The sequence below is a fragment of the Nocardia aegles genome (genome assembly GCF_052545135.1).
Genome location: NZ_JBQWRI010000010.1, coordinates 114,466 through 170,197, shown reverse-complemented (window position 1 = coordinate 170,197; position 55,732 = coordinate 114,466). Strand labels below are relative to the sequence as shown.

The following is a 55,732-nucleotide window of genomic DNA, read 5'->3' as shown; positions in this document are numbered from 1 at the left end:
ACCTGGTCGCACAAGCAGACGCCGCGCCCACGCCCCGGCTGGACTGGGCGCCGTGCGCCGAGCCGGAGCTGAGCCGATTGCAATGCGCGACCGCACAGGTGCCGGTGGACTACGCGCACCCCGACGGCCCGACCCTCGGTCTGGCGGTGGTTCGTCAGCAGGCCACCGACCCGCAGCGGCGGATCGGCACGCTGTTCTCCGCGGTCGGCGGGCCAGGCGGGTCGGGACTGCGCTGGGCCGCGCGAGGGGAGATGGTCGGCGGCGAGCTCGCCCGCCGCTTCGACGTGATCACCTTCGACCAGCGTGGCGTCGGCCGCAGCGGGCAGGTGCGGTGTTTCGCCGACACCGAGCAGCAGCGGCGGTTCTGGTCCAGCGTGTTGCTGCCGCCCGTCGACCCGGAGCAGGAGCGCATGGCCGACGCGGCGAGCCGCGCGCTGGCCGCCGGTTGCGCGGCGCACGGCGGCGCGTTGCTCGGGCACCTGACCACCGTCGACGCGGCGCGCGACCTGGACCTGCTGCGCCGGGCCGTCGGCGACCACGAGTTGACCTACGAGGGCGGGTCCTATGCGAGCTATCTGGGTCAGGTGTACGGCGCGCTGTTCGGCGACCGGGTGCGTGCGCTGTACCTGACGTCGATGATCGACCCGGACGCGTATACCAACGACACCCGAAGCGCCATCGAGACCACCGCCGCCGGGACCGAGGAGGTGCTCGGCGAATTCCTGCGGCTGTGCGCGGAGGCGGGCCGGGAGCGCTGCGCCTTCGCGGCGGGTGCCGGCCAGGGCGATTCCGTCGTGCGCGGAGGCGCCGGCGATCCCGGTGGCGCTGCCGATCTGCGCGCTCGCAATAATGCTGTGCTGCAACGTCTTCGCCAGGCACCGCTGGTGGTGGGGACGGGGGAGCGGACGCGGACGGTCACCTATGCCGAAGTGCTGTCATCGCACGCACTGCTGCTGTACGACCCGAACGAGGGCTGGGCCGCCCTGGCCGAGCTGCTCGCCGAACTGGAACGCGGCCCGGCGGGCAATCCCGATGCGGTGCACAAGATCCTGTCGGCCACCGCGCAGCAGGCGGACTTCCTCGACTCGTACACCGCTATTTCCTGTGCCGACAACACATTTACGCGCGACCCCGGCCAATGGCCCACGCTGGCAGCGGATGTGGCGCGGGTCGGTCCCACGTACGGCGCGTTCTGGCTGTGGCTGCACCAGGCGTGCGCCTCCTGGCCGGCTCCGCCCGAGGGATACGCGCAGCGGTACGCCGGGCCGTGGATCCTGCGGTCGGACACCCCGGCTCTGTTGGCCAACAACCGATTCGACCCGGTCACCCCGCTCGGCGCGGCGCGGCGCGCGCAGCAGGAACTGGTGAACGCTCGATTGGTCGTCGTCGAGGGCGGATACGGGCACAGTCTGCTCAGCGAATGCACCCGGAAACTGAGCGAGCGCTATCTGATCGACTTGCAGCTACCGGCCCCCGGGGCGACCTGCCGTGCGGACGAGCTGCCGTTCGAGCGATAGCGAAAACGGATATCTGTTCACAAATCGGGAATACCGGTAATCTGCGCACGCTAAGCCTGATGATGGAAGGTGACCGGTGCGTAGACGTGCCTTGTTCAAGGCGGCTGGCACGGCCGCCCTGCTCGGTGCTGTGGGAACGATGAGGGGGACGGGCGCGGCGTCCGCCGATCCGCTGTGGGAGGGCCTCTTCCGGGCTTGGGTGCCGGAGATCTTCGCCCCGATTCCCGATCCGCCGGAACACTCGCCCGCGATCGTCATCGGTTCGGGCTTCGGCGCCGCGGTGGCCGCGTTGCGTCTGGCCGAGTCCGGGATCGTCACCACTGTGCTGGAACGCGGATCGCGCTGGCCGAACGACCCGTGGCGGGAAATCTTCACCGGCGACGACCTCCCCGACGGCCGTGGCTTCTGGCACCGCACCGACTTCACCGGCGTCACCAAGGTGCCGATGCGTTTCACCAAGTTCGGCGGCGTGCTGGATTGCACCGAATATCCGGGCATCGACGTGTGGCGCGCGGCCGTTGTCGGCGGCGGGTCGGTGATCTTCAGCGGCGCCATGATCGCCCCGCAGCGGCGCTTCTTCGACCACATCTTCGGCGGCACCGTCGACTACGGCGAGATGGAGCGGGTCTACTACCCACGCGTGCGGGAGATGCTGCGGCTGAGCCCGATGCCTGCGGACATCTACAACTCCGCGCCGTTCGCGCACTCCCGCGCCTGGGACGACCAGGTACGCAAGGCCGGCTATCAGCCCCAGCCGAACGACTCGATCTTCAACTGGGACATCCTGCGCGCCGAATTGGCCGGAGCCTCGAGGGCTTCCGCGACGGCGGCCAGGAGCAATCTCGGCAACTCCAACGGCGCCAAGTTCGACCTGAATCAGAACTACCTGGCGTACGCGCAGGGCACCGGCCGGTGCGGAGTCTTCCCCGGTCACCGGGTCGACGCCATAGCGCAGGAATCCGGCGGCCGCTACGCGGTCACGGTCGCGAAGCTGTCGCCGACCGGTGAGGTGTTGTCCACCCGCACGCTCACCTGTGATCGCCTCTTCCTCGGCGCAGGATCGATCGGTACCTCCGAACTGCTGGTCCGCGCGCAGGCCACCGGCGCGCTGCCGAACCTGAACGAGCACGTCGGCGACGGCTGGGGCACCAACGGTGATGTGGTGCTGGCCCGCGGCGCCAGCGCGCTCGCCGGTCACGGCCAAGGCGTGCCGAGCGCGAGCCGGATCTTCGACGAGTCCGCTGTGCCGCTGACCTTGGAGAGCTGGTACATCCCCGGTATTCCGTTCGAGACCGGTGCGCTCGCCTCGCTCGGCATGGTGCTCGACCCCACCCGCACCCGGTTCGGCTACGACCGGGCCACGGACCGGGTCGGGCTGAGCTGGTCGGTCAAGAACCGGGACGACACGGTCGCGCTGGCCCGTGCGGTCGACCACCGGATCGCCGAACGAGCGGACGCCCTCGTCGAGTACGGCGCCCTCGGCTACGACGCGAACGCGGTGTTCACCGCGCACCCACTCGGCGGTGCGGTGCTGGGGCGCGCCACCGACGGCTACGGCCGGGTGCACGGTCACCCCGGTCTCTACGTGATGGACGGCGCCGCGGTACCCGGCAGCACCGGAACGGTCAACCCGTCGCTGACCATCGCCGCACTGGCCGAACGCAATATCGAGGCGATCGTTCGCGCCGGTCGTTGATCGCGCGGTCGCCGGGCGCGTCCGGTGCCGTGCGCGCGGGCATCGCCAACCGTGCCGAGGGGGCTTTCCGCGTACTAATGTCGGCGGCACCGTTCGGCGTGGAAGGGATCCGCAGTGTCCGCTCTTACCCCCAGCTCGGGCATCGAGAGCTCGTCTGTCGAGAGATACGGCCTGGGGGATTCGTCGCACCCGCGGGACTATCCGCGCAAGCCGCCGACGCTGTGGACGGATTTAGTGATGCTGGCGCTGGCCGTCGTGTCGGTAGCGCTGGTCACTTGGATCACGTTCTTTTCGGTCTCCGGGCACACGTACCACACGATCGTGGTGGTCGACTGGTCGGTGTGCGCGGTGTTCGCGCTGGAGTTCCTGTGGCGTTGGCGCCGCGCGGGCTGGTCCTGGACCTTCCCGTTCGTCTATTGGTACGAGATCATCGGCATGATCCCGGTGACCAGCCCGTTCTTCCGCGGCTTCCGGCTGTTGCGCGTCGGGGTGATCCTCGGCAGGCTCGCCCGGGTGGCCGACCGGATGTTCGGCGACCGGGTGACCGCCGCGGTGGTCAACCGCTTCGTGGCGACCATCGTCGACACCATCCGCCGCCCGATGACGATCGCGATGATGGACGAGGTGGCCCAGGTGCTGCGCACCGGCCACTACACCCGCAACATCGCGGCGGCTCTGGAGGAGAACCGCACCGAGCTGGACGAGATGATCCTCGAGTTGATCAAGAAGGATCCGCAGGCGGGCCGGGTGCGTTACCTACCGTTCCACGACGAGATCATCCGGCTGATCGCCGACACGACGTTCCGCATCGTGTTCCAGGTGCTGGAGGATCCGCGCACCGACGAACTCGTCGCGGACATGCTGCGGGAGAACATCGATCAAATTCGCGACGCGGTCCGCGACGGCGTGCGGGTGCCGCCGGCCGCGTCCGGACGCACTGCCGCCGAGGACGGCGTGCGGCATCGCGTCAATCGGGTACCGCGTGCCTGATCGCGTCCCGCGGTTGGGCCAAACGCACGGTCTCCCAAACGATGAGCGCTACCAGGACCGCGCACAGCAGGGCCAGCGCGGCCAGTGCGGGCAGGGCGCAGGCCAACGGGATGAGCGCCGCCAGCACCGCGATCGCGACCACGCGCGGCACCGTGACGGTGCGCGTGGCGTAGTGCTTGAACCCCACCAGCGCGATCAGATACAGCACGACGCCGCCGTAGAGGGCGTAGAGCGGAATCCCGTACAGCGCGTCGGTCAAAGTGTGGTGTGAGGAGTCCCCGACGTAGTAGAGCACCTTCTTCAGACCCAGCGACAGCGCGATGATTCCGACGATCATCGGGAAATGCCAGAAGGTGTAGGAAACCTGCGCGATCTTGATCTGCCGTCGGCCCTCGGCGTGGACGAGTTCGTGCTCCACCGCCAGGGCGGCGACATCGAAATACGCCCACCACAGCAGCCCCGAAATGGCGAGGCCGAGCATCGAGCCGAGCGCGATCGGCCAGGAGATCGGCAGGCCGGCCACGCCGATGCCGATGGAGACGATCGATTCCCCGAGCGCGACGATGATGATCAGTCCGTATCGCTCGACGAAATGGTTGGCCGAATTCAACCGCCAATCGGTGCCCGCGAACAGCGTCCAGAGGTAGTCGCCCGCGATCGCGGCGATCCACAGCGCGATCTGCACGCGACCGGTCGTCAGCGCGGCGACCACGAGCAGCGTGGTGCCGAGGGTGATCGAACCGAGCGCCCAGCGCAGCAACTGGCCGCGCAATTGCGGGTCCTCGGAACTGGCCAGCCAGAACATCCCGAGATGCACCAACCGCACGATCAGATAGGCGACGGCGAAGACCAGCGGGCCGAACCATCCGCCCGCCGCGTCCGCGAACGCTTCGGGGATGGTGAGCGCGGCGAGGAAGGCGCCGCCCATGGCGGCGAACATTCCGACCCGTGCGATGCCCTCGTCGGCGCGGACCACGTTGCCGAGCCAGGAGTAGGCGATCCACAACCACCACATCACCGCGAGGACCAGCAGCGCGCGCACCATGTTCTTCGCGCTGGTTTCCCCGGCGGCCAGGCCGGTGACCATGGTGAACGCGAACACGAGTACCAAGTCGAAGAACAACTCGAGCTGGGTCACCGACGCGCCTTCGGCCGTCGGCTGCAACCGCGCTCGTTTGGGACCGATCATGAGGCTCATCGTCGCACTCCGCTCGATTCCGCCCCGGTTCGCCGCGTCATCCGGAGCGATTTCGCGCAGAGCGTAGCCGTCCGCGCTATACGGGTTGATAGGTCTCCGTTTCGGGGAACCGCCCGGCGAAATCTATGAAGCACTCCACGACCCCCTGGTTGGCCTTGCGGAAACTGCGTTTGAGTAGAAATCCGGGAACCGGGAGGGGCAGATAGAGTTCGACGTGGTACCAGACGTGCGTGCCGTCGACGCTGTCGGACACCTCGAAAAAACCGCCGCCCCGCACGCCCCTGGTGCTGTCGGTGACGATCCAGGAGGACCGGTCGTCGGTCCAATCATATTCCAGCACTTGCAGATCCGAACTGCCGAGTAGCTCCGCCTCGAGGAAGACCCGCCGCGGCCTGCGTCGTGCGTCGCGGGTCGCGACCCGCACGTCGCGGTAGGCGGACGACCATTCCGGAAGCGATTCGACATCCGTCAGGGCGTCCATGACCTGATCGGGATCCGTGTCGATGACGAATCGGATATCCGTCTTGGTGCGCATGGCATACCTCCGACCCCCGGGTGGACAATTCGGGCCGATTGTCTCCGTGATTTGTACGCTGCGTCAACTCGACTGTGCCAGGCCGATTCTCGGCTAACCGGGATAACGTGCCGTTATCTGGTCGAGATCGGCGATCGGCAACCGTGATAGCAACTTCGGTCGGAAGGACCCCGCATGCCGGCGGTCCGCGCGCCTACGATCGGATCCGAATGGGCGCCGATTTCCGGCGCCGTAGGTACGGGCGGGAGGACGTCATGAAATACGCCGAACTGCTTGCACAGGCTCGGGACACGATCACGGTGCGCCGGGTATACGGGGAGCCCTACGAACGCGATGGAGCGATAGTCATCCCCGCCGCCTCGGTCGGGGGCGGCGGTGGCGGCGGCGGTGGCGCCGGGAACAGCGCCGACGGAGACGGGTCCGGGGAAGGCGTGGCGTTCGGCGTGGGCGCGAAGCCCGTCGGCGCCTATGTGCTCCGGGACGGTCGGCTGACCTGGCACCCGGCCGTGGATGTCAACGCGATCATCGCGACGGCGGGCAGGGTGCTGATCGCGGGAATCCTCGCGTTCGCGCTGACCCGCCGCCTGAAGCGACGCGACTGAGCGGCGCGGCGCGAGTACGCCGCCGGCGAGCGCCGGGCCGAGCGGAGGCGAGGTCGTCCAGCGCTCGATCCGGCGCGGCGTTCATTCCGACGTAGCGGGCTCGACGATCGCGTCGGGCCCCGGATACACCAGCGATTCGTGACCGTCGGAGAAACGCACCACGTACGGCGGCGTCCCGTCCGGTCCGCGGACCTCGATGATCTCGGCCAGGTGATCCACTTCGCCCACCACGTGTCCGTGCACGCAGAGTCGATCTCCTACATGTGCGATCATCGCCCCATTATCGACCGCCAGGGCTGCGCGTCACAACCACTCCAGACCACGGCGCGGCTTCGATTCAGTCGGTCGCGCTGCTCACGCGCTCGACCGTGGCTTCGATCAGTGCCCGGCTCCGCTCCTGGTTTCGCGCTCGGCGCCACTCCCGGCCCGCTCAGCTCGCCTCGGTGAGGAACGACAGCCGCACCTGGCGGTCCGGGTTGTCGACATTGAGATCGACCAGCGCGATCGACTGCCAGGTGCCGAGGGCCAGCTTTCCGCCCAGCACCGGGACGGTCGCGTACGGCGGGACGAGGGCGGGCAGCACATGCGAGCGCCCGTGTCCGCGCGAGCCGTGCGCGTGCCGCCACCGGTCGTCGGCGGGCAGCAGATCGCGCAGCGCGGCCAGTAGGTCGTCGTCGCTTCGCGCGCCCAGTTCCATGATCGCGATTCCGGCGGTGGCGTGCGGCACGAAGACGTGCAGCAACCCGTCCCCGCCCACTTCGCGCACGAAGGTCGCGCACTGCGGCGTGATGTCCTGCACCACTTCACTGTGGCCCGTTCGCACCTCGAGCAGCGTGCTCTTCATGCGCCCATCGTCCCCCATCCGCGGCGTGGCGCGTGGGATGATCGGGATCGGATGCGCCTGTGTGCTTTTCCACAAGCCGGGTAGGTAGAAGCAAAACCGCTGGCCTCGGCCGGTACCCTGAATGACTGTTACCAGTTTGTTGTCGATCTTGGAGGACCCTGTCGTGGCTCTCGTGGTTCAGAAGTACGGAGGATCCTCGGTAGCGACCGCCGAGCGGATCCGGCGCGTCGCTGAACGGATCGTGGAGACCAAGAAGCAGGGCCACGACGTGGTGGTCGTCTGCTCCGCCATGGGCGACACCACCGACGAGCTGCTCGATCTGGCCCAGCAGGTGGCGCCGTCGCCGCCGGCCCGTGAGATGGACATGCTTCTCACCTCGGGTGAGCGCATCTCCAACGCGCTGGTCGCCATGGCCATCCACTCGCTCGGCGCGGAGGCCCGCTCGTTCACCGGCTCGCAGGCGGGCGTGATCACCACGGGCGCGCACGGCAACGCGAAGATCATCGACGTGACCCCGGGTCGTGTCCGCGATGCGCTGGACGAGGGGCTCGTCGTGCTGGTCGCGGGCTTCCAGGGCGTGAGCCAGGACAGCAGGGATGTCACCACGCTGGGCCGTGGCGGTTCGGACACCACGGCGGTGGCGCTGGCCGCCGCACTGGGCGCGGACGTCTGCGAGATCTACACCGACGTGGACGGCGTCTTCACCGCCGACCCGCGGATCGTGCCCGACGCGCAGCGGCTCCAGCAGGTCTCCTACGAGGAGATGCTGGAACTGGCGGCCTGCGGCGCCAAGGTGCTGATGCTGCGCTGCGTGGAATACGCCCGCCGCTACAACGTGCCCGTGCATGTGCGCTCGTCCTACACCGACAAGCAGGGCACCTACGTTTACGGATCGATGGAGGACATCCCCTTGGAGCAAGCAATCCTCACCGGCGTCGCGCACGACCGCAGCGAGGCCAAGGTGACCGTGGTCGGGCTGCCGGACGAACCGGGTTATGCCGCCAAGGTATTCCGCGCCGTAGCCGACGCGGAGATCAACATCGACATGGTCCTGCAGAACATCTCGAAGGTCGAGACGGGCAAGACCGACATCACGTTCACGCTGCCCAAGACCGAGGGCGCCCGCGCGGTCGAGATGCTGACCAAGCGCCAGTCCGACATCGGGTTCTCCCAGGTCCTCTACGACGACCACATCGGCAAGGTGTCGCTGGTCGGTGCGGGCATGAAGAGTCACCCCGGCGTCACCGCCACCTTCTGTGAGGCGCTGGCCAAGGCGGGTGTCAACATCGATCTCATCTCCACCTCTGAGATCCGGATCTCCGTGCTGGTCAAGGACACCGAGTTGGACGAGGCGGTCCAGGTGCTGCACAAGGCGTTCGATCTGGGCGGCGACGAGGTCGCGGTGGTCCACGCGGGGACGGGGCGATAAGCATGGGAGTTCGGGTAGGAGTCGTCGGCGCGACCGGGCAGGTCGGCGCCGTGATGCGGAAACTACTGCACGAGCGCAACTTCCCGGCCGACGAGGTCCGGTTCTTCGCCTCGGCTCGTTCGGCGGGCAAGACGCTGCCGTGGCGCGGCCGCGAGATCGTCGTCGAGAACACCGAGACCGCCGATCCGTCCGGCCTGGACATCGCGTTGTTCTCCGCGGGCGCCACCATGTCCCGCGTGCAGGCGCCGCGCTTCGCCGCGGCGGGTGTCGCGGTGATCGACAACTCCTCGGCGTGGCGCAAGGATCCCGAGGTCCCGCTGGTGGTCAGCGAGGTCAACCCGGAGCAGACGCGCAACCTGGTCAAAGGCATCATCGCCAACCCGAACTGCACCACGATGGCGGCCATGCCGGTGCTCAAGCCGCTGCACGACATCGCCGGTCTGCGCCGCTTGATCGTCTCCAGCTACCAGGCGGTTTCCGGCAGCGGCCTGGCCGGTGTCGAAGAGTTGGTGAGCCAGGCTCGCGCGGTGATCGACGAGGCCGAGAAGCTGACCCACGACGGGCGCGCCGTCGACTTCCCCCCGCCGGACAAGTACGTCGCGCCCATCGCGTTCAACGTGCTTCCGCTGGCCGGTTCGCTGGTCGACGACGGCTCGGGCGAGACCGACGAGGATCAGAAGTTGCGCAACGAGAGCCGCAAGATCCTCGGCATCCCGGATCTCGCGGTGAGCGGTACCTGCGTGCGCGTGCCGGTCTTCACCGGCCACTCGCTTTCGGTGAACGCCGAATTCGCCGAGCCGCTCTCGGTCGAGCACGCCAAGGAGATCCTGGCCAAGGCGCCCGGCGTGAAGCTGGTCGACGTGCCGACTCCGCTCGCCGCCGCGGGCGTCGACGATTCGCTCGTCGGCCGCATCCGTCAGGATCCGGGTGTGCCGGACGGTCGCGGGCTCGCGCTGTTCATCTCCGGCGACAACCTGCGAAAAGGCGCGGCGCTCAACACTATCCAGATCGCCGAGGTGCTGCTCAGCGACCGCTGAGACATTCGTCGATCGAACGGGCCGTGGAGTTTTCGCGGCCCGTTCGTCGTTTCCGCGTGCGCGCCCGCGCCCGGCGCGTGGACGATGCTGCCGGTGGAGACGGTCGGCGTCGTATCGCTGATCCCCGCTGCGCTGGTCGCCGAGCAGGGCGGAGGGATCGATCGGCCGCCCACTTCGGGCAGGCGCTTATGGCATGGGTCAGCGGACGCGCAGGCCATCGAAGACGACGGCGAAGGTGCGTTCGCGCTGCGCGGGAGTGGCGGCGGTGCCGTGGGTGGCGAGGAACGCGCCCTTGATGACGCGCATCAGGTCCTCCACCGCGATGTCGGTGCGCACGCCGCCTGCCCGCTGCGCGCGGGTGAGCAGCGTGCCGATGGCCGCGTTGAGTTCGTGCACCGGCCGGAGATATGCCGGGGCGTCCGGGCCGCCGACGGCGTCGACGAGATCGCGCTTGACGCTGCCTTCTGCCACGAGCAGGTCCAGGAAGTCGAAGAACGCGGGCACCGGTTCGGCGGCGTCGGCCGATTCCCTCGCCAGCGCGATGATCCGGTTCACCCGGTCCACGATCGCCGCCTCGAACAGCGCTTCCTTGGTGGGGAAGTGCCGGTAGACGGTGCCCGCGCCGACCCCGGCCCGCCGCGCGATCTCGTCCAGCGGCACCGAGAGCCCTTCCGCCGCGAAGGCTTCCTGCGCGGCTGCCAGGACCCGCTCGCGGTTGCGGCGAGCGTCGGCGCGCAGCGGTCGTCGCTCGGGTTCGGTCACGAGAAGCGAGTCTACTGTTGACAATCGGGGCGCACGTTCCGGATGATAAGCGGGTCTTGCGTTCCGGTTATTTGGAGGTGTGTGATGGCGACCGATCCTTCTGTGCGCAGCCCGCGCGAGCTGGTCGAGCGGTTGTTCGGCGACCTGCGAGCTCGCGATGCGGACGCGTTCGTCGCGCTGCTCGCGCCCGACGCGGTCTTCGAGATCCCGTTCACCATCCCGGGGCTTGCGACCCGATTGGAAGGCCGCGAGGCGATCCGCGCGCATTTGGCGCAGCGGTGGTCGGGGCTTTCCGGAATCGAAGTGCACGCGATTCATCCCCAGGTCTACGAGACCACCGATCCCGAAGTGCTGCTCGTGGAGAACGAGGTCGACATGACCGTCCCCGGTTCCGGTCGCGCCCGGGTGCGCACGTCCGTCAACGTTGTCCGAGTCCGCGACGGCGAAGTAGTGCTGTTCCGCGACTACATGGACACCGCCCGCTTCGCCCGCCTGGCCGCGGGCTGAGTTCCTGCTCGGCGGAACCCCGCTGTCGGCGTGCCTCCGGAACCGATGGCCCTGCTCCAGGCAGTGGTACCATATGTCGTACTGATGGCTGGAGGGATCATGGCTGCTGCGATTACTGCGAGTGAAGCGCGAAAGAACCTGTTCCCCCTGGTCCGGAAGGTCAATGAAGATCACGACACGATCGAGATCGTGTCGAAAGGGGGGAACGCGGTGTTGATGTCCAAAGAGGACTACGACTCACTGATGACGACCGTGGAGCTGTTGAGCGGGCGTGACGGGGCGCGCCTACGCCGATCGATTCAAGAACTCGAAGGTGGCGGCGGCGTCGAACGCGACCTCATCGAATGAAGGTCGTATTCTCCGAATCCGCATGGGAAGAATATTCGGCCTGGCTGCAGCGCGATCGGGTCGTGCTGAAGAAGGTCAACGTGCTGATCAAAGCAATCTTGTGCGATCCGTTCGAAGGTATCGGTAAACCCGAGCCCCTGAAGCACGACTTGTCGGGGTACTGGTCGCGCCGGATCACGCAGGAGCACCGCATCGTCTACCGAGTGGTGGACGATGCGGTCTGGATCGCCAAGGTCGGCAAGCACTACGACTGACCTCGGCGCGGAAAAGGCCTCGCTCCGCGCTGGGCCGGGCTGCTAGCCTGCGCCGATGGCGAATCCTCATCCTCACGTGTATCTCGGCGACCGGATCGTCGCGGCCGAAGCGGCCACGGTGAGCGTCGCATCGTCGGCGGTGTTGTACGGACTCAGTGTCTACACTGTCTTCCCGGTGCACGTGGATGGGGCAGCGCGCACCGCTTTCCGGTTGGACGACCATTTCCGCCGGCTCGAGGAATCCTGCAAGATCATCGGGATCGATGGGTTCGCGGCGGAGTGGGATTACGCGCGGTTCCGTACGGCCGTCGTGGAATTGATCACGGCGAATGCTCCGCGCGAGGACGTTTTCGTGCGGGCGACGGTGCATGTGGTTGAGTCCATTCCGGGCACGCAGGTGCGGGGCTGCGCCATTCGGGTCAGTATGTTCGTCTACGACGCGGTGCCCATCGTCCCGCAGGACGGCATGCGCCTGAAATCCAGTCCGTGGCGGCGCATACCGGACAACGCGATCCCGTCTCGCGCGAAAGTCAATGGCGCCTACGTGAACTCGGTGCTGGCCAAGCAGGACGCGATCGACAGCGGCTACGACGACTGTGTCTTCCTCGACGGTAACGGGCACGTCTGCGAACTCAGCGCGGCGAATATCTTCCTGGTTCGCAACGGCACACTGATCACGCCCGACGTCTCCTGCGACATCCTCGACGGCATCAACCGCAGGACCGTTCTCACCTTGGCGGCCGAAGACGGGATTCCGGTGGTAGAGCGCACCGTCGATCTCACCGAGTTGTACATCGCCGACGAAGTGTTCGTCACCGGCACATCATCCGGTGCCGCGCCGGTGGTCGCGGTGGACGGCCGCCTGGTCGCCGACGGCGTCCCCGGCCCGATCTCCCAGGCACTGCGCAAACGCCACCATGCGGCACTGCGCACCGACGACGTGCACGGCTGGATCGCGGATCTGACCGCGACCCGGTAGCGGGTCGTTCAGCGGATCGCCGGGGTGCGCGGGTCGGGTCCCAGGCAGACCAGGATGGCGCAACCCGGCGGGGTGTCCGCGAACGGCGGATCCAGCGGGTGATTCAGGCAAGCGAACACATTGCAGCCCGGATAGGCGGCGGGACCGAGACCGAACACCGCGATCAGGATGTCCGTGTCGACGAAACGGCGTGGGTCCAGTCGCAGCGGGGGCTCGGCGTACGGGCCCGGGTCGGGTACCGGCCGGTCGTAGAACGCGTCGAATACTTTGCGGAAGAACTCGTAGGGCAATTCCTGGGTGTTCTGCACGACTCCGGACACGCCTTGGCTGCTGACGTTCCCGAAGACGCCGGTCCACACCACCGTGAGGTCGAGACTGGGTATGACGAAGACGTTCTGCATGCCGAGGCCTGCCATCGCGTAGACGTCGCCCGGCAGGAAGTCGGCGATCTCGGCGCAACCGCCCCCGAGCCAGAACAGGTACCCGTAGCACGCGTTCGTCGGTGAGGGCGTGCGCGCCTTGCGCAGGTAGGCACGGGAGACGATCTGCTGTTCGCCCCAGCGCCCGTCGTTGCTCACCAGGAGTCCCAGCTTCGCGAAGTCGTTCGGCGGGATCATCAGGTGTGCGTAGCCGTAGGTATGCCCGGAGCGGTCCTGAGCCCAGTAGTAGTCGCTGCGAGGAATCCCGAGCGGATCGAACAATTCCCGCTGCGCGAACTGTTGCAGAGGTTCGGCGACGGCCAGCTCCAGCACGTAGGACAAGAGGTCGACATTGCGCTGGCTGTAGGTGAAGACGGTGCCCGGCGGGTTGTCCAGCGGCACGCCCAGCGCCTGCACCGCGCTGTCGGGGTCGACCGGGATCACACCGGTGACGCCCTCGGTCAGCACGCCTACCCGCATGCCCGAGGTCTCGGTGAGCAGATTCTCGACGGTGATCGACCGGTGCTGCGCATCACCGAGTCCGGTGGGCAGATAGCGGTCGATGGGCGCGTGGAGATCGAGTTTTCCCTGGTCCCAGGCCATTCCGGCCAGGAGCGAGACGATGCTCTTGGTCGCGCTCCAGATGTTCCACGCCACATTGCCGCTCTGGGCGTTCGTCGGCCCCTCGCCGATGAGGCAGTTGTGCCGGAACACCTGCACGTTGAAACGGTTTCGACCGGCCGCGAAGGTCAGCGCGTCCCGCAGCTTCGCGGAATCCAAGCCGACTTGCTCCGGCGCCGCCCGCTCCAGATCGCGCCCCGAGGTGACCGCGCAGCGCAGCTCGTCGCCGGTCGCGGCGACCGCGCTTCCGGCGAAGACATTGCCCGCCACCAGCGAAACCGCCGCGATTCCCGCCAGGAATCCACCGAAACGCCCCATGCGCAAAAGGCTAGCGTCCTTCGGCCTGTTCACGCGGTTAACAGGCGGGGAACTGGACGTCTGATATTCGCAACGAGACGCTGACCGGACAGGGTCGTTCGCTGGGTGTGTGCGGTAAGGACGGCACAAGCGGTGTCGATGCCGAGTCGGGCGCGCGGAGCTGTTGCGGGTCGGATGATCCGGCCGACTGCGCCGGATCCGGCTCTCGCGCCGTTCGCCATGCTCGGGCGCGGACGGCCCGCCGCGCGACCGTTTCGGCGGTGGCATTTGCCCGATGTCTCCAGCGCGGCCGGTCCAGGAGGCGGCCGACGCCGACTTCTAGCGGTAGCGCTTCCCCAACACATACAGCGCCGCGCCGATGATCAGTGCGCCGAGCCCGGTGAGAACCGAGCCGAGCGGCAACGCGAATCCGACGACGACGCATCCCACCGCACCGACCATGGGAATCCACCGGGGCGGCCGATTCTCCTCGGCGGTCAGTGTGGTGGCGGAGATGTTGGCGATCAAGTAGTAGAAGAGCACCGTGAAGGAGGAGAACCCGATGGCCGCGCGCACATCGAAGAGCGCCGCGACCATGGCGACGAGCGCGCCGACCACCAGTTCGGCGCGGTGCGGCACCCCGAACCGCGGATGCACGGCGGCGAGCGCGCCCGGCAGATAGCGGTCCCGCGCCATGGCCAGCACCGTGCGGGATACGCCGAGGATCAGGGCGAGCAGCGATCCGGCCGCCGCGACCACCGCGCCGATCCGTACCACCGGCGCGGTAGCCGCAACCCCCGCCGCGCCGACCATTCGCGCGAGCGGGTCGGTCGCCTCGGCCAGTCCGGCGGAGCCGAGCACACTCAGCGTCGCCACCGCGACCAGCGTGTAGACCGCGAGCGCGAGTGCGAGCGCGATCATGATGGCGCGGGGGATGGTGCGTCGCGGTTCGCGCACCTCCTCGCCGAGCGTGGCGATGCGCGCGTACCCCGCGAACGCGAAGAACAGCAGTCCCGCCGCGGTGAGCACGTCGCGCGGACCGATCCGGCCGGGTAGGGCGGTTGCCGCCGAATGCGTTCCGAACAGCCCGATCACGATCACCACGGCGAGCACCGTGAGCACCACCGCGACGATCACCCGAGTCGCGAACGCCGACTTCTGCACGCCCGTGTAATTGATCGCGGTGATCGCCACCACCGCGCCCACCGCCACGGCGTGTGCCTGCTCGGGCCAGGCATAACTACCGACCGTCAACGCCATCGCCGCGCAAGAGGCCGTCTTGCCCGCGACGAACCCCCACCCGGCGAGATACCCCCAGAACCGTCCGAGCCGCTCACGCCCGTACACATACGTGCCGCCGGAAACGGGATACCGCGCCGCCAGCCGCGCCGACGACGTCGCATTGCAATACGCCAGTACCGCCGCCACCGCGAGCGCCACCAGCACCCAACTCCCGGCCGCAGCCGCCGCAGGCGCGAGCGCCGCGAATATCCCCGCCCCCACCATCGCCCCCAACCCGATGACCACCGAATCGACCAGCCCGAGCCTTCGACGCAAGGTCCCATCCAGCGAAGCCATAACCGAATCCTCCCGCACCACCCCCACCCCCGCAGCGCGACTCCGCGAGACGCGACAGCGCCGCCAGGTTGCAATGACCTGGCGGCGCCGTGGTGTAGTAGTCGTCGACGTCCCACAAGCGCCTCTCGGCGAGTGGTCGCTCGTAGCGACAAAGGGTGCGGCCCGGGGCTGTCCGGACGTCGACAGGGGGTTCAACCACATAGTGCCGGAACCTATTCCGACCGGAATTTGTGACGCTCGCCACGTCCGGCCTCGGTCGGCCCGGTGCGGCGAGCTGCGAGGGCGATCGAGGCATCGGCTTCTCGCCGGACAAGATGCTGCGCGGCCGGGTATTCGCCTACGCGGACGCGCACCGCTCCCGGATCGGTACGAACTACGCGCAGCTGCCGCCGAACCAGGCCAGGGCGGCGGAAGTGAACTCCTCCTCCAAGGGGTCGCCATGCGGTACCACTACAACGACCCGAATGTGCCGGTGTACGCGCCCAATTCGTTCGGCGGACCGCACGCCGGCCCGGAACAGGCGCCGGACGACGGCATCTGGGACTTCGATCCGACCATCGTGCGGGCCGGCTACATCCAGCACGCCGAGGACGGCGGCTTCACCCAGGCGGACACCACGCGCAGCGGGAACGGTTGGTGGACAACATGGTCGGCCACGTACTCGGCGGCGTCCGAGAGCCCGTGCTGAGCTGGGTATTCCACTTGGAAAAACGTGGACGCCGAACTCGGCAGGTCGAGGGGGCGTGCGCGCCGGGCTCGACAACTCGCGGGCCTGAGTAATCCGCATCGAAGGCAGGTGTGCGCGGCGCCGAGCACCTGCCTTCGGCGTGTCCGGCCGATCAAGTTTGCCCGGTAGGTGCTCGGGTGCCAGAGTGATGGCATGTCTCGGCTGACACGCGATTACCGGGTGGCGCTGGCCGCCGCGTTGGCGCTGCTGGCCGGTTGCGGTGCGGAAACCGGTGCGGCGCAGCCGGAGACGATCACGCCGAGCGGCGAGGCCGGGCCCGCCGCGAACGTGAGAGTGGCCGACCTGGAGGCTCGGTACGGGGCACGGGTCGGGTTGTTCGCGGTGGACACCGGCACCGGTAGAACGGTGACCCATCGCGCCGACGAGCGTTTCCCGTTCCTGTCCACCTTCAAGACGCTCGCGGCTGCCGCGGTGCTGCGTGCACATCCGCTCGACACCGGCTACTTCGATCAGGTGGTCCGCTTCCACGAGGCGGACTTGGTCGACAACTCGCCGGTGACCAGCGCCGAGGTGGCCGGCGGGATGACCCTGGCGCGCGTGGCCGAGGCCGCGATCACCCGCAGCGACAACACGGCGGGCAACCTGCTGCTACGTGATATCGGTGGCCCGGAGGGGCTCACGGCGTTCCTCCGCACGCTCGGTGATCCGACGAGCAGGCTCGACCGCTGGGAAACCGAACTGAACACCGCGATTCCCGGCGACGAACGCGACACCACCACCGCGGCCGCGCTGGCCGCGGACTACCGCGCCTTGGCGCTGGGTGACGCGCTCGGCGCGCGGGAACGCGACCAGCTGGTCGCCTGGCTGAAAGCCAACACGACCGGTGACAAGCGCATCCGCGCGGGATTGCCCGCCGATTGGGTCACCGGCGACAAGACGGGCACCGGCGCCTACGGCTCCGCCAACGACGTCGCGATCGTGTGGCCGGAGGGCGGCCGGGCGCCGATCGTGATCGCGATCCTGAGCCGCAAACCGGACGCGGACGCCGGGGTCGACAACGACCTGCTGGTGGAAGTGGCGAAGGTGGTCGTAGACCGGCTCCGGTGACCTGCCCGGGAGCCGCGTTCCCGCTCGCCTGTCACTTCGACTCGCCGATCGGTCCGGGTGTCACTGGTCGGGCGTCTCCGTCAAGGCGGACTCGGACACCCTGGCGACCTCCATGTCGATCTCCTGGATCTGGAGTGTCACGCCGTCCGGGTCGACGACCCGCAAGCTGCGACCGAAGTCCTCGTCGTGGATCTCGTAGTCGTAGCCATGCTCGCGCAGCCGGCTCGCGACCGCCTCCAACTTCTCGTCGGTCGCGAACCCGAGCTCGACGAATCCGGCCGGGCGTCCTTTCGACACCCTGAAGTCGTGCAGCCCGACCGCGCCCGCGTCGCCCGAAAGCTGCGCCCAGATGTCGAGACTCGCTGTCGGATCGAGCGCCAGCCCGAGACCGGCGTAGAACTTCCGGCACGCTTCCACATCCGCGACGTACCTGATGGGCAGGACAGTAAGCATCATGACTCCTTCTCGGATCGGGTGAACCGAGTATCGAGCGATGCCCGGGGTCGTGGCCTCCCCGGTCGCGGCATACGCCGGAATCCGACACGCGATGCGGTCGACGGTGCGGATTCGGTCACGGCGGTGGGTACGAATGCTTGGCGCCCGCCCACGTGGCGGAGCGGATAACGACGAGTTGTAGTAGACCTGGCCGGATCAGGCGGCCAGGCTCGATCACCTACAGCAGGCCCCACCAGTAGAACAGGCTGGCCAGAATCCAGACCACCACGGTTTCCATCGTCGCTCCCAATCTTCTTGGCGCACTTATGACCATCATCCCGCGATCCGCGGCAGGGCGGTAGGCGCATGCCGGGTCACCGCTTGGTAAACCCGCTCACCCGCGATTGCGATCTTGCAAGGTGTTCTTAAGAGCGCGCCAAGCCCGTGCCTGCATTGTTTTTCTCGCGGGAGGGACATACCCAGCACCGCAGGTGCGAACCGAGCAGCGACCTGTCTCGAGGGGTGACAGGTCGGGGTCTCGGGGATGGTGTCCGCCGGGGCCGGTCTACGAGGGGTGGCCGGCCCCGGCGGACGCGGGACGCGGAGCGGTCGCTCGCGCCGGCTCTTCCTGGAGCTGACCGGCAACGAGACGGTGTTGCGGCTGCCGAAGGTAACCCACGGGTGTGCGGCGCCGGGTCCGATGCGAAGCAGGAGCGGCTGGGCCGGTCGTCGAGGGATCGGCCGGCCGACCTGGAACGTGTTCTATACAATTTGCCGGTTTTGTCGTGCGGTGTTGTCGACCGGAGCCGCGCGGGGCCCCGGTCGAAACGTCGGCCGCCGGCTCAGACGGTCGCCGCCGAGTAGTCGGGCAGATCGTAGGTCTCGGTCTTGCTCAGCATCCGCATCACGAGCGGTCGCATCGCCTTCGACGTCATCAGCTTGCTGATGGCGTGGCCCGCGCGGATGCCGAAGCGGGATTTGGGCGTCATGGCGTTGAGGCCGCCCGGCTGCAACTGCTGGGCCGTCTTCACGAAGGGGCGCAGCACCTCTTCGTAGCGGGCCAAGCCCTGCCCGGGGTCGTCGGCGTGCGCGGCGAGTTCACCGGCGAGCACGTACGCGCCCACCAGGGCCATCGCGGTGCCCTGCCCGGTGAGCGGGGAACCGCAGTACCCGGCGTCGCCGAGCAACACCACCCGGCCCTGTACCCAGCTCGGCATGTCGATGCGGGCCAGCTCGTCGAAATAGAAGTCCGGCGCCTCGGGCATCGCCGCCGAGATGCGAGCCGACTCCCAGCCGCCGCCGGCCAGCCGCTCGCGGATGAACCGCTGCTGGGCCGTGACGTCGCGCCGCAAGGCGGGGTCCGCCGCCGCGCGGAGCACGACAAGTGCTTTGCAGGTGGCCGGGTCGGCGTCGGGGCGGATGCCCAAGCCGGTGCCGCCGATCAGCGAATGCATCGTGAACCAGTGTGGCTCCAGGTCTTCCGGGCGCTGAAGTGTGAAGAACGACATGTATCCACCCAGATAGGTCGCGAACCGCTCCTCGGGACCGAAGACCATCGCGCGGGTGGCGGAGTGCAGCCCGTCCGCGCCGATCACGATATCGAATCGTTCGGCCGCGCCGGAGGCGAAGGTCACCTCGACGCCCGCGTCGTCCTGTCCGATCTCGGTGATCCACTCGCCGTAGCGGTAGTCGACGCCGCCTTCGGCGCCGAGCAGGTCGAGCAGCACCTGGTTGAGATCCCCTCGAGTGATCTCGATTTCGGCGACCGCGCCCTTGCCCTCGAAGAGTTCGGAGGACATGCGGAGAATTTCGCGGCCGGCGTCGTCGACGTACTTCATGCCGCGCTCGTCGAGCTGATACTCGCGGATGCCCGGCATCATGCCCATCCGCTCGGCGACCTCGTGACTGGGTCCGCGCAGGTCGACAGCCTGCCCGCCGGGTCGCGGCGCCGCGGCGCGCTCCACCACGGTGGCCCGGATGCCGGACCGGAGCAGTTGCAGCGCAACGGCATTGCCGGCGATGCCGCCGCCTGCGACGAGCACGCGGAGCTGGCTGCTGATGGACTTGGCGCTCATGACTTTCCTCGACTCCCATCGGTGGGCTTGATCAAACGTCTCAGACATATGTCTAACATGCGGTGGCACGGATGTCTAGCACAAATGTATAAGCGGCTTCGAACGACAAAGGCCCATGGCGGCGAGGAGATCTCGCGGCCATGCGCGGTACCCGGGGTGAAACGCAATCCGCCGCAGGCTCGACAGAGTCATCGGGTCGGTCGTCCATCAGCGAATCATCAAGGAGACGGTATGAAGCGCAGAACGAAGTTCGCCGGAGCACTCGCCGCCGCGGCGGTGGCGACCCTTGTGGCGGCCGGTAACGCCCAGGCCGACCCGGGCACGGTCTACTTCTCGGCGGGCAGCACGAACTGCGCGATCTTCGCAAACGGCTCCGTCGGCTGTGATTTCGGCTATCCCCAGCACCTGAGCTACTACGTCGGCGGCACCTACATCCCGGTGCCGGTGACGGTGAGCGAGATCGTGATCGACCAGGGCTGGCTGCCCGCGCATCCCACCTTCGACCCCGCTACGCCGTACACCCTGCCGGGTGGCAATCCGAGGATCGAGGACGTGAAGACCGGCTCGGGACAATGGGGCCCGATCATCGAATACGCGGGGGCGTCGTGCCAGGTCGGCTTCCACGGCAGCTTCACCTGCCAGGCGCTGGGCCGGGGATTCAGTTCCTACGGCAGCACGGTTACCGCCTGAGCGTCCGACCGGCGCGCTCGCCGAGCGCGGGCGCGCCGGTCCCGGTGCGCGGCTACCGGCCGCCCGCGCCGTCGAGCCGGATGATCTGGGCGTTCACCGTGCTCGCCGCCGCACCGGCCAGATAGGCGACCACCGCGCTCGGCTCGGTCGGGCCCATCGCGGCGATGGCGGTCTCGAGTTCCGCGTTGCCGGTTGTGCCGACGCCGTAGCTGACCGTGTTGACGGTGATCCGCCGGGGCGCGAAGTCGGGTGCCACGGCCTGGCCGAGCTGCTCGACCGCGCCGCGCGTCGCGTCGTGCACCGCGCCGCCCGGGTTCGCCGGATCACAAACGGTGATGACCCGGCCTTCGTCGGCCAGGTGCTGCAAGGCCAGCTGCAGGCCGTGGAAGACGCCCTTCACCGTCGCGGCGAAACCGCTGTCGAACGCCTCCGAACTGAGCTTCGGGAACGGCTCGGACTCCGGCACCGCCGCGGTGCTGACCAATACGTGCCACCCTCCGCAATCCTGGAGCAGCGCCTGCACCAGCTCCTCGTATTCGTCCCGATCGGCGACATCCGCCGCGAGTGCCAGCGCGGCGCCGCCCGCCTCGGTGATCTCCTTGACCACGTCCGCGGCGGGCTCCGGGAAATGTGGATGGTGCACCACGACCTGAGCGCCTTGCGCGGCAAGCGTTTTCGCGATCGACCTGCCTAATCCGGTGTAGGCCGCCGTGACCAGCGCGGTCTTCCCGGACAGTGGTCTGTCCGCGGGCGCGCCGTCGACGGGCTTGCTCATCTGCTGACCTTTCGTCGATTGCGGGAATTCGGTTTCAGCGATGATATTCCCGCATGCGGTCGGACCAACCTACGAAGGTCCGTCGGCCGCCATCGTGTCCGGTTCGCCGGCAACGGCGAGTGGCCGCGACGGCCGCGGGCCGGGGTAGCGCGGAATGAATGCCGAAGTCTGGTCGCGCGCAGGCATAGAAGCGGTTCCGTGCGTCCGGATGCACTGTAGCGGGCAAGCATGTGCCGAGGCTACGCATCCGGGTCGGCATTGCTCGCGAAACTGCGCTGGCGCAGCGATGAATTCGATATCGGCAGACGCGGGCGACGACTTGCCCGCCCGCGGGTTCGGACGCACAGCCGAGGCGATCCGCCTCGAGTACCGGGACGAAGGGCTGAGACGCCGATCGGCATCCGCACTGCTCCGGTCGTTCCCGGCAACGGAGAAGGCCCCCGACCAATGCTGGTCAGGGGCCTTCCCGTCGTCTCAACCACGAGTCGGGGTGACAGGATTTGAACCTGCGACCTCTTCGTCCCGAACGAAGCGCGCTACCAAGCTGCGCCACACCCCGTGAAGCGGACCTGGAGTAGCTTACAACAGGGCTGCCCGAGACGTTAAACCGGCAGGTCAGTCACCCTGCGAGGGGGCGAATGCTGGTGAAGATGCGCTTGGCGGTATCGGCGTCGAGCGCGTGCGGGACGCCCGTGTCGGCGGCGATCACCATGACGAAGTTGCCCTGGTCGTTGGGGAACGCGGCGGTGTAGACGGAGTACGCCTTCGCGCAGCCGGGCTTGGCGTCGGCGACGGTGCCCTTGGTCTCCACGAACATGCCGTGCTGCGACCCGTCCAGCGACGCCAGCGGCATGGGCAGACCGGGTGTGCCGCCGGGCGTCGCCTTGTAGGCGAGCGTGGCGGTTCTCGTGCCGAGTTCGGTGGCCGCTTTCCCCGGGTCGGAGGTGCTGGAGCCGGTGAGGAAGGCTACGGTCCGAGTCGAGCCGGGGCAGTAGCCTTTGCCCTCACTGGCCAAGCCTTTGCCCGCGACGGCGTTCGGTGGCTCGCCGAAACCTCCGATGGTGCCCTGCGGCGCGACCGTCCAGTCGGCGGGCACATCGTAGGCGGCGCCGCTGTCGGGTGCTCGGACGACCTGATAGCCGGGCACAACCGGAGTTGTGTCGCCGGAACCCCGCGCGGTCGTCGTCGGAGCGGATCTGGTCGTAGTCCGGGCGGCGCCCGCGGTGGGGCTGGTGGCGGTAGTGCGCGCGTCCACCAGCGACGGCTCGGCGCCCTGGGCGGATTGGTCGGTCCTCATCCTCGTCAGGGCCACCGCCCCGGCCACGAGACCGGTCACCAACAGCGCCGCCAGGCCGGCCAGGAGGACGTTTTTCCCGCCCTTGCTTGCGCCCGGAGGGTTCGGCGGCGGTCCACCGAATCCGCCCTGCGGAGGGTAGCCAGGTTGAAATCCGCCTTGCGGCGCCGTGCCGTGCTGCCCGGGGCCGCCGCCGGGTTGCCACGGCAAGGTCTGCGCCGGTTGGCCGAACCCGTTCGGGCTCGGATAGCCGAGCAGGGTGGGCGCCGAATCGCCGGATTCCGGCGGGGAACTCGGCCCGCGGTGACCCAGGGCGGCAGTTTGGTCGAGCGCACCGAGCGGCTGCCCGAACATGGTCGGATCGGTACGCCCACGTGCGCCGGGATCCGGCTCGGCGCGCGGCGGCCACTGCCCGGAGGGCGTCTGCCGGAGAGACCGGGCCGGCCTGGTCTGATCGTCGCGGCCGGTCGGTCCGGGCTGATCAGATCCCGACCGCGTACCGCCCGGCGGGGCGAACAAGGTGGGGTCGTCCGGCGCGGACCGGCTCGCCGCCGAACCGCCGTCGGGCGCCCACGAGAGAGCGGAATCGCTCTGCCAGCCCGGTTGCCACTGGAGCGTCGGTGCGGGCTGCTGGTACGGCTGCCACTGGATGGCCGGGTCTGATTGCCACGGGAACGGGTTCGAGTCGTGCCACTGCCCCGGAGTCTCCGCGGAGGACTGATCTCGAGCCGCGCGCTGCCAAGGCGTGCCTGCTGGGCGTCCCGGTTCGGCGTGCCCGCCCGGCTGCGATTGCGTGGGCTGCTGTTGCGCTCCGCTGTGCGGCGGACGAGCGCTGTTGTCGTCGTCCGGCGGTGGGAGGACCGAACGCAAGGGAGGAAAAGCCTGGTGCTGAGGAGTCGGCGGCCCGGCGGGCCGTCCCGGAGTAGTCGGGCCGCGCCGGTCGTCGAATCCACTCACAGTTGTCCCCTACCTGCCACACGTCTCGGCAGGGGACATTAGCGGGCGACGGCCTCCGATGCCGACACTCCCTGGCCCGTGTCGGCTCCCGGTCGCTTCGGCGGCGCGGCCACCAGCGTCAACAGGGTCGCCTCCGGGCGGCAGCAGAATCGGTACGGTGCCCACGGCGAGGTGCCGACACCAGCGGAGACGTGCAACTGGGTGTGCTCGCCCCACTTCGACGGGCCCTTCACCCGGGACCGGTCGATCCCGCAGTTGGTAACCAGGGCGCCGTAGCCGGGCAGGCACAGCTGGCCGCCATGGGTGTGCCCGGCGAGCACCAGATCGTACCCGTCTTCGGCGAAACGGTCCAGCACCCGGGGCTCGGGCGAGTGGGTGAGGCCGAGTCGCAGGTCGGCCAGCGGATTCGGGGCGCCCGCGACAGTGTCGTACCGGTCGCGCTGCAAGTGCGGATCGTCGACACCGGCGGTGGCGATGCGGATGCCCGCCACTTCGAGGTCGCGGCGCACGTGCGTCAGATCGAGCCAGCCGCGCTCGGTGAAAGCCGCGCGCAAGTCTTTCCACGGCAGCGGAGCGCCGTAGGTGCGGCGATGGTCCTTCTTGAAGTACTTCAGCGGATTCTTCGCCACCGGCGCGAAGTAGTCGTTGCTGCCGAAAACGAAAAGGCCCGGGCGGGACAGCAATCCGCCGAGGGCCTGGACCACCGCGGGTACCGACTTCTGGTGCGAGAGGTTGTCGCCGGTGTTGATCACCAGGTCGGGCTCCAGTCGATCCAGTTCCCGTAGCCACTGCTGCTTGAGCTTCTGGCCCGGCGTCATGTGCAGGTCACTGAGGTGGAGCACCCGCAGCGACGACGACCCCGGTGCCAGCAGCGGCATGGTCGCCTCCCGGAGGACGAAGGCGTTGCGTTCGACCAGCGAGGCGTAGCCGATTCCGGCCACCGCGGCTCCGGCGGCTCCCAGCGCGGTCGTGCGGACAGCAGAGGTCGAGATCACGGGCATTTGGCCAGCATAGGTGACCTCGCGCAGGAGCGCCGAGTGTGTTTCCGCACAGGCGCCCGTTTTTCCGGCCGGAAATCGGGCCGCGCGGCAAATGTAGTGGGACCGCCGCGCCCCAGCGGCTACCGTGAGCGGCATGTCGGAACTCAAATCGCAGCTGCGAGCGGATCTCACCGCCGCGATGAAAGCCAAGGACACGTTGCGCCTTTCCACATTGCGGATGCTGCTGTCGGCGATTCAGAACGCCGAGGTCGCCGGCGCACAGGCCCGTGAACTCACCGACGCCGAGGTCGTCTCCGTGTTGCAGAGGGAAGCGAAGAAGCGCAACGAATCCGCCGAGGTCTACACACAGGCCGGGCGCGGCGAACTGGCGGCGAACGAGCACGCCGAGGCACGCGTCATCGAGGAGTACCTGCCGACCCAGCTGACCGACGCCGAGGTCGCCGATCTCGCCGACACCGCCATCGCCCAGGTGGCCGAGGAGACCGGGGAGCGTCCCGGCATGCGCCAGATGGGGCAGGTCATGAAGATCGCCACCGGCCTCGCCGCGGGCAAGGCCGACGGCTCGCGTATCTCGGCCGCGGTGAAAGCGCGGCTGTAGGCCGGCGAAGCGAAAGGGGCCGCGAACCGAACGGTTCGCGGCCCCTTTCGCGTGCTCAGCGCGGGATGGGAATCGGGATGGGGATCGGTGGCAGCCGCGGCACGGGCAGTCCCGGGATGCCCGGCGGCGGTGGGGGCGGTCCGGGCGGTGGCGCCGCCCGGACGGTGCCGTCGCTGATGTAGAGCGTGATCACCGAGCCGGGGATCGCCGACCCGTTGGGCGCGGTGCCCATGACGGTGCCCTTGGGCCGATCGCCCGCCCCCGTCACCGGCGACACCTGGAAGCCGGCCGCGACCAGGGCGGAGGTGGCCTCGCCCTGGGTCATGCCGACGACATCGGGTACCTGCGCGTTGTTCGCGCCGCGCACGTACTTGTGGTCCAGCGGGGGCAGCGCAGGCGGTGGGAACAGCGGTATCACCGGTTTGATCGCGTTGAACCAGGTGCGCGCGGGCTCGTTACCGCCGAACAGGTTGCCGTCGCCGCAGTTGCGCAGCGGGAACGAGCAGATCTCACCCGGGGTCGGGCTGTCGCCGTAGGCGTAGACCGCGGCGGCCAGAGCGTTCGTGAAGCCGAGGAACGCCGAGGAACGGTGGCTTTCGGTGGTACCGGTCTTGCCCGACATCGGGAAGTTCCAGCCCACCGAGTGGGCCGCGCCCGCCGCCGTACCGGAGATGTCGTCCTGGCTCATCGCGTTGGCCAGTGTGTTCGCCAGGCCCGGCTCGACGACCTGTTCGCAGGCCTGCTGGGTCAGCGGTACCTGCTTGCCCTGGCGGTCGAGGACCTCCTTGATCGGGTTCGCCGGGCACCACCGGCCGCCGGACCCCAGCGTCGCGGCGACGTTCGACAGCTCGAGCGGGTTGATCGCCACCGGTCCCAGGGTGAACGAGCCGAGGTTCTGTTCCTTGATCATGTCGGCCAGGCTCTGGTTGCCGTGGCCCGAGGTGCCCGCTTCGGTGAACGAGCGCATGCCGAGCCGGACCGCCATGTCCACGGTCGGGGTGACGCCCACGGCCTGGATAAGCTTGACGAACGCGGTGTTCGGCGAGGTCGCCAGCGCCTCGGTCACCGACATGGGCGACTTGTAGCGGCCCGCGTTCTCCACGCAGTAGGTGGCGGGCGGGCACCCGCGGGCGCCACCGTTACCCATGCCCTTGGCCTCGAACCGCCCCGGCACGTCGAGCTGGGCGTCGATGCCCAGACCCTTCTCCATCGCCGCCGCGGTGGTGAAGATCTTGAAGATCGAGCCCGCGCCGTCGCCGACCATGGAGTACGGCTGCGGCTGCACGGTCTCGTTCGCGTCCCGGTTCAGGCCGTAAGTACGGCTGCTGGCCATCGCGAGCACCGGATGCGTGTCCTGCCCCGGCGCGACCACGGACATGACTTCCGCGATGTTGTCCAGATTCGGGTTCGCCGCGTCGGTCACCGCGCGCTTCACCGAGTCCTGCACGGCCGGATCGAGGGTGGTCTTGATCAGGTAGCCGCCCTTCTCGATCTGTTCGCGGCTGATGCCGGCGTTGGCCAGGTATTGCAGCGCGTAGTCGCAGAAGAAGCCGCGGTCGTTGGCCGCGATGCAGCCGCGCGGCAGGCCCTTGGGTTCGGGCAGCACGCCCAGCGGCTTGGTCTTCGCCTCGCGGAACTCCTCGGCGCGGCTGGGGATGTTCTGGATCATCGTGTCCAGCACCGTGTTGCGCCTGGCCAGCACGCCGTCCGGGTTGGTGTAGGGGTTGAGCTTGGAGGAGCTCTGCACCATGCCCGCGAGCATCGCGGCCTGCGAGACGTTCAGATCGGCCGCGTCCACGCCGAAGTAGGTCTTCGCCGCGTCCTGGATGCCGTAGGACGAGTTTCCGAACGGGACGAGGTTGAGGTACCTGGTGAGGATCTCGTCCTTGGTCAGCTGACGGTCCAGCGTCAGCGCCATCCGGATCTCCCGGATCTTGCGGGCCGGAGTGGTCTCGACGGCGGCGCGGCGCTCGGCGTCGGTCTTGGCGACCACCAGCAGCTGGAAGTTCTTCACGTATTGCTGGTCCAGCGTCGAGGCGCCCTGCTGGACCTCGCCGCTGGCGGAGTTGGTGAGGAATGCGCGCAGCGTGCCCTGCCAGTCGACGCCCTCGTGCTCGGCGAAGCGGCGGTCTTCGATGGACACGATCGCCAATTTCATGTCATTGGAGATCCGGTCGCTGGGCACCTCGAATCGGCGCTGCTCATACAGCCAGGCGATCGGATTGCCCGCCGCGTCGACCATGGTCGAGACCGCGGGCACCGTTCCCTCGACCAGCTCCGAGGAGACGTTGTCGACAGCGTCGGCGGCACGGTTGGAGACGAACCCGAAGCCGCCGGCGAGCGGGAACAACAACCCGGCGACGAGCACGGAGGCCAGCACGCAGCTGCCGGCCAGCCGCGCGAGCGTATGTGTGATCGGCACGAATCAAGACTACGGGTTGCCATTCCAGCGTTCTTGGCGGCATTTGTCCGGAGCGCGGAACTGGTTGTTCAGGAACCGGAATGGGCGTGTCGCTTGATCATGCTCGGCGTGTCGCGGAAGGGCGCGCACGCAATCTGCCTGCCCTTCCGCAGCGTGCCGGGCTTTGCAGGGACGGACGTACCAAAAATTCTCGAGCTGGTCTTGCGCACGGCCATACCTTTACCTAGATTGAGAACCCAGTGTGATAGAGCTAACACTCAAAGTGGAATGTGGTGCACTCCGCAGCTGGGTTTGGGTGCTGCGTGGTGACAACGCGATTCTGGAGCGCCGTTGACCCGGTGTTCGGACTGCAAAGGGGCACACCAAATGCACATGACAACCCCCATCGCTCGATTGGACGTGGAGCAGGCCGAAGCAAGGATCGCCTGGGTAGCCCAGGCGCGATGCAAGGAAGTGGATCCCGATCAGTTGTTCGTCCGCGGCGCGGCGCAGCGCAAAGCGGCGACGATCTGCAGGCACTGCCCGGTGCTCATGCAGTGTGGTGCCGACGCGCTGGACAATCGCGTCGAGTTCGGTGTGTGGGGCGGCATGACGGAGCGGCAGCGTCGCGCCCTGTTGAAGCAGCATCCGGAAGTGACCTCGTGGGCCGATTTCTTCCAGGCCCAGCGTCAGCACCAAGTGGCGATGTAGCCCCGGCGAAGTCGAAACAGAGCCCGCGGAAGCGGGCTCAGTTTCGTTTCAGGACGGTTGTTTCCGTTCGGAGCAATAGCGGATACGCCTAAGTATCAGGCGGTCGCGGGCGCCGTACCGGCGAGCTGATCACCGACCGCGCGCAGAGCGGCGAGGTCGGACACTTCGAACGGAAGCGCGGTGACCGACACGATCGGCGTGTGCGGATGCGCGCCGGTGAAGCGGTGCAGCAGATGCTGTTCCCGCTTATCGGTGGCGACCCGGCGGGCGTGCACCCGCAACACGGCCGCGGTGAGCGGATCGGAGTCGGCCACCTGGTCGGCGGCGGTGAGCGCGTGATCGGCCGACAGCGAGCTCAGCACGGGATGGGTGCGATTGAGCACCAGGCCCGCCAGCGGCATGCGCTCGGTCGAGAGGCGGTCGACGAAGAACGAGGCCTCCCGCAGCGCGTCCGGCTCCGGCGCCGCCACCACGAGGAAATGCGTGCCCGGCTTCGACAGCATCGCGAAGGTGCGGTCGGCCCGCTCCTGGAAGCCGCCGAACAGCGACTCCAAGGATTGCAGGAAGTTCGACGCGTCCTTGAGCATCTGGCCCCCGACGACGGTGGACACACCGCGCACCGCCAGGCTCATCGCCCCGGTCACGAACCGGGTCACGCCTCGGCCGGGAGCCATGATCACCCGGATCATTCGGCCGTTGAGGAAGTTGCCCAGCCGCTTGGGGGCGTCCAGGAAGTCGAGAGCGTTGCGCGATGGCGGCGTGTCGACCACGATCAGGTCCCATTCACCGCGATGGGCCAGCTGGCCCAGCTTCTCCATCGCCATGTACTCCTGTGTACCGCCGAAGGAGGAGGCGACCGTCTGATAGAAGGGGTTGGCGAAGATCTGCGCCGCTTTCTCTCCGCTGGTGTGCTCGAGCACCATGTCGTCGAACGTGCGGCGCATATTGAGCATCATCGCGTGCAACTCGCCCTTGGCCTCCGGCCCCAGCGCCACCCGCTGCGGGTTGTTGCCGAGGTCGGCGACGCCCAGGGATTGAGCCAGCCTGCGCGCGGGATCGATGGTGAGCACCACGACCTTGCGGCCCTGTTCGGCGGCGCGCAGCGCGATGGCGGCTGCGGTGGTGGTCTTGCCGACACCGCCTGAGCCGCAGCAGACCACCACGCGCGCGGACGGGTCGGCGATGATCCGCGAAATATCCAGCGGGGCAGCCGGGGGATGGGTCGGCATGCTCATCGGACTCCCTGTGCGGTGAGGTGTTCGGCTAGTTCGTACAGCCCGCCCAGGTCCATACCGTCGGGAAGGGCGGGCAGGTAGAGCCGGGAGATGTCGACCTTCGCCAGTTCTTCGGCACTGTCGTCCTGCGCTTGCAGAGTCGCGGAGTGCTCGATCGTTTCGGTGAGCAGGCCCTGGAAGTCGCTGTCCGGGAGGCTGATCCCCGCGGCGGCCAGGCCCGCGCGGACCGCGTCGGCGTCCAGATCACCCTCGGCTGCCCGGGCACGCAGCTCCGGCGCCAGCTGCCCCTCGGTCGCCCGGTTCACGATGACGGTGCCGATGCGCAGGTCCGCGGCGGTGAGTTCGGCGACGGCGTCGGCGGTTTCCTGCACCGGCAGCGCCTCCAGCAGCGTGACCAGATGAATCATGGTCTGGTCGGAGTGCAGCAATTGCGCGACGCCCTCGGCCTGCGACGCGATCGGTCCGCCCTTGGCCACCTCGGCCATCGCCTTGGTGACGTCGAGAAAACCGGCGATCCGTCCGGTGGGCGGCGCGTCGACCACGATTTCGTCATAGACCCGTCGGCCGGACCTGCCCACCCGAACCGCGCACTCCTTGATCTTGCCGGTCAGAATGACGTCGCGCAGACCGGGCGCGATCGTGGTGACGAACTCGATGGCGCCCATCCTGCGCATCGCGCGGCCCGCGAAGCCGAGGCTGTAGAACATGTCGAGGTATTCGAGGAAGGCGTGTTCGATGTCCAGCGCCAGCGCGACCACCTCGCCGCCCCCTTCCGCGGTGGCGATCCGGGTCTCGGTCGGCGGCAGCGGCGGCAGATCGAACAACTGCGCGATCGATTGTCTGCTTTCCACCTCGACCAACAGCACCCGGCGCCCGCCCGCGGCGAGCGCCAAGGCCAGCGCCGCGGCAACCGTCGACTTGCCCGTGCCTCCCTTGCCGGAGACGTAGTGCAAGCGGGCCTGTTCAGCGCGCTTCGGCCACCTTGTGCCCACTCCCGGCTCCTCCGAAAGCGGCACTGCTGTTGGTACTCCCACGATCGCGAGCCTATAACTGGTTCGCCGCCGCGGGGCACCGGCCGCACCAGATGGCCTGATCACAAAGCTGTTCCCGCCCCCGCGCCGGGGTGGCGAGCGCACCCATCGAATCGCCGGCATCCGTGCGAAATCCGCAACCGATCCACACGCGTGCCCAGCGCACCGAACTCCACGTTTTCGAGGCGAAAGCGAGATCGACCAAGCGCTCTTGGGCGCTGGAATGCCGAACCAGTTGTCCATGGTGCGGTGAACACCCGGCTGCGCGCTGAGCCACAAGTGGGCCGCGAACACGCCGCGACGAAGTCGCGGCCATCCGACACAGCTACGCTCTCGCACATGAGTGATACGACCTTGTGGGAGTACGCGACCGTCCCGCTGCTGACACATGCGACGAAGCAGATTCTGGATCAGTGGGGAGCCGACGGCTGGGAGCTGGTCACCGTGCTGCCCGGCCCGACCGGTGAGCAGCACGTCGCCTACCTCAAGCGGCCCAAGTAGCGAAGGAGGGTGACGCGGTGAACCAATGGGAGAAGAATCTCGCCGAGCTCGGAATCACTTTGCCCCCGGTCGTGACCCCGGTCGCGGCCTACATTCCCGCGATCCGCACCGGGTCGCTCGTCTACACCTCCGGTCAGCTGCCGTTCGTGAACGGCGAGTTGTCCGCGGTCGGCAAAGTCGGCGCGGAGGTCTCGGTGGACGTGGCCAAGGAAGCCGCCCGGTTGTGCGCGCTCAACGCGCTGGCCGCGGTGCACGACCTGGTCGGGCTGGACGCGGTGGTGCGGATCGTGAAGGTGGTCGGGTTCGTCGCCTCGGCACCCGGATTCGGCGATCAGCCGGTGGTGGTCAACGGCGCCTCGGAGTTCCTCGGTCAGGTCTTCGGTGACGCGGGCAAGCACGCGCGCTCGGCCGTCGGCGTGGCCGAACTGCCCCGGAACACTCCGGTCGAGGTCGAACTGATCGCCGAGGTGCGCTAGACCGAAACTGTCGGCTCCATTTCTATCCGAGGTTTTTTCATGACGTTGACACACCCCGCCTACGGGCAGCTCCGGCAGGTCACCGAGACGGCGGCGGTGCTGCTCGCCGACAATCCGGGACAGATGACCTTGGACGGAACCAACACATGGATTCTGCGTGCGCCGGGATGGCCGGACTGTGTGGTGGTGGACCCGGGGCCGAAGGACGAGACGCACGGCGCCGCGATCGCCGAGGCCACCGGCGGCCGGATCGCCCTCACCCTGATCACCCATCGCCATCACGACCACACCGGCGGTATCGATCGTCTGGTCGAGCTGACCGGGGCACCGGTGCGCGCCAAGGACCCCGGCTTTCTGCGCGGCTCGGATGCCCCGCTCGTCGACGGTGAGGTGATCGAGGCCGCGGGCCTGCGGATCGCCGTGCTGGACACGCCGGGCCACACGGGTGACTCGGTGAGTTTCGTGCTCGACGACGCGGTGCTGACCGGCGACACCATCCTCGGCGCGGGCACCACCGTGCTCGATTCCAGCGATGGCACGCTGGCCGACTATCTGTCCTCGCTGGACCGGCTGGTGGAAGCGGGCAAGGGCAAGGCGTTGCTCCCCGCGCACGGCCCGGATCACCCGGATCTCGAGCCCATCGCCCGTTACTACATCGCGCATCGGCACGAGCGCCTCGATCAGGTGCGGGAGGCGCTGCGTGCGCTCGGCTCGGATGCGGGCGCGATGGCGATCGTGCGGCGCGTGTACGCGGACGTGGACGAGCGGTTGTGGCCCGCGGCGCACAGTTCGGTGCAGGCGCAACTGGACTATCTGCGCGTGCACGGCTAGGCGCACCTCCGCCTTCGCTCCGGCCATGCGCGGACTGAGGACGGACTGCGTCCGGCTGCGGTGGTGGCGTACCTCCGCCTTCGCTGCGGCCGTGCGCGGGGCTGAGGGCGGACTGCGTCCGGCTGCGCCTGTTGGGCGGGAACGACGACAACGCCGGGTTCAGTGGAGCGCTGAACCCGGCGTATTCGTCGTATGGTCCGCGCTACCGGGCGCGGCGGGCCAAGCGCTCGGAGTCGGAGATGAGCACGCTCTTGCCCTCCAGCCGCAGCCAGCCGCGATGCGCGAAGTCGGCGAGCGCCTTGTTCACGGTCTCACGGGAGGCGCCGACCAGCTGGGCGATCTCCTCCTGGGTCAGGTCGTGGGTGACCCGCAGCGCGCCCGCTTCCTGCGTGCCGAAGCGCTGCGCGAGCTGCAACAGCGCCTTGGCGACGCGGCCGGGCACGTCGGTGAAGATCAGGTCGGCCAGGTTGTTGTTGGTCCGGCGCAGGCGCCGGGCGAGGACGCGGAGCAGTTGCTCGGCGATTTCGGGCCGCTGATCGATCCAGCCCTTCAGTGCCTCGCGGTCCATCGTCACCGCACGCACCTCGGTCACGGTGGTGGCGGTGGAGGTGCGCGGCCCGGGGTCGAAGATGGACAGCTCGCCGAACATGTCGGACGGGCCCATGATGGTCAGCAGATTCTCGCGCCCATCGGGCGAACGACGTCCGATCTTCACCTTGCCGGACGTGATGATGTACAGCCGGTCGCCCGGCTCACCCTCGTTGAAGATGACATGACCGCGCGGGAAATCCACCGGCTGAAGTTGCTTGGCGAGGGCGGCCACCGCAGTGGGCTCGACGCCCTGGAAGATGCCTGCTCTGGCGAGGGCCTCGTCCACGAATGTGCTCCTTAGGGAAATGGCTCTGTACCGGACCGAAGCGACTCGGCCAACAGCGCAGTCTACGCGGCGTCATTACAGCGTAGTGACGGACACCACGTAACGAGTGGATTGCGCGACACTCCAGCCGGGTCAGCTCGCGCGGGCCACGTCCATCTCCTCACCGCGGGAGCGGCGCTTGCGCATCCGGGCAACGGCGGCGGGCAGACCGAGCTTCGTCAACTCTTTCACCTCGGCATTGCTGGCCTTGTCCAGGTACTGCTGAACCTCTTCGTCGGGTTCGAGAAGTTTGCGGAGCCGGTTCTCGACCCGCTCCATACCCAGTGCGAACAGCATCAGCACCACTGGGAAGAGCACCACAGCGAGTCCTTGCATGACGAGCAGTAAACACTGTCGAGGTCTCAGATGGAACACGGCAACTGAACTGGAAGGGCAACGTTGTCTGCCAATTCCGTATGGTGGACGAGTGCGCGTCTCCCCCTCCACTGTCTCCGGGAACGGGCTTCCGCCCGGCTCCGAGCCCTCCGGAACGCCGCCGGTCGCCGCCGCGGCTCCGAAACGGAAAACCAGGGCACGACAGGCGGAAACCCGGCTCGGGCTGGTTCGTCGCGCGCGCCGGATGAACCGGGAACTGGCGATCGCTTTCCCCGACGCGCACTGCGAACTGGATTTCACCACACCGCTGGAATTGGCTGTGGCGACCATACTTTCGGCGCAGTGCACCGACGAGCGCGTGAATCTCACCACGCCCGCGCTGTTCGCCCGCTACCCGGACGCTCGGGCCTACGCCGAGGCGAATCGCGCGGAGCTGGAGGAATACCTCCGGCCGACCGGGTTTTACCGGAACAAAGCCGGCTCTCTGGTCGGACTCGGCCAAGCGCTGCTGGAACGCCACGATGGTGAATTGCCTCACACCCTGACCGAACTGGTCCAGCTGCCCGGCATCGGGCGCAAGACCGCCAACGTCATCCTCGGCAACGCGTTCGGCGTCCCCGGCATCACGGTCGACACCCACTTCGGCCGTCTGGTGCGCCGCTGGGGATGGACCGACGAGGAGGACCCGGTCAAGGTCGAGCACATCGTGGGCGCGCTGATCGAGCGCAAGGAATGGACGATGCTCTCGCATCGGGTGATCTTCCACGGACGGCGCGTCTGCCATTCCCGCAAGCCCGCGTGCGGGGCATGTGTCCTGGTCAAAGACTGTCCGTCGTTCGGGATCGGGCCGACCGATCCGGAGGCCGCGGCCAAGTTGGTGAAGGGGCCGGAGCGGGAGCATCTGCTCGAGCTGGTGGGCCGGTGAGTTCGGAGCCCTCGGGCCGAAGGAGTGCGGGACATGCGTGGCGCTGGGCACTTGCCGGTGTGATCGTCGTGGTCGCGCTGGCGGTCGCGGTGTGGCCGCGCGGCGACGAACGGACCGAAGAGCAACACCCGGCGCCCGTCGCCCCCGGCGTCTCCGACGATCTGCGCGCCGCCGCCCGGCTGCCCGACTGCCCGAGCAGCGCGGCGCCGGGTAACGGCCCGCTGGCCGGGATAACACTGGGATGCCTGGCGGATGGCAGGCCGGTCGACCTGGCCGCCGCGCTGGCCGGTAAGCCGGCTCTGCTGAACCTCTGGGCCTACTGGTGCGCACCGTGCGCCAAAGAGCTGCCGTATTTGCAGCAATACGCCCAACGCGCCGGAAACACTATTACGGTGCTGACCGTGCACAGCGACCCTGATGAGGCCAAGGCACTGTCCCGTATGCGCGGACTGGACGTGCGATTGCCCGGCGTGCTCGACGCCGACGCGCGAGTCCGCACGGCGGTCGGAGCCCCCGCGGTGCTGCCGATCTCGGTGCTGGTGCGGGCCGACGGCTCGGTCGCCGACGTCGAGGTGCGCGCCTTCGACGGGGTGGACGACATCGCTAATACCGTCGCGGGCAAGCTCGGAGTGGCCGCATGACGACGCGGGTGGATGAATCGATGGTGGAGGTGACGGTGCGGGCGTGCACGCGGGTCGGTGGGCGCAGGCACGGGGGAGGTGTGCGATGAGCATCGCGATGCCGCCCGGCATCCCGGTGTGGCTGACCCGCTCGACCGAACCTGCCCCCGACAGCGCCGACACCATGACCAGGGCGCGTGCGCTGCGCCGCGCCACGACCGTGGCCTCGAAGCCGCGGCAAGCGGCGGTGCTCGTGCTGTTCGGCGGCTCGCCGGAGCCGGACCCGGAAGCGCCCGGTGGGCTGCCCGCCGACGCGGAGGTGCTGCTCACCCAGCGCGCCTCCACCCTGCGCCAGCATCGCGGCCAGGTTGCCTTCCCCGGTGGCGCGGCGGACCCGGGCGATGGCGGGCCGATCGAGACCGCGCTGCGGGAGGCTTGCGAGGAGACCGGCCTCGACCGTTCCGGCGTGGAACCGTTCGCGGTGCAGCCGAAGCTGTTCGTGCCGGTGTCCCGTTTCGACGTGACGCCGGTGCTCGCGTACTGGCGTACGCCGGGTGCGGTGAAGGTGGTCGATCAGAGCGAGACCGAGCGGGTCGTGCGCGTTCCGCTCGCGGACCTGCTGGACCCGGCCAACCGCTTCCTGGTCCGCAGCCCCCTCGGTTATCAGAGCCCGGCGTTCCAGGTGGACGGAATGCTGGTCTGGGGCCTGACCGGCGGCATCCTCGCCGGAATCAGCAAGGCCTCCGGCTGGGACCGCGAATGGGACCACGAGGACGTCCGTGATCTACAGACCGCTCTCGCTGCTGTGGGGATGACGTTATGAGCTCATCGGCCTGGCTCGACATCGCCGTCGTGCTGCTGGCCCTGCTCGCCGCCTCTTCGGGGTGGCGGCAAGGCGCGGTGGCCTCCGCGCTGGCCTTTCTGGGGGTGGTGCTCGGCGCGGTGGCGGGCATCCTGATCGCGCCGCACATCCTGGTGCACGTCGACGAGGGCCGCACCAGAGTGCTCGCCGGCGTGCTGCTCATCGTGGTGCTGGTGATCGTCGGTGAGGTGGCGGGCATGGTGCTGGGGCGCGCAGCGCGCAGCGGCATGCGGCATCCGTTCACACGCAGCGTGGACAGCGTGGTCGGGGCGGTGCTGCAGGCGGTCGCCGTGCTGGTCACCGCGTGGCTGTTGGCGCTGCCGCTGGCCACTTCGTCGCAGCCGGCCATCGCGACCGCGATCAACGGCTCGCGGGTGCTCGCCGACGTGAACGACGTCGCGCCGAACTGGCTGCGCAAGCTGCCCAACGAATTCTCCAAACTGCTGAACACCTCCGGCCTGCCGGATGTGATCGGGCCGTTCGGGCGGGCGCCGATCGCCGCCGTGGAACCACCCGATCCGAGCGTGCTGGCCGGCCCGGTCGCCGCGTCGCTGCAACAGAGCGTGTTGCGTATCCGCGGTGTCGCGCCGAGTTGCCAGCGGGCGCTGGAGGGCTCGGGCTTCGTGATCGCCCCGCAGCGCGTGATGACCAACGCCCACGTCGTCGCGGGCACTACGAGCGTCGACGTGGACACCGCTTACGGCTCGCTGCCCGCTTCGGTGGTGCTGTTCGATCCGTTCACGGATGTCGCGGTGCTCTCGGTGCCCGGCCTCACCGCTCCGGTGGTGCCGCAGGCGCCGTCGCCCGCTCGTACCGGCGACAGTGCCATCGTGCTCGGCTACCCAGGCGGTGGCCGGTACACCGCGAGCGCGGCCAGGATCCGCGAGACGCTGGATCTGACCGGCCCGAACATCTATCGCGACGGAACGGTGAAGCGTGAGGTGTACACCGTCCGCGGGCTCGTCCAGGCGGGCAACTCCGGTGGGCCGCTGGTGGATACCGAAGGGCAGGTGCTCGGAGTCGTCTTCGGCGCGGCGGTGACCGACAACGACACCGGTTATGTGCTGACGCTCGACGAAGTCCGCTCCGAACTCGACGCTTCGCAGCGTTCCGATGGTCCGGTAGCAACCGGAGCATGTGTGTTGAGCTGATCCGCGGTGCTCAGCGCGACGCGGGTCGGTGACCACCGGAACGGGGCGACACGCCGGTGCCGTCCAACTGGTTCGGCCGCAAAGGTACTGCTCGCTGTGCACGCGAGGGCGCAGGTGTAGCGAACTGCGACTCCGCCCGCACATCCGCGGTCGGAGTTGAACGCGAAAGGATCAGTCGAGGAGTTCGGCGAGTTCCTTGGTCACGGCGTCCGGGTTCTCTTGGTGGGCGAAGTGCCCCGCCGCCGGGATACCGGCCAGCCGTCGTTCCGGCGAAAGATGAAGGTCGCGGCGGAAGGTTCCCGGCAGCAGGTACGGGTCCAGTTCGCCGCGCATGGCCAGGACAGGGATGTGGATGGGTTCGCGCATGGTCGCCATGAACCGGCGGCCGTCCGGACGCCACTGACTGCGGAAGGCCCAGCGCTGGTACTCCAGCGCACAATGCGCGGCGCCGGGGATCCGGATCGCCGACCGCATTCGCCGTGCGGTGTCGACGAATTCGGCGGTGCCCGCCCAACCCGCGCTCACCCGCTGGCGCAGCAGCCGTTCCACTTCGAAGCCATCGGCGGTGGTCAGCAAGTGCTCGCCGTACCGGGGGAGCTGGTAGCGAAGGAAGTTCGGCAGCCAGGCCGCGCGCTGGCGGCGGTTGCGCAGCACGGAACTCTTCAGTGCCGACGGGTGCGGCGAGCCCACCAGCGCGATCGAGCGAACCAGCCGCGGATGCAGCACCGCCGTGGTCCAGCAGACCAGGCCGCCTTCGGCATGTCCGGCCAGCGTCGCCTCGGTGTAGCCCAGCGCCCGGATCAGCCCGGCGACGTCACCGGCGAGCGTCCAGCCGTCGTAACCGCGCGGCGGCTTGTCGCTGTCGCCGTAGCCGCGCAGATCGACGGCCACGGCGCGGTAGCCGAGTTCGGCCAGGCCGGTCAGTTGGTGCCGCCAGGACCACCAGAAGTCCGCGAAGCCGTGCAGCAACACGACCAGCGCAGCATCCGGCCGTTCGGGCGCCGCGTCCACGACATGGAATCGGATGCCGTTGGCGTGAACGTCCCGATGCGTCCACGGTCCGTCGTAACGGACGCTGGACGGATCCGGAAGGAAGTTCGCCGACACGCCGATCGAGCCTAGTAGCCGCCGTACCGGCTCGCGAACGCGCGCCTAGGAAGGCTGCTTCTCCACGGCGAGGCGGTCGTCGTGCGCGGTGGCGCCCAAGCTGTGCGGCAGTACCGTGCGCGCCTGCTTGAGCGAATCGATCGTCTTCTCCGGCGCGCGCACTTTCTTCACCCGGCGGTAGCCGAAGAACGCCAGCACGGCGGTGGCCACGATCATCAGCAGGAAGACGATCAGGAAGGCAGCCCAGCGCGCCAGCCACACGTCGAGCAGTTCGCCGAGGAAGAAGAAAAAGAAGAACGTGCTGAACAGCAGCACGGTGAGCGCGAGGATGAAGTAGACGCTGCCCTGCAGGCCCTTCTTGATCTCGCCGGTCACCTCGGCCTTGGCCAGCTCGACCTCGGCGCGGACCAGGGTCGACATCTGCTCGGCGGCGTCGCGGACGAGGGTCCCGAAACTCGCGGAACCGAGTGGATCGGTATCCGTGAGGGGAATGGAGGTGACCGTACGACCGCCCTGCGCGTCGTTTCCGTTACCGCCGTGGTTGAAACTCACTTGGTCGACCCTTCTCCCTGTCCCGGCACTGCTTCAACTCCCGTTCGATCGGCGGTGCTCCCGGTGTCCTCCGTGGTCACGCAGGCTACCGCCGCCGGGCGGATCGCTCGCGCCGCCGTCTTGTTCACGTTGTAGCGCACGGGCGTCCCGCCGAGCCTGGTGGACACGCCCACGCCGCAACAGTAGCGCCGAACCGGCGAGCGACGCCGTCATTGATGTCACCAACACAGCGGCCTTCGCCAACTCGACGGCCGACTCGCCCGCGACGTCGGCGAGCGCGAGTTCCGCCACGAGAAGGCTAACCGTGAAGCCGATCGCGCCGAGCACCGACAGGGCGAACAGGTCCCGCCAGCCGAGACCGCTGGGGCGCGTCGCGAGGCCGAACCGGATTGCCACCCAGCTCATCCCGAAGATCCCCAGCGGTTTGCCCACCAGCAGGCCGAGAATCACGGCCAGCGCGAGGCGGTCGGTGAACAACTCGCCGAAAACCTTGGGATTCAACGGAACTCCGGAGGCGAACAGCGCGAACAGCGGAACGCACAATCCGGCGGAGATCGGCTGGAAGAGGTGCTCGAGCCGGGTGGCAGGCGCTTCCCGCTCACCGGCATCCGGACGCACCCGCGTGAGCAAACCGAGCGCGACGCCCGCCAAGGTGGGATGGATGCCCGCCTCGTGCAGCGCGTACCAGGACACCAACGCCAGCGGGACATAGAGCAACGGCGTGCGGATTCGCGCGTGTTGCCCTGTTGCCCACGCGGCGAAGCACCCGACGGCGGCGAGCAGCCACAGCAGCGACACCGTCGTGGTGAACAGCACCGCGATCAGCACGATCGCCACCAGGTCGTCGACCACGGCCAGACTGAGCAGGAACACCCGAGCGCCCGCGGGGATGCGGGAGCCGGTCAACGCCAGCACGGCCAGCGCGAACGCGATATCGGTGGCGACCGGGATGGCCCAGCCGCGGTCCATACCGGGGATGCCCAACCCGACCACCGCCGCGATCAGCGCGGGGGTCACCACACCACCGATCGCGGCGACCACCGGCAGGGTGGCGCGTCTGCGGTCGGCGAGTTCGCCGACGACCAGTTCGCGTTTGAGTTCCAGCCCGGCGACGAAGAAGAACACCGCCAACAGACCGTCCTGGGTCCACTCGGCCAGGGTCAGTTCCAGGTGCAGCGGCGGTATCGGGACGACTGTCTCGCTGATCGTCAGATAACTGGCCCCCCAGGGAGAATTCACCCACAGCAACGCGCTGGCAGCCGCGATCAGAAGCAGTGCGCCGCCGAAAGTTTCCGTGCGCAGGTACCGGTACAGTTCCGAGCGCACTTGCGTGATCACGGGAAACCTTTCGGCCGGTGGTCGGGCGGCGCGGAGGCGGCACCCACCGGAATCGGCTCAGCGGGTACGCGACCGCTCGCCGACCAGACTTCCCGGCACACCTTATGCAATCTTAACGGGTGCGGCCGGTGACGAATCTCGCCACCGGCCGCGCTCAGCGCTGTGCGCTCAGCCCTTACCAGCCCGGATCGCCTCGAAGACGCTCGGGTCGACGAGGGTGGAGGTGTCGCCGAGTTCGCGTCCTTCGGCGACGTCGCGCAGGAGGCGGCGCATGATCTTGCCGCTGCGGGTTTTGGGGAGTTCGGGGACGATGTGGATTTCGCGGGGTCTGGCGATGGGGCTGATCTCGCGGGCGACTTCGGCTTTGAGGTCGTCGATGAGGGTGGTCGCGGGGTCTTGTGCGTCGGAGGTGAGGATGACGAAGGCGACGATGCCTTGGCCGGTGGTGGGGTCGGTGGCGCCGACGACGGCGGCTTCGGCGACGGCGTGGTGCCCGACCAGGGCGGATTCGACTTCGGCGGTGGAGATTCGGTGGCCGGAGACGTTCATGACGTCGTCGACGCGGCCGAGGACCCACAGGTCGCCGTCGGCGTCGAGTTTGGCGCCGTCGCCGGCGAAGTACCAGCCTTGGTCGGCGAAGCGTTCCCAGTAGGTGGATTTGTAGCGTTCGGTGTCGCCCCAGATGCCGCGCAGCATCGACGGCCACGGCTGATCGAGCACGAGGTAGCCGTTGGCTTCGGTTTCGCCGCGTCGGACCGGTGCGCCTTCTTCGTCGACGACTTGGGCGGAGATACCGGGCAGCGGGGTCATGGCCGCGCCGGGCTTGGCGGCGGTGACGCCGGGCAACGGGGAGATCATGATGGCGCCGGTCTCGGTCTGCCACCAGGTGTCGACGATGGGTGCGCTGCCCGCGCCGATGACCTCCCGGTACCAGCGCCAGGCTTCGGGGTTGATGGGTTCGCCGACCGAGCCGAGCAAGCGGATGCTGGACAGATCGTGGGCGGCGGGAATTTCGCGGCCCCACTTCATGAACGTGCGCACCAGGGTGGGGGCGGTGTAGTAGATGGTGACGCCGTATTTTTCGACGATCTGCCAGTGGCGGTGCTCGTCGGGGAAGTTGGGTGTGCCTTCGTAGAGCACTTGGGTGGTGCGGTTGGCCAGGGGGCCGTAGACGATGTAGCTGTGTCCGGTGATCCAGCCGATGTCGGCGGTGCACCAGTAGATGTCTCGTCCGGGTTTGTGGTCGAAGACGTTGTGGTGGGTGTAGGCGGTTTGGGTGAGGTAGCCGCCGGTGGTGTGGAGGATGCCTTTGGGTTTTCCGGTGGTGCCGGAGGTGTAGAGGATGAACAGGGGGTGTTCGGCGTCGAAGGCCCGGGCTTCGTGGTGGGGTGCGGCGGTGGTGACGGTGTCGTGCCACCACAGGTCGCGGCCTTCGGTCCACGGGACTTCGATGCCGGTGCGGCGCACCACCAGCACATGTTCGACGCTGGAGGGGGTGTCGCCGTGGGCGTAGAGGGCTTCGTCGACGGCTTCCTTCAAGGGGGCGGCTTTGCCGCGCCGCCATTGGCCGTCGGTGGTGATGACCAAGCGGGCTCGGGCGTCGTCGACGCGCTGACGCAGGGCGGTGGGGGAGAACCCGGCGAAGACCACGGAGTGGGTGAGCCCGAGGCGGGCGCAGGCGAGCATGGACACGATGGCTTCGGGCACCATCGGCATGTAGATGGCCACCCGGTCGCCGGTTTCCAGGCCGAGTTCGGTGAGGTAGTTCGCGGCGCGGGACACCTCGTCGAGCAGCTCGCGGTAGGTGATGGCGCGGGAGTCGCCGGGTTCGCCTTCCCAATGGATGGCGACCTGGTCGCCGTGTCCGTCCAGGACGTGGCGGTCCACGCAGTTATAGGCGACGTTGAGCTTGCCGCCGAGGAACCACTTGGCCACCGGCGCCTCGCTCCAGTCCAGCACCTGGGTGAACGGTTCGTGCCAGTGCAGCCGCCCGGCCTGTTCGGCCCAGAACGCGTCGCGATCGGCCGCCGCCCGCTCGTAGAGCCCGGCGTCGGCGTTCGCCTGTGCGGCGAACTCCGCGCTCGCCGGATATGAGTCCCTGTGGTCGGCGCTGGTTTCGGTCATCTCGTCTCTTCTTTCCACGTAGCCTGAGCGCACGATTCGACGCAGCCGGGTTCGACAGTAATCAACTGTGACCCACGCCGCGTGCGATGTGTCGGCCGGGTTTCGCCGGCGTCACGCCGCCGTGCCTCCTCCCTGGACGGTCGCCCGGATGACGGCAATGTTCCGGCCCTGTGGGCATTTCCGCACGAAACTCGGGGTGTTTCGGCAATGTTGCCGGATCGGTAACAAGTACAACGAACTCGAATCAATCAGGTGACAGTGCTCGCGCCGGTGGTTACTCTGCCAACCACACAGGGGGATCGCGTCGGCATGCGCTGACCGGCCTCCCGCGGGTGCCGTTCGGCTCCCACCTTCTCGCACCGGGAGGACGCGTTGAAATTCCACAGAGCGATGGCGCTGACCGCGGCAGTCGTGCTGGCCACGACCCTCGGGCTGTCCGCATGTTCCTCGGGTGACGGCGCGGACGCCGATATCGTCACCGTCAACGGCGGCGAGCCGCAGAATCCGTTGGTGCCCACCAACACCAACGAGAACATGGGCGGGCGCGTGGTCGACCGGCTGTTCGCGGGCCTGAAGTACTACGACGCCGACGGTAAGGCGCACGACGAGATGGCGGAGTCGATCCAGACCACGGACCGGAAGAACTACCGGGTCACCATCAAACCCGGCTGGAAGTTCACCGACGGCACCCCGGTGACGGCGAAGTCGTTCGTCGACGCCTGGAACTACGGCGCGCTCGGCAGCAACGCGCAGCTGCAGAGCTATGTGTTCGGTCCCATCGTCGGTTTCGACGAGGTGTCCGCCGAAAAACCGACGGCACAGACGATGTCGGGACTGAAGGTGCTCGACGACCGCACCTTCACCATCGAACTGAAGGCGCCGTCGATCGATTTCGAGACCGAACTCGGGTACGCGCCGTTCTATCCGTTGCCGGAGGCCGCGTTCAAGGACATGAAAGCGTTCGGGGAGAACCCGATCGGCAACGGCCCCTACAAGTTCGCCCGATCCGGCGCATGGGAGCACAACGTCAAAATCGATCTGGCGCCCAATCCGGACTATCCCGGCGGTCGTCCGGCGAAGAACAAAGGGCTGCGGTTCGTGATGTACCAGTCCTTCGACACCGCCTACGCGGACTTGCAGGCGGGCAACCTGGACGCGCTCGACACGGTGCCCGACAGCGCGCTCACCTCCTACGAACAGGATCTCGGTGATCGCGCGATCACCAAGCCGACCGCCCAGAACCAGCACATCGGCATCCAGACCAACGTCGCGCACTTCGCCGGCCAGGAAGGGCTGTTGCGGCGCCGGGCGATCTCGATGGCGATCAACCGGGACCAGATCGCGCAGAACATCTTCCACAGCACCCGGATCCCGGCGCGCGACTTCACCGCGAGCACACTTCCCGGCTTCGACCCCAACCTGCCCGGCTCGGAGGTGCTGCGGTACAACCCCGACGAGGCCAAGAAGGTCTGGGCACAGGCCGACGCCATCTCGCCGTGGTCGGGCCGCTACGAAATCGCCTACAACTCCGACGGCGGCCACCAGGCCTGGGTGGAGGCGGTGGCCAACAGTGTCAAGAACACCCTCGGCATCGACGCCATCGGCGTGCCGTACCCGACGTTCAAGAACATCCGCGACGAGGTGAACGCGCACACCATCAACAAGGCCTTCCGCTACGGCTGGCAGGGTGACTACCCGACTATGCTGCAGTTCCTCACCTCGCAGTACTACAGCTACTCCGACACCAACAACGTCGACTACAAGAACCCGGAATTCGACCGCCTGCTCGATGCCGCCTTGGCCGCACCGACCCAGGAGGAGTCCTACAAGATCGTCGCGCAGGCGCAGGCCCTGCTGATCAAGGATCTGGCCGACGTCCCGGTGTTCGACTATGTGGCCGCCGCGGGCCGCTCCGACCGGGTGCGTAAGGCCGAGCTTGCCTGGAACGGTCTGTTCGACTTCGAGAGCATCGAGAAGTAGCCGCCGGCCGCCGGGCGTCCGCGGGACGCTCGGCGGTCCTGTTCAGGAGGCGAAATGGCCTGGTATGTCGGGCGGCGTCTGCTCCAGATGATCCCCGTGTTCCTCGGTGCGACCCTGCTCGTCTACGCCCTGGTGTTCCTGGTCCCGGGCGACCCGATCCACGCGCTGGCCGGTGACAAGCCGATGACACCGGCCGTGGAGGCGCAACTGCGGGCGCGCTATCACCTCGACGAGCCGTTCCTGGTGCAGTATCTGCTGTATCTGAAGGGCATCGTCACGCTGGATTTCGGCACGGCCTTCTCCGGCCGACCGGTGCGCGACGAACTCGCGCGCGCGTTCCCGATCACGCTGAAGCTGGCGTTCCTGGCGGTGCTGATCGAATCCGTCTTCGGCGTGCTGTTCGGGCTGATCGCCGGGCTGCGCAAGGGCAAGCTGTTCGACTCGGCGATGCTCGTGATCAGCTTGGTCGTGATCGCGGTACCGGTCTTCGTGGTCGGCTTCCTCGCACAGTTCCTGCTCGGCGTGACATGGGGGATCGCACCCGTGACCGTCTCGGGCAAGGCGACGATCGGCGAACTGCTGGTGCCCGCGATCGTGCTCGGCTCGCTGTCGTTCGCCTATGTCTTGCGTTTGACCCGGAACTCAGTGGCCGAGAACATGTCCGCCGACTACGTGCGCACCGCGACCGCCAAAGGTCTGGGCAGGCCACGCGTGGTGACCGTGCACATCCTGCGCAACTCGATGATTCCGGTGGTCACGTTCATCGGGGCCGATCTGGGCGCACTGATGGGCGGCGCGATCGTCACCGAGGGCATCTTCAACATCCCCGGTGTCGGCGGCACGCTCTACCAGGCCATCACCAGGGGCGAGCCGCCGACCGTCGTCTCCTTCGTCACGGTGTTGATCGTCATCTTCCTGCTCACCAACCTGATCGTCGACCTGCTCTACGCCGCACTCGACCCGAGGATCCGCTATGCCTGACCCGACCGAGGACGCGGGTCCGCGCCGCGGCCAGGAACACTTCGTCGCACCGTCCGACGAGGTCGAGGTGCTCGCCACCGACGCAGTGCTGGACGCGGGCGCGCCGACCAGCATCTGGCGCGACGCGTGGCGGCAGCTGCGGCGCAACCCGATCTTCCTCGTCGCGGCGGTGCTGATCGTGTTCGTACTGATCGTGGTGGTCTGGCCGGGGCTGTTCACCGATCAGGATCCGCGGTACTGCAACGGTGACTTCAGCATGGACCCGCGCAGCGCGGGCCACCCGTTCGGCTTCGACAAGCAAGGCTGCGACATCTATGCCCGCACCGTCTACGGAGCGCGGGCTTCCGTGCTCGCCGGGGTCGGTGCGACGCTGCTGTTCGTGCTGATCGGAGGAACGCTCGGCGCGTTGGCGGGCTTCTACGGCGGGCCGCTGGACTCGATCGTCTCCCGGGTCGCGGAGATCTTCTACGCGATTCCGTTGATGCTGGCCGCCATCGTGATCATGCAACTGCTGGACGCTCGCACGATCTGGACCGTGATCGTCATCCTTGCCTCGTTCACCTGGCCGCAGGCGGCGCGGATCGCCCGCAGCGCGGTGATCCAAGCGAAGAACAGCGACTACGTCACCGCGGCGAAAGCATTGGGCGTCTCCCGGATACAGACGCTCGTGCGCCACGTGCTGCCCAACGCGGCGGGACCGCTGATCGTGGTGACCACGCTGTGGCTGGGCGTTTTCATCGTCACCGAGGCGACGCTGTCCTATCTCGGCGTCGGTCTGCCGCGCACTGTCGTGTCCTGGGGCGCGGACATCGCCACCGGTCAGAAGGAGATCCGTACTTCGGGCATCCTGTTCTATCCGGCGACAGCGCTGGCACTGACCGTGCTGAGCTTCATCATGCTGGGCGACGCCGTGCGTGACGCCCTCGATCCGAAGGCGAGGAAGCGATGAGAGAGGCCGACCGGCCCCTGCTGGAGATCACCGATCTGACCGTGAGCTTCACCGCCGACGGCAAGCCGGCGCCCGCGGTCCGGGATGTGAGTCTGTCGGTCTATCCGGGTCAGACCGTGGCCATCGTCGGGGAATCGGGCTCAGGAAAGTCGACCACCGCGCACGCCATCATCGACTTGCTGCCCGGCACCGGCCGGGTCACCTCCGGCTCGATCCGGTTCGAGGGCAAGGAACTCACGGCGGCCTCGAAACGCGAGATCGTCGCGGTCCGCGGCAGCGGCATCGGCCTGGTCCCGCAGGATCCGATGTCGAATCTGAACCCGGTGTGGAAAATCGGGTTCCAGATCCGGGAGACGCTGGAGGCCAACGGCATCGCGAAAGGCAAGGCCGCCGCGCGGCGAGCGGTGGAGCTGCTCGAGGAAGCGGGTATGCCCGACGCCGAACGCCGGGTGAACCAGTATCCGCACGAGTTCTCCGGCGGGATGCGCCAGCGCGCGCTGATCGCCATCGGCCTGTCCTGCCGGCCCAAACTGCTGATCGCCGACGAGCCGACCTCGGCGCTCGACGTGACCGTGCAGCGGCAGATCCTCGACCATCTCGAACGGCTCACCGCCGACCTCGGCACCGCGGTATTGCTGATCACCCACGATCTGGGCTTGGCGGCAGAGCGGGCCGAACATTTGGTGGTGATGTATCGCGGGCGGGTCGTGGAGTCCGGGCCTGCACTGCGGATTCTGCGCGATCCCCAGCACCTGTACACCAAGCGGCTGGTGAGTTCGGCGCCGTCGCTGGCCGCGCGGCGGCGCTCGGCGGTGTGGCGGCGAGCCGAGGTCCACGCGCAGGCCGTGCAGGTGGCAGCGGCCGATACGGAACTCGCGGTGGCGCCGGACGAGGTCTTGACAGCCGAGCACCTGACGAAGACGTTCAGTATCCGCGATCGCACGCCGTGGAAGTCGACCGAGTTCGTCGCGGTGGACGATGTGTCGTTCCGGCTGCGGCGCGGGTCGACCACGGCGATCGTCGGCGAATCCGGCTCGGGCAAGACCACGGTGGCGCAGATGGTGCTCGGGCTGCTCGCGCCCACCTCCGGCACGGTCACGTTCGACGGCGCGGACGTGACCGCCCTGAACAGCAAGAGCGCCTTCGCCTTCCGGCGCCGGGTGCAACCGATCTTCCAGGACCCGTACGGCTCGCTCGACCCGATGTACACGATCTACCGCACTATCGAGGAGCCGTTGCGCATCCACCGGATCGGTACCGCCGAGGAACGGCAGGCGACCGTGCGGGAACTGCTCGACAAGGTCGCGCTACCGACCGGCGTGCTGCGGCGCTACCCCAACGAGTTGTCCGGAGGACAGCGTCAGCGAGTGGCGATCGCGCGGGCGCTCGCCCTGCGGCCCGACGTGGTGGTGTGTGACGAGGCGGTGTCCGCGCTCGACGTGCTGGTGCAGGCCCAGATCCTCCGCCTGCTCAACGAGCTGCAGGCCGAGCTCGGGCTGGCGTATCTGTTCATCACACACGATCTGGCCGTGGTGCGGCAGATCGCCGACGACGTGCTCGTCATGCAGCGCGGCAAGGTGGTCGAAGCGGCGACGACCGACGAGGTGTTCGATGATCCACAGCAGGAGTACACCCGCAAGCTGCTCGACGCGATACCCGGACGCGATCTGCTGGCCGGGTAGGTGAGCCGGGCGCGCGGATCGGCCGGCGCGGGCGCAAGTAGCCTCGTATGCCGTGACCGACCCGCTGCAACCCCTCGTCGATCTCCCCGGTGTCCGGGACGCGGCCGACCGCGCCCGCGACGCGCTCGCCGAGGTACACCGGCACAAGGCGAACCGGCGTGGGTGGCCGACCACAGCGGCCGAGGCCGCCGTGCGCGCGGCCCGGTCCTCGGCGGCCATCGACGGCGGTAGCACGGACATTCCCGCCGACGGCCGCGTCGCGGACCCGATTCTGGCCGGTTCGCTGCGCGTCGGCCAGGCGTTGGACGGGGACGCGCTGCGGAATCTGGTGGGCACCTGGCAGCGTGCCCCGCTGCAGGCGCTGGCGCGGCTGCATCTGCTCGCCGCGGCCGATCTGGTCGCTCGGGAAGAGTCGCTCGGCAGGCCGCGTGGCGACTCGGGCGTCGCGCAGCGGCTGGATCTGCTGGCGCAGACGGTGCTCGGCTCGCGAGCGCCCGCCCCGGTGCTCGCCGCGGTAGTACACGGTGAGCTATTGGCACTGCGGCCGTTCGGAACGGCCGATGGCGTAGTCGCGCGGGCGGCCTCCAGGCTGGTCGCGGTGTCGAGTGGGCTGGACCCGCACAGCCTCGGCGTGCCGGAAGTGTTCTGGTTGCGCAGGCGCCAGGCGTACCTGGACGCGGCCGCGGGCTTCGGAACCGGGGATGCGGAGGCCGTCGGCGGCTGGGTGATCTTCTGCTGCGGGGCGTTCGAGGACGGTGCCCGCGAGGCCACATCGATCGCCGACTCGGCGGCGGGATAATCCCCGTATACGTCAAAGCGGGCGGCGTTGTCTGTCGACCTCACCGCCCGCTAGCACGGACTACCCGGTTACCAAGCGTGCTAGGTGGGTTGTGTTCTGCGGCCTCGGCGACAATTCGGGCACCGGCCGGTTCATCCCCGCAACCTGTGCGAGGCCTTCGCCGTCGACTATCCGAATTTCGCAGGCCCACAACGCTTCTGCCCTTGTCGCGGCGCGCTCCGCGTGGGTGCCTGGTGTCCGTGCTGGGAAGGAGGGTCGGGAGACAGTGCCTTCTCTTCCGGTACTGCCTAGGCCTTCCGTCCTTCCGTAGTTACCTTTCTACACTGTGACTGCATTCACATCAAGGGCTCGGAGAACATTGAATAATCGGCGTTTTTGCAGGCGTTTTTCCCGGCATTTCGTGGTTAAATGCCTGGTCCGCGGCCTCGTCTGCCGCGTCGGCTGAGATTCCGGCAAGTATCTGGCGACCAGTTGTGCCGGGCTGCCCGAGCGTCCGTTCTCAGCGGCGCCGGCGCAGCATCCGATAGCTGATCGCGCCGGCCGCCACCGCACTCAAGCCGACCGCCACCGTGGCCGCGAGCGTCGTCGAGGACGGTGCTTGGAAGCGTGCCCACAGCGACACCGGGTTGGAGAAGGTCAAAATCGGCCAACCCCGCGTCGTGGCCTCGCGGCGCAGATTGCGATCCGGGTTGACCGCGGTGGGGTGCCCGACCGCGCCGAGCAGTGGTAGGTCGGTGATCGAGTCTGAGTAGGCGTAGCAGCGGGACAGGTCGTACCCCTCGCCTGCGGCGAGTTTCTCGATGGCGGTGACCTTGCCCTCGCCGTAGCAGTAGAACTCGACCTCGCCGGTGTACTTTCCGTCCGCCACGACCATTCGGGTGGCGGCGGTGTGCGAGGCGCCGAGCGCTTCGGCGATCGGGCCCACGATCTCCTCGCCGGAGGCCGACACGATCACCACGTCGTGCCCCCGGATCTTGTGGTCGGCGATCAAGTCGGCCGCCTCCGCGTAGATCAGCGGATCGACCAGCTCGTGCAACGTCTCGGCCACAACGGATTTCACCTGTTCGACGTCCCAGCCCGCGCACATGCTGGTCAGGTAGGCGCGCATCCGTTCCATCTGGTCGTGGTCGGCGCCCGACAGCAGGAACAGGAAGTGGGCGTAACTGCTCTCCAGCACGGCGCGGCGGTTCAAGAGGCCCTGTGCGTAGAAGGGCTTGCTGAATACGAACGTGCTCGACTTCGCGATCACGGTCTTGTCCAGATCGAAGAAGGCCGCGACGCGGTGACCCGTAGTGGCTGAGTGGTCCACCCGACCAGGATAGGCGGCGGTGTGGCCGCCGCCCGGTCCCCCGGCCGGTACGCGGTCTCGATCGTGTGGCGGCTGTCCCGCCCTCGATCGGCCGCGAGTCGGCGGCGGCCGGGCCACGGCCACGCCGCTCCGTACGCCTGTGCCGCGCGATGGGGATGGCGTTTGCCCCGCAGACGCCGAAGCCACGACGGCCACAAAGACCTCCATCGGCAGACTTGCGTTGTGGCCGGGGAATGGGTGTAGTATTGCTGGCACCTGGACATGGTCCAGGCGCGTTCAGCCCGACCCCCCGGGGCTGAACCCGACGGCCCCAGCCTCCTCCCCCCCCGGCTGGGGCCGTCCTCTATTTCAAGGACAGTGCGGTACGGCGCCGGGCTCGGATGGTTGTCCACAACCCCGGAGTTGTCCACATTCGGCATATCGCCCCTTCTGTCGCCGCTCCGGTTCAGCGACGCTGACCTGCATGAACCTCGATGCATCGGAGCCGAGCGGGCCGGCGCCCGCCCTCGTGCTCATCGGTGACGACCGCCTGCGCGACGAAGTCCGCCGTATCGCGGCGGCCGCCGAACGGCCACTCGACGAGCGGGCCCAACTTGTCGGCCGACATTCCTGGACCGGCGCTCCGCTGGTGATCCTGGACACCGATGCGGCGCATGCGGCGGCCGGCGCGGGGTACCTGCGCCGGTCCGGCGTGGTGGTGGTAACCGATGGTGAGCCAGGATTGCTCGACTGGCAGGCCGCCGCCGCGGTCGGCGCGGAGCGGGCTATCGCCCTGCCCGGCGCGGCGGTGGGGCTAATCGAGATGTTTGCTGAGTACGGCGAGCAGCGTGCAGGTGACGGCGTGGTGGTCGCCGTGGTCGGCGCGGGCGGAGGAGCCGGTGCGTCCACTCTCGCCGTCGCGGTCGCGCTGCGCGCCGCCGCCGAGGGGTTCCGGCGCGAGACCTTGCTGGTCGATGGCGCACCCTTCGCGGGTGGTCTCGACCTGCTGCTCGGTATCGAGAACGCGGCGGGCCTGCGCTGGCCCGACCTGGTGGTGGAGGACGGGAGGGTCTCCGCGACCGCGCTGCACGGCGCCCTGCCCGTCGCGGCGCCAGGACTTGCGGTGCTGTCGTGCGGTCGCTGCGGTGCGGGACGATTGCCACGTGCGCTCGGTGCGCCCGCGGTCCGCGCCGTAATCGAAGCAGGCCGTGCAGCGGGCGATTTCATAGTTTGCGACATTTCCGGTGAGCGCGGGCCGCATGCCGACCAGATGCTCGACTCGGCCGACCTGGTGGTGCTGGTCGTTCCGGCACGGCTGCGCGCGGTCGCCGCAGCCGAAGCGGTGTCGGCCCATATCGCGCGGCGAAACCCGAACCAGGGACTGGTCGTTCGCGGCCCGGCGCCCGGCGGCCTGCGCGGAGCCGAGGTCGCCGAAGTGCTCGATCTCCCGCTACTCGCCGCCGTTCGCGCCCAGGCCGGTCTCGCGCACCGGCTGGAGCGCGGCGGGATGTCGGTAGGCCGCCGCGGGCCGCTGCGCGATGCCGCCGACGCGGTGCTCAGCGTACTGAGCGCACCACCGGGACAACGGCGGTGAGGAGGGGGCGATGAGCGCGATACTCACCAGCGAACTGTTGGACCGGGTGCGGGAGCGCTTGGCGAGCGAGACCGGCGACCCGGATCCGGCGCAGGTCGCCGCCGCGATCCGCGCCGAGGCGGGCGGGGTGCTCGGCGACACCGACCTGCTGCGGGCCCTGCGGCTGTTGCAAACCGAACTCACCGGCGCCGGCGTACTCGAACCGCTGCTGCACGATCCCCATGTGGCCGACGTCCTGGTGACCGGTCCGGACGCGGTGTGGATCGATCGCGGGCACGGCCTGGAGAGAACCTCGATCACCTTTCCCGACGAGGCCTCGGTCCGGCGGCTGGCGCAGCGCCTGGCGCTGTCGGCGGGGCGACGACTCGACGACGCGCAACCATGGGTGGACGGCCGGCTGTCCGGAACCGGTGCGGCATCAGGGGATTCGTTCGGGGTCCGCTTGCACGCGGTCCTCGCTCCGGTCGCGCACGGCGGCACGTGTCTGTCGCTGCGCGTACTTCGTCCGGCCACCCAGGGGCTCGCCGCACTCGCCGCGGCGGGCTCGGTGCCCGCCGCCGCGAAGCTCCTGCTGGAACGAATTGTCCAGGCGAGGCTGGCGTTTCTCGTCGTCGGCGGCACCGGAGCCGGGAAGACGACGCTCCTGTCCGGTCTGCTCGCCACGGTGGACCCATCCGAGCGGATCATCTGCGTCGAGGACGCGGCGGAGCTCGCGCCACCGCATCCACACGTGGTCCGCCTGGTGGCCAGGACCGCGAACGTGGAAGGCGTCGGCGAGGTCACCGTGCGCGATCTGGTCCGGCAAGCGCTGCGCATGCGGCCGGACCGCATCGTGGTCGGCGAGGTCAGGGGCGCCGAGGTGGTCGATCTGCTGACCGCGTTGAACACCGGACACGACGGCGGCGCGGGCACCGTGCACGCCAACTCACCGCAAGAAGTCCCGGCACGGTTGGAAGCACTCGCCGCTCTTGGCGGTATGGATCGAGCGGCCCTGCACAGTCAACTCGCCGCCGCGGTACAGGTCGTCCTGCACGTGCACCGCCGATCCGACGGCTCGCGCGGACTGCGCGAGATCGGCCTCGTTCACCGCACCGGCGATGGGCGTGTGCGGATAACACCGGCCTGGCATAGCACCGGTGCGGCCCCCGCCGCCGCGGACCTGGCCGGCCTGATCGCCGAACGGCTCGACCGGTGAGCGGCGCGGTGTTGTGTCTCGCGCTGGCGTTGGTGCTGGTTCCGGCGCCCCGGTCGCGCCGCCGTTTCGGGCAGCTGTTCACCGCGCGCGTCGAGCACCGAATGCCCTCGGGGCGCACGTTGTTCCGCGTCTGTGCGAGTGCGGGCGCGGTGATCGTGCTCGTCGTCTTCGGGCCGGGTTCTTTCATCGCCGCCGGTCTGGTAGCCGGAACGGTCGGGGTCCGGACCCGCCGGGCGGTACGGGACCGGCGCAGGAAGGTCGAGCTAGGTCACCTGCTCGCTGCCTTGGAGGCCGTGATCGCGGAACTGCGAGTGGGGGCGCACCCGATCGCCGCCGCCGAAGCCGCCGCGCGCGACGTGCGGGGCGAGTCGGTGCGCGCCCTCACCGTCGGCGCCGCCCGTAGCCGGCTCGGCGGCTCGGCGGCGGAGGGCCTGCGCCGGCCGGATTCTCCGATCGCCGCGGAACTTTCCCGGGTCGCCGGGGCCTGGCAGGTGGCCGAGCGGCACGGCTTGGCACTGGCCGAGTTGTTGTCGGCAGCCCGAACGGATCTCGCCGGGCGCATCAGATTTCACAGCCGCACCACCGCTGCGCTGGCCGGCCCGCGGGCCACCGCCGCGGTACTCGCGTGCCTACCGCTTCTCGGCATCGCACTCGGCCAAATGATGGGCGCCGCACCGCTGCACGTTTTGTTCGCCTCGCCCGCGGGGACGGTGCTGTTGCCGCTCGGTGCGGGCCTGGCCTGCGCGGGCTTGCTGTGGACCGATGCCATCACACGAAAGGTACTGAGATGAAGTCATTCTCGATGACCGGTCCCGGCCGGCCGGCGCAGTCGCCGCCTTCGCGGCCGGTTGCGGTCGACGTGGAAGGCCGACTCGGGCGATTGCTGGTCGGCCTCGTCGGCACCCGCGTCGGCGTTGCCGCGGCGGTGACGCACGGTATGCCGCCGCACAGCACGACGGCGGGTCGCGCAGGAAGGTGTCTCACGATCAGGAAGGCTGCTGATGGCGTTCACCCCGGGGACGGCGCTGCCATTGCTGCTGGTGGCGACCGCACTGGTACTTCTGCCGGGTCGCGTGGCCGTGAGCAGGCGGTTGCAGGTCCTCGGGCGGACACCCAGCGCACCGGTCGAGGCGTCACGCCGAGCGAACCGCGCGACCGATCCGCTGGCTGTCGCTTCGGTTCTCGATCTGCTGGCCGCCTGCCTGCGCGCCGGGCTGCCGATGGCCGGGGCGGCGCGCGCGGTGGCGCAGGAGGCGCCGGAACCGCTCGGCCAAGCACTGCGACGGGCAGCGGACCTGCTGGCCCTCGGTGCCGACGCCGCCACGGCCTGGCAGCAGGTGGCACAGGATGCCAACGGGCGTCCGGGGGTCGAGGAAATCGAGTCGCTGGCCCGGATGGCGCGCCGTTCGGCACGGTCCGGGTCGTCGCTGGCGGCAGCGGTCACGGAGCTGGCCGAGCAGCGCAGAGCCGCGGTCGAAGACATCGCTGCCGCGAAGGCGGAACGCGCCGGCGTCCTGATCGGCGGTCCGTTGGGGCTGTGCTTCCTCCCGGCCTTCGTGTGCCTCGGCATAGTGCCCGTGGTCATCGGCTTGGCGGGCCGAGTGCTCGACGGCGGCCTGCTGTAACTCCGCCCCAGCCCGCGACTGCGCCGCCCGTGGTGTCGGCGTGGCGGCGTGCGCGCGGGCTATCGCTGGTCACCAGGACGGATCACGTGCGCGGCCGTGTGATGGTGCATCGCCGCTACCGAAAAGGGTCGGGGAGCGTGACGCGACGCTGGTCGGTCTGCCAACAGTTCGACGGCTCGGCGGCGAGCCGAGTATCCGGCGGTTCGGTGGCTGCCTCGCGTGCTGCCTCGGGTCCAGCGTTCGGTCGCTCCTGGGCACTGCTGGTCGGCACGCCCTCGCGGTCCGTCACGGAGCGAGGCGTGGGTGACCGTGCTCCGGCCGCGGCGAGTACTACATCGGAAAAAGCGTGCTCGTGCGGACCGGCCGCACGAGCCGGAAAGGAGGAATCGGGTGGGTATCCAGGGGGTCGCGAAGTCCGTTGGCCGCAGGATGTGGGCTGTATATATGGGCCTGCGCGCGCGAGCGCTACGGGTGATGGCCGCGGAGGACGGCATGAGCACGGCGGAGTACGCGATCGGCACGATCGCGGCGGCGGCTTTCGGCGCCGTGCTGTACGGGGTGGTGACGGGCGACAGCATCGTGAACGCGCTGACGAAGATCATCGACCGGGCACTCAACACATCGGTGTAACCGTCGCCGCACCGACGCTCGGCGACGATCGGGGAGAGGTGACGATCGAGGCCGCGCTCGCTCTGACCTCGATCGTTGCCACTGTCGTGCTCTGTCTCGGGGCATTACTGGCGGCGTCGACACAGGTCCGCTGCGTCGACGCCGCTCGCGAGGCTGCCCGCCTGACCGCCAGGGGCGATCACGCGAACGCCCGCTCGGCGGCTGAGCGCATCGCCCCGCCGTCGGCCGACATCGCACTCCACACCGAGGGCACTCGCGTGATAGCCGTGGTTTCCGCGCGAACCCCGCTGCTGCCGCTGCTCACTCTTCGCGCGGAGGCGGTCGCGACCGTCGAGCCCGGAGCCACCGAATGACGGCCTCCTCCGCGCCACGGATGCGCGATGAGCAGGGCCTGGCCACCGTGTTCGCATGTTCTGCCCTCATGGCCCTGATCGGTGTGACGCTGTTGATCGCGCAGGTAGGGGCCGTGGTGGTGGCGCGGCATCGGGCGCAGGCGGCCGCGGATTCGGCGGCGCTCACCGCGGCGGGCGCCTTGATCGATGGCGTCGACGTCGCATGTGGCGAGGCAGATGCGGTGGCACGGCGGATGGACACGCGAATCCGTGTTTGTGAGGCGGCGGAGTGGGACGCCACGGTGGTCGTGGAAAGAAATGTACCAA

General features: G+C 68.5%; 55 protein-coding genes, 1 tRNA gene and 1 pseudogene (2 of these 57 running past the window's edge). 34 read left to right on the top strand and 23 right to left on the bottom strand.

Annotation, left to right across the window (positions count from 1 at the left end; genetic code table 11):
* The 3 genes from ACT89H_RS24690 to ACT89H_RS24680 form a co-directional block, all read left to right on the top strand.
* A protein-coding gene (locus tag ACT89H_RS24690; RefSeq protein ID WP_445111023.1) for an alpha/beta hydrolase crosses the window boundary here: on the top strand, positions 1–1,517 show its 3' portion. It extends 103 nt beyond the left edge of the window; only the last 1,517 of its 1,620 coding nucleotides appear in the window; its start codon lies beyond the left edge, outside the window; it ends in the stop codon at positions 1,515–1,517.
* Between the two features lie 76 nt (positions 1,518–1,593).
* Positions 1,594–3,213, top strand: coding sequence for a GMC oxidoreductase (locus ACT89H_RS24685; protein WP_445111022.1), 1,620 nt, complete (start codon positions 1,594–1,596; stop codon positions 3,211–3,213).
* 114 nt (positions 3,214–3,327) lie between these two features.
* On the top strand, positions 3,328–4,203 hold the full coding sequence (locus tag ACT89H_RS24680) for an ion transporter (RefSeq protein WP_445111021.1): 876 nt from the start codon (positions 3,328–3,330) through the stop codon (positions 4,201–4,203).
* On the opposite strand, the gene ACT89H_RS24675 is transcribed toward ACT89H_RS24680, so the two are convergent.
* On the bottom strand, positions 4,181–5,392 hold the full coding sequence (locus ACT89H_RS24675) for a low temperature requirement protein A (RefSeq protein ID WP_445111060.1): 1,212 nt from the start codon (positions 5,390–5,392) through the stop codon (positions 4,181–4,183). The genes ACT89H_RS24680 and ACT89H_RS24675 overlap by 23 nt on opposite strands.
* 85 nt (positions 5,393–5,477) lie before the next feature.
* Positions 5,478–5,936: an SRPBCC family protein gene (locus ACT89H_RS24670; protein ID WP_445111020.1), complete on the bottom strand. Its 459-nt coding sequence runs from the start codon at positions 5,934–5,936 to the stop codon at positions 5,478–5,480.
* Positions 5,937–6,145: 209 nt separating this feature from the next.
* Here ACT89H_RS24670 and ACT89H_RS24665 point away from each other — a divergent pair, with 209 nt between their 5' ends.
* Positions 6,146–6,538 (top strand): spore germination protein GerW family protein, encoded by a 393-nt coding sequence (locus tag ACT89H_RS24665; RefSeq protein WP_445111019.1) that lies wholly within the window; start codon positions 6,146–6,148, stop codon positions 6,536–6,538.
* A gap of 81 nt (positions 6,539–6,619) precedes the next feature.
* On the opposite strand, the gene ACT89H_RS24660 is transcribed toward ACT89H_RS24665, so the two are convergent.
* Both ACT89H_RS24660 and ACT89H_RS24655 read right to left on the bottom strand, forming a co-directional pair.
* Positions 6,620–6,811, bottom strand: coding sequence for a DUF1918 domain-containing protein (locus tag ACT89H_RS24660; protein ID WP_039794508.1), 192 nt, complete (start codon positions 6,809–6,811; stop codon positions 6,620–6,622).
* A gap of 157 nt (positions 6,812–6,968) precedes the next feature.
* Complete coding sequence (locus ACT89H_RS24655; RefSeq protein WP_445111018.1) at positions 6,969–7,382, bottom strand: secondary thiamine-phosphate synthase enzyme YjbQ; 414 nt, start codon at positions 7,380–7,382, stop codon at positions 6,969–6,971.
* A 163-nt stretch (positions 7,383–7,545) separates the two neighbouring features.
* Here ACT89H_RS24655 and ACT89H_RS24650 point away from each other — a divergent pair, with 163 nt between their 5' ends.
* The gene (locus ACT89H_RS24650) at positions 7,546–8,811 is read left to right on the top strand and encodes an aspartate kinase (RefSeq protein WP_445111017.1); all 1,266 of its coding nucleotides are present in this window, start codon (positions 7,546–7,548) and stop codon (positions 8,809–8,811) included.
* 2 nt (positions 8,812–8,813) lie between these two features.
* A complete protein-coding gene (locus tag ACT89H_RS24645) occupies positions 8,814–9,848 on the top strand; it encodes an aspartate-semialdehyde dehydrogenase (RefSeq protein WP_445111016.1) in 1,035 nt (344 codons plus the stop codon).
* Positions 9,849–10,046: 198 nt separating this feature from the next.
* Here ACT89H_RS24645 and ACT89H_RS24640 read toward each other — a convergent pair whose 3' ends face one another.
* A complete protein-coding gene (locus tag ACT89H_RS24640) occupies positions 10,047–10,610 on the bottom strand; it encodes a TetR/AcrR family transcriptional regulator (protein WP_445111015.1) in 564 nt (187 codons plus the stop codon).
* A gap of 84 nt (positions 10,611–10,694) precedes the next feature.
* Here ACT89H_RS24640 and ACT89H_RS24635 point away from each other — a divergent pair, with 84 nt between their 5' ends.
* The 4 genes from ACT89H_RS24635 (at position 10,695) to ACT89H_RS24620 (ending at position 12,698) form a co-directional block, all read left to right on the top strand.
* Entirely contained in the window at positions 10,695–11,117 is a 423-nt protein-coding gene (locus ACT89H_RS24635; protein WP_445111014.1) for a nuclear transport factor 2 family protein, read from the top strand.
* Positions 11,118–11,216: 99 nt separating this feature from the next.
* Positions 11,217–11,465, top strand: coding sequence for a type II toxin-antitoxin system Phd/YefM family antitoxin (locus ACT89H_RS24630; RefSeq protein ID WP_043718282.1), 249 nt, complete (start codon positions 11,217–11,219; stop codon positions 11,463–11,465).
* Positions 11,462–11,719, top strand: coding sequence for a Txe/YoeB family addiction module toxin (locus tag ACT89H_RS24625; RefSeq protein ID WP_445111013.1), 258 nt, complete (start codon positions 11,462–11,464; stop codon positions 11,717–11,719). Before ACT89H_RS24630 ends, ACT89H_RS24625 begins: the two co-directional genes overlap by 4 nt.
* Positions 11,720–11,774: 55 nt before the next feature.
* Positions 11,775–12,698, top strand: coding sequence for an aminotransferase class IV (locus ACT89H_RS24620; RefSeq protein WP_445111012.1), 924 nt, complete (start codon positions 11,775–11,777; stop codon positions 12,696–12,698).
* An 8-nt stretch (positions 12,699–12,706) separates the two neighbouring features.
* Here the strand turns inward: ACT89H_RS24620 and ACT89H_RS24615 are convergent, their stop codons facing one another.
* Complete coding sequence (locus ACT89H_RS24615) at positions 12,707–14,056, bottom strand: serine hydrolase domain-containing protein (RefSeq protein ID WP_445111011.1); 1,350 nt, start codon at positions 14,054–14,056, stop codon at positions 12,707–12,709.
* 318 nt (positions 14,057–14,374) lie between these two features.
* Positions 14,375–15,613 (bottom strand): APC family permease, encoded by a 1,239-nt coding sequence (locus tag ACT89H_RS24610; protein ID WP_445111010.1) that lies wholly within the window; start codon positions 15,611–15,613, stop codon positions 14,375–14,377.
* A 290-nt stretch (positions 15,614–15,903) separates the two neighbouring features.
* Between ACT89H_RS24610 and ACT89H_RS24605 the strand changes: the two are divergent.
* Positions 15,904–16,469 (top strand): annotated as a pseudogene (locus ACT89H_RS24605) (catalase); the annotation flags it as partial.
* Positions 16,470–16,493: 24 nt separating this feature from the next.
* Positions 16,494–17,408, top strand: coding sequence for a class A beta-lactamase (bla, locus tag ACT89H_RS24600; RefSeq protein WP_445111009.1), 915 nt, complete (start codon positions 16,494–16,496; stop codon positions 17,406–17,408).
* Positions 17,409–17,468: 60 nt separating this feature from the next.
* Here the strand turns inward: bla and ACT89H_RS24595 are convergent, their stop codons facing one another.
* Together ACT89H_RS24595 and ACT89H_RS24590 are read right to left on the bottom strand one after the other, a co-directional pair.
* Positions 17,469–17,864 carry a VOC family protein gene (locus ACT89H_RS24595; protein ID WP_445111008.1) on the bottom strand — a complete coding sequence of 132 codons (396 nt, stop codon included), beginning with the start codon at positions 17,862–17,864 and terminating at the stop codon, positions 17,469–17,471.
* An 821-nt stretch (positions 17,865–18,685) separates the two neighbouring features.
* Positions 18,686–19,918 carry an FAD-dependent monooxygenase gene (locus tag ACT89H_RS24590; protein WP_445111007.1) on the bottom strand — a complete coding sequence of 411 codons (1,233 nt, stop codon included), beginning with the start codon at positions 19,916–19,918 and terminating at the stop codon, positions 18,686–18,688.
* A gap of 231 nt (positions 19,919–20,149) precedes the next feature.
* Between ACT89H_RS24590 and ACT89H_RS24585 the strand changes: the two genes are divergently transcribed.
* Positions 20,150–20,608 carry a hypothetical protein gene (locus ACT89H_RS24585; RefSeq protein ID WP_445111006.1) on the top strand — a complete coding sequence of 153 codons (459 nt, stop codon included), beginning with the start codon at positions 20,150–20,152 and terminating at the stop codon, positions 20,606–20,608.
* Positions 20,609–20,660: 52 nt separating this feature from the next.
* On the opposite strand, the gene ACT89H_RS24580 is transcribed toward ACT89H_RS24585, so the two are convergent.
* From ACT89H_RS24580 to ACT89H_RS24565, 4 genes are all read right to left on the bottom strand, one after another.
* A complete protein-coding gene (locus ACT89H_RS24580) occupies positions 20,661–21,383 on the bottom strand; it encodes an SDR family NAD(P)-dependent oxidoreductase (protein ID WP_445111005.1) in 723 nt (240 codons plus the stop codon).
* A 485-nt stretch (positions 21,384–21,868) separates the two neighbouring features.
* Positions 21,869–21,942 (bottom strand) — tRNA-Pro (locus ACT89H_RS24575).
* Between the two features lie 60 nt (positions 21,943–22,002).
* A complete protein-coding gene (locus ACT89H_RS24570; RefSeq protein WP_445111004.1) occupies positions 22,003–23,031 on the bottom strand; it encodes a DUF8017 domain-containing protein in 1,029 nt (342 codons plus the stop codon).
* 641 nt (positions 23,032–23,672) lie between these two features.
* Positions 23,673–24,635, bottom strand: a complete 963-nt coding sequence (locus ACT89H_RS24565; RefSeq protein ID WP_445111003.1) for a metallophosphoesterase — start codon at positions 24,633–24,635, stop codon at positions 23,673–23,675.
* Positions 24,636–24,768: 133 nt separating this feature from the next.
* Between ACT89H_RS24565 and ACT89H_RS24560 the strand changes: the two genes are divergently transcribed.
* Positions 24,769–25,233 carry a GatB/YqeY domain-containing protein gene (locus ACT89H_RS24560; RefSeq protein WP_445111002.1) on the top strand — a complete coding sequence of 155 codons (465 nt, stop codon included), beginning with the start codon at positions 24,769–24,771 and terminating at the stop codon, positions 25,231–25,233.
* Positions 25,234–25,288: 55 nt separating this feature from the next.
* On the opposite strand, the gene ACT89H_RS24555 is transcribed toward ACT89H_RS24560, so the two are convergent.
* Positions 25,289–27,655 (bottom strand): penicillin-binding protein, encoded by a 2,367-nt coding sequence (locus ACT89H_RS24555; RefSeq protein ID WP_445111001.1) that lies wholly within the window; start codon positions 27,653–27,655, stop codon positions 25,289–25,291.
* Between the two features lie 366 nt (positions 27,656–28,021).
* Between ACT89H_RS24555 and ACT89H_RS24550 the strand changes: the two genes are divergently transcribed.
* Complete coding sequence (locus ACT89H_RS24550; protein ID WP_014981178.1) at positions 28,022–28,345, top strand: WhiB family transcriptional regulator; 324 nt, start codon at positions 28,022–28,024, stop codon at positions 28,343–28,345.
* A 95-nt stretch (positions 28,346–28,440) separates the two neighbouring features.
* On the opposite strand, the gene bagB is transcribed toward ACT89H_RS24550, so the two are convergent.
* Together bagB and bagA are read right to left on the bottom strand one after the other, a co-directional pair.
* Positions 28,441–29,580 carry an ATPase BagB gene (bagB, locus tag ACT89H_RS24545; protein WP_445111000.1) on the bottom strand — a complete coding sequence of 380 codons (1,140 nt, stop codon included), beginning with the start codon at positions 29,578–29,580 and terminating at the stop codon, positions 28,441–28,443.
* Positions 29,577–30,596, bottom strand: a complete 1,020-nt coding sequence (gene bagA / locus ACT89H_RS24540) for an ATPase BagA (protein WP_445111059.1) — start codon at positions 30,594–30,596, stop codon at positions 29,577–29,579. The genes bagB and bagA overlap by 4 nt, the downstream gene beginning before the upstream one ends.
* 354 nt (positions 30,597–30,950) lie before the next feature.
* Between bagA and sp36 the strand changes: the two genes are divergently transcribed.
* The 3 genes from sp36 to ACT89H_RS24525 are packed head-to-tail and all read left to right on the top strand — an operon-like array spanning position 30,951 to position 32,419.
* A complete protein-coding gene (gene sp36, locus ACT89H_RS24535) occupies positions 30,951–31,112 on the top strand; it encodes a Sp36 family protein (protein WP_085994820.1) in 162 nt (53 codons plus the stop codon).
* Positions 31,113–31,129: 17 nt separating this feature from the next.
* Positions 31,130–31,588, top strand: a complete 459-nt coding sequence (locus tag ACT89H_RS24530; RefSeq protein WP_445110999.1) for a RidA family protein — start codon at positions 31,130–31,132, stop codon at positions 31,586–31,588.
* A 39-nt stretch (positions 31,589–31,627) separates the two neighbouring features.
* The gene (locus tag ACT89H_RS24525; RefSeq protein WP_445110998.1) at positions 31,628–32,419 is read left to right on the top strand and encodes an MBL fold metallo-hydrolase; all 792 of its coding nucleotides are present in this window, start codon (positions 31,628–31,630) and stop codon (positions 32,417–32,419) included.
* Positions 32,420–32,621: 202 nt separating this feature from the next.
* Here the strand turns inward: ACT89H_RS24525 and ACT89H_RS24520 are convergent, their stop codons facing one another.
* Positions 32,622–33,296, bottom strand: a complete 675-nt coding sequence (locus ACT89H_RS24520; protein WP_445110997.1) for a Crp/Fnr family transcriptional regulator — start codon at positions 33,294–33,296, stop codon at positions 32,622–32,624.
* Positions 33,297–33,428: 132 nt separating this feature from the next.
* Positions 33,429–33,671, bottom strand: a complete 243-nt coding sequence (locus ACT89H_RS24515) for a hypothetical protein (protein ID WP_039794546.1) — start codon at positions 33,669–33,671, stop codon at positions 33,429–33,431.
* 223 nt (positions 33,672–33,894) lie between these two features.
* On the opposite strand from ACT89H_RS24515, the gene nth reads away from it, so the two are divergent.
* From nth to ACT89H_RS24495, 4 genes are all read left to right on the top strand, one after another.
* Positions 33,895–34,596 carry an endonuclease III gene (gene nth / locus ACT89H_RS24510; protein WP_445111058.1) on the top strand — a complete coding sequence of 234 codons (702 nt, stop codon included), beginning with the start codon at positions 33,895–33,897 and terminating at the stop codon, positions 34,594–34,596.
* Positions 34,593–35,237, top strand: coding sequence for a TlpA family protein disulfide reductase (locus tag ACT89H_RS24505; RefSeq protein WP_445110996.1), 645 nt, complete (start codon positions 34,593–34,595; stop codon positions 35,235–35,237). Before nth ends, ACT89H_RS24505 begins: the two co-directional genes overlap by 4 nt.
* Before the next feature lie 85 nt (positions 35,238–35,322).
* Entirely contained in the window at positions 35,323–36,039 is a 717-nt protein-coding gene (locus ACT89H_RS24500) for an NUDIX hydrolase (RefSeq protein ID WP_445110995.1), read from the top strand.
* The gene (locus ACT89H_RS24495) at positions 36,036–37,229 is read left to right on the top strand and encodes a MarP family serine protease (protein WP_445110994.1); all 1,194 of its coding nucleotides are present in this window, start codon (positions 36,036–36,038) and stop codon (positions 37,227–37,229) included. Before ACT89H_RS24500 ends, ACT89H_RS24495 begins: the two co-directional genes overlap by 4 nt.
* Positions 37,230–37,400: 171 nt before the next feature.
* On the opposite strand, the gene ACT89H_RS24490 is transcribed toward ACT89H_RS24495, so the two are convergent.
* The 4 genes from ACT89H_RS24490 to acs all read right to left on the bottom strand — a co-directional run bounded on the left by ACT89H_RS24490 (position 37,401) and on the right by acs (position 42,350).
* Complete coding sequence (locus tag ACT89H_RS24490; RefSeq protein ID WP_445110993.1) at positions 37,401–38,336, bottom strand: alpha/beta fold hydrolase; 936 nt, start codon at positions 38,334–38,336, stop codon at positions 37,401–37,403.
* Between the two features lie 45 nt (positions 38,337–38,381).
* Positions 38,382–38,888, bottom strand: coding sequence for a phage holin family protein (locus ACT89H_RS24485; RefSeq protein WP_445110992.1), 507 nt, complete (start codon positions 38,886–38,888; stop codon positions 38,382–38,384).
* A gap of 33 nt (positions 38,889–38,921) precedes the next feature.
* The gene (gene nhaA, locus ACT89H_RS24480) at positions 38,922–40,223 is read right to left on the bottom strand and encodes a Na+/H+ antiporter NhaA (protein WP_445111057.1); all 1,302 of its coding nucleotides are present in this window, start codon (positions 40,221–40,223) and stop codon (positions 38,922–38,924) included.
* A gap of 171 nt (positions 40,224–40,394) precedes the next feature.
* Positions 40,395–42,350: an acetate--CoA ligase gene (gene acs / locus ACT89H_RS24475; RefSeq protein ID WP_445110991.1), complete on the bottom strand. Its 1,956-nt coding sequence runs from the start codon at positions 42,348–42,350 to the stop codon at positions 40,395–40,397.
* Positions 42,351–42,740: 390 nt separating this feature from the next.
* Here acs and ACT89H_RS24470 point away from each other — a divergent pair, with 390 nt between their 5' ends.
* Genes ACT89H_RS24470 through ACT89H_RS24450 form a run of 5 tightly spaced genes read left to right on the top strand, consistent with a single transcriptional unit; the run spans position 42,741 to position 48,741 of the window.
* On the top strand, positions 42,741–44,330 hold the full coding sequence (locus ACT89H_RS24470) for a peptide ABC transporter substrate-binding protein (protein WP_445111056.1): 1,590 nt from the start codon (positions 42,741–42,743) through the stop codon (positions 44,328–44,330).
* A gap of 54 nt (positions 44,331–44,384) precedes the next feature.
* A complete protein-coding gene (locus ACT89H_RS24465; protein ID WP_445110990.1) occupies positions 44,385–45,311 on the top strand; it encodes an ABC transporter permease in 927 nt (308 codons plus the stop codon).
* Positions 45,304–46,260, top strand: a complete 957-nt coding sequence (locus tag ACT89H_RS24460) for an ABC transporter permease (RefSeq protein ID WP_445110989.1) — start codon at positions 45,304–45,306, stop codon at positions 46,258–46,260. Before ACT89H_RS24465 ends, ACT89H_RS24460 begins: the two co-directional genes overlap by 8 nt.
* Complete coding sequence (locus ACT89H_RS24455; protein ID WP_445110988.1) at positions 46,257–47,942, top strand: dipeptide ABC transporter ATP-binding protein; 1,686 nt, start codon at positions 46,257–46,259, stop codon at positions 47,940–47,942. Before ACT89H_RS24460 ends, ACT89H_RS24455 begins: the two co-directional genes overlap by 4 nt.
* Positions 47,943–47,994: 52 nt before the next feature.
* Entirely contained in the window at positions 47,995–48,741 is a 747-nt protein-coding gene (locus tag ACT89H_RS24450; protein WP_445110987.1) for a Fic family protein, read from the top strand.
* A 499-nt stretch (positions 48,742–49,240) separates the two neighbouring features.
* Here ACT89H_RS24450 and ACT89H_RS24445 read toward each other — a convergent pair whose 3' ends face one another.
* Positions 49,241–50,050, bottom strand: coding sequence for an HAD family hydrolase (locus tag ACT89H_RS24445; protein ID WP_445110986.1), 810 nt, complete (start codon positions 50,048–50,050; stop codon positions 49,241–49,243).
* 463 nt (positions 50,051–50,513) lie between these two features.
* On the opposite strand from ACT89H_RS24445, the gene ssd reads away from it, so the two are divergent.
* The 7 genes from ssd to ACT89H_RS24410 all read left to right on the top strand — a co-directional run.
* Positions 50,514–51,623, top strand: a complete 1,110-nt coding sequence (gene ssd, locus ACT89H_RS24440) for a septum site-determining protein Ssd (protein ID WP_445110985.1) — start codon at positions 50,514–50,516, stop codon at positions 51,621–51,623.
* A gap of 10 nt (positions 51,624–51,633) precedes the next feature.
* On the top strand, positions 51,634–52,818 hold the full coding sequence (locus tag ACT89H_RS24435; RefSeq protein WP_445110984.1) for a TadA family conjugal transfer-associated ATPase: 1,185 nt from the start codon (positions 51,634–51,636) through the stop codon (positions 52,816–52,818).
* Positions 52,815–53,609 carry a type II secretion system F family protein gene (locus ACT89H_RS24430; protein WP_445110983.1) on the top strand — a complete coding sequence of 265 codons (795 nt, stop codon included), beginning with the start codon at positions 52,815–52,817 and terminating at the stop codon, positions 53,607–53,609. Before ACT89H_RS24435 ends, ACT89H_RS24430 begins: the two co-directional genes overlap by 4 nt.
* A gap of 210 nt (positions 53,610–53,819) precedes the next feature.
* Positions 53,820–54,443, top strand: coding sequence for a type II secretion system F family protein (locus ACT89H_RS24425; protein WP_445110982.1), 624 nt, complete (start codon positions 53,820–53,822; stop codon positions 54,441–54,443).
* 429 nt (positions 54,444–54,872) lie between these two features.
* Positions 54,873–55,073, top strand: coding sequence for a DUF4244 domain-containing protein (locus tag ACT89H_RS24420; protein WP_445111055.1), 201 nt, complete (start codon positions 54,873–54,875; stop codon positions 55,071–55,073).
* Between the two features lie 38 nt (positions 55,074–55,111).
* The gene (locus ACT89H_RS24415; protein WP_445110981.1) at positions 55,112–55,426 is read left to right on the top strand and encodes a TadE family type IV pilus minor pilin; all 315 of its coding nucleotides are present in this window, start codon (positions 55,112–55,114) and stop codon (positions 55,424–55,426) included.
* A protein-coding gene (locus tag ACT89H_RS24410; RefSeq protein ID WP_445110980.1) for an Rv3654c family TadE-like protein crosses the window boundary here: on the top strand, positions 55,423–55,732 show its 5' portion. The gene runs 62 nt beyond the window's last position; the window shows 310 of its 372 coding nt (coding positions 1–310); it begins with the start codon at positions 55,423–55,425; its stop codon lies beyond the right edge, outside the window. The genes ACT89H_RS24415 and ACT89H_RS24410 overlap by 4 nt, the downstream gene beginning before the upstream one ends.

Excerpts from the sequence above, each read along its gene's own strand:
- ACT89H_RS24675 (WP_445111060.1), bottom strand. The coding sequence starts at position 5,392 with ATGATCGGTCCCAAACGAGCGCGGTTGCAGCCGACGGCCGAAGGCGCG.
- ACT89H_RS24670 (WP_445111020.1), bottom strand. The coding sequence starts at position 5,936 with ATGCGCACCAAGACGGATATCCGATTCGTCATCGACACGGATCCCGAT.
- ACT89H_RS24665 (WP_445111019.1), top strand. The coding sequence starts at position 6,146 with ATGGGCGCCGATTTCCGGCGCCGTAGGTACGGGCGGGAGGACGTCATG.
- ACT89H_RS24660 (WP_039794508.1), bottom strand. The coding sequence starts at position 6,811 with ATGATCGCACATGTAGGAGATCGACTCTGCGTGCACGGACACGTGGTG.
- ACT89H_RS24655 (WP_445111018.1), bottom strand. The coding sequence starts at position 7,382 with ATGAAGAGCACGCTGCTCGAGGTGCGAACGGGCCACAGTGAAGTGGTG.
- ACT89H_RS24645 (WP_445111016.1), top strand. The coding sequence starts at position 8,814 with ATGGGAGTTCGGGTAGGAGTCGTCGGCGCGACCGGGCAGGTCGGCGCC.
- ACT89H_RS24635 (WP_445111014.1), top strand. The coding sequence starts at position 10,695 with ATGGCGACCGATCCTTCTGTGCGCAGCCCGCGCGAGCTGGTCGAGCGG.
- ACT89H_RS24630 (WP_043718282.1), top strand. The coding sequence starts at position 11,217 with ATGGCTGCTGCGATTACTGCGAGTGAAGCGCGAAAGAACCTGTTCCCC.
- ACT89H_RS24625 (WP_445111013.1), top strand. The coding sequence starts at position 11,462 with ATGAAGGTCGTATTCTCCGAATCCGCATGGGAAGAATATTCGGCCTGG.
- ACT89H_RS24620 (WP_445111012.1), top strand. The coding sequence starts at position 11,775 with ATGGCGAATCCTCATCCTCACGTGTATCTCGGCGACCGGATCGTCGCG.
- ACT89H_RS24615 (WP_445111011.1), bottom strand. The coding sequence starts at position 14,056 with ATGGGGCGTTTCGGTGGATTCCTGGCGGGAATCGCGGCGGTTTCGCTG.
- ACT89H_RS24610 (WP_445111010.1), bottom strand. The coding sequence starts at position 15,613 with ATGGCTTCGCTGGATGGGACCTTGCGTCGAAGGCTCGGGCTGGTCGAT.
- bla (WP_445111009.1), top strand. The coding sequence starts at position 16,494 with ATGTCTCGGCTGACACGCGATTACCGGGTGGCGCTGGCCGCCGCGTTG.
- ACT89H_RS24595 (WP_445111008.1), bottom strand. The coding sequence starts at position 17,864 with ATGATGCTTACTGTCCTGCCCATCAGGTACGTCGCGGATGTGGAAGCG.
- ACT89H_RS24590 (WP_445111007.1), bottom strand. The coding sequence starts at position 19,918 with ATGAGCGCCAAGTCCATCAGCAGCCAGCTCCGCGTGCTCGTCGCAGGC.
- ACT89H_RS24585 (WP_445111006.1), top strand. The coding sequence starts at position 20,150 with ATGAAGCGCAGAACGAAGTTCGCCGGAGCACTCGCCGCCGCGGCGGTG.
- ACT89H_RS24580 (WP_445111005.1), bottom strand. The coding sequence starts at position 21,383 with ATGAGCAAGCCCGTCGACGGCGCGCCCGCGGACAGACCACTGTCCGGG.
- ACT89H_RS24570 (WP_445111004.1), bottom strand. The coding sequence starts at position 23,031 with ATGTTCGGGCAGCCGCTCGGTGCGCTCGACCAAACTGCCGCCCTGGGT.
- ACT89H_RS24565 (WP_445111003.1), bottom strand. The coding sequence starts at position 24,635 with ATGCCCGTGATCTCGACCTCTGCTGTCCGCACGACCGCGCTGGGAGCC.
- ACT89H_RS24560 (WP_445111002.1), top strand. The coding sequence starts at position 24,769 with ATGTCGGAACTCAAATCGCAGCTGCGAGCGGATCTCACCGCCGCGATG.
- ACT89H_RS24550 (WP_014981178.1), top strand. The coding sequence starts at position 28,022 with ATGCACATGACAACCCCCATCGCTCGATTGGACGTGGAGCAGGCCGAA.
- bagB (WP_445111000.1), bottom strand. The coding sequence starts at position 29,580 with ATGAGCATGCCGACCCATCCCCCGGCTGCCCCGCTGGATATTTCGCGG.
- sp36 (WP_085994820.1), top strand. The coding sequence starts at position 30,951 with ATGAGTGATACGACCTTGTGGGAGTACGCGACCGTCCCGCTGCTGACA.
- ACT89H_RS24525 (WP_445110998.1), top strand. The coding sequence starts at position 31,628 with ATGACGTTGACACACCCCGCCTACGGGCAGCTCCGGCAGGTCACCGAG.
- ACT89H_RS24515 (WP_039794546.1), bottom strand. The coding sequence starts at position 33,671 with ATGCAAGGACTCGCTGTGGTGCTCTTCCCAGTGGTGCTGATGCTGTTC.
- ACT89H_RS24500 (WP_445110995.1), top strand. The coding sequence starts at position 35,323 with ATGAGCATCGCGATGCCGCCCGGCATCCCGGTGTGGCTGACCCGCTCG.
- ACT89H_RS24495 (WP_445110994.1), top strand. The coding sequence starts at position 36,036 with ATGAGCTCATCGGCCTGGCTCGACATCGCCGTCGTGCTGCTGGCCCTG.
- acs (WP_445110991.1), bottom strand. The coding sequence starts at position 42,350 with ATGACCGAAACCAGCGCCGACCACAGGGACTCATATCCGGCGAGCGCG.
- ACT89H_RS24470 (WP_445111056.1), top strand. The coding sequence starts at position 42,741 with ATGGCGCTGACCGCGGCAGTCGTGCTGGCCACGACCCTCGGGCTGTCC.
- ACT89H_RS24465 (WP_445110990.1), top strand. The coding sequence starts at position 44,385 with ATGGCCTGGTATGTCGGGCGGCGTCTGCTCCAGATGATCCCCGTGTTC.
- ACT89H_RS24460 (WP_445110989.1), top strand. The coding sequence starts at position 45,304 with ATGCCTGACCCGACCGAGGACGCGGGTCCGCGCCGCGGCCAGGAACAC.
- ACT89H_RS24455 (WP_445110988.1), top strand. The coding sequence starts at position 46,257 with ATGAGAGAGGCCGACCGGCCCCTGCTGGAGATCACCGATCTGACCGTG.
- ssd (WP_445110985.1), top strand. The coding sequence starts at position 50,514 with ATGAACCTCGATGCATCGGAGCCGAGCGGGCCGGCGCCCGCCCTCGTG.
- ACT89H_RS24435 (WP_445110984.1), top strand. The coding sequence starts at position 51,634 with ATGAGCGCGATACTCACCAGCGAACTGTTGGACCGGGTGCGGGAGCGC.
- ACT89H_RS24425 (WP_445110982.1), top strand. The coding sequence starts at position 53,820 with ATGGCGTTCACCCCGGGGACGGCGCTGCCATTGCTGCTGGTGGCGACC.
- ACT89H_RS24420 (WP_445111055.1), top strand. The coding sequence starts at position 54,873 with ATGTGGGCTGTATATATGGGCCTGCGCGCGCGAGCGCTACGGGTGATG.